General features: G+C 71.1%; 58 protein-coding genes and 2 tRNA genes (2 of these 60 cut by a window edge). 25 read left to right on the plus strand and 35 right to left on the minus strand.

The features are described 5' to 3' along the window. From KF737_RS10915 to glmU, 5 genes are all read right to left on the minus strand, one after another. Positions 1–1,195, minus strand: partial view of a class II 3-deoxy-7-phosphoheptulonate synthase gene (locus tag KF737_RS10915; protein WP_296454320.1) — the 5' portion only. The gene continues 185 nt to the left of window position 1, outside the view; only the first 1,195 of its 1,380 coding nucleotides appear in the window; the start codon lies at positions 1,193–1,195; the stop codon falls past the left edge of the window. Positions 1,196–1,273: 78 nt separating this feature from the next. Continuing rightward, entirely contained in the window at positions 1,274–2,446 is a 1,173-nt protein-coding gene (locus KF737_RS10920) for an O-antigen ligase (RefSeq protein WP_296454321.1), read from the minus strand. Between the two features lie 28 nt (positions 2,447–2,474). Further along, on the minus strand, positions 2,475–3,857 hold the full coding sequence (gene gor / locus KF737_RS10925; protein ID WP_296454323.1) for a glutathione-disulfide reductase: 1,383 nt from the start codon (positions 3,855–3,857) through the stop codon (positions 2,475–2,477). A gap of 10 nt (positions 3,858–3,867) precedes the next feature. After that, the gene (gene rpiA, locus KF737_RS10930; protein WP_296454325.1) at positions 3,868–4,551 is read right to left on the minus strand and encodes a ribose-5-phosphate isomerase RpiA; all 684 of its coding nucleotides are present in this window, start codon (positions 4,549–4,551) and stop codon (positions 3,868–3,870) included. Between the two features lie 494 nt (positions 4,552–5,045). Continuing rightward, on the minus strand, positions 5,046–6,398 hold the full coding sequence (glmU, locus tag KF737_RS10935) for a bifunctional UDP-N-acetylglucosamine diphosphorylase/glucosamine-1-phosphate N-acetyltransferase GlmU (protein ID WP_296454326.1): 1,353 nt from the start codon (positions 6,396–6,398) through the stop codon (positions 5,046–5,048). A gap of 111 nt (positions 6,399–6,509) precedes the next feature. On the opposite strand from glmU, the gene KF737_RS10940 reads away from it, so the two are divergent. From KF737_RS10940 to KF737_RS10960, 5 genes are all read left to right on the plus strand, one after another. Beyond that, entirely contained in the window at positions 6,510–8,768 is a 2,259-nt protein-coding gene (locus KF737_RS10940; RefSeq protein WP_296454328.1) for a transferrin receptor-like dimerization domain-containing protein, read from the plus strand. Positions 8,769–8,816: 48 nt separating this feature from the next. Continuing rightward, positions 8,817–9,509: a phosphoglycolate phosphatase gene (gene gph, locus KF737_RS10945; protein ID WP_296454331.1), complete on the plus strand. Its 693-nt coding sequence runs from the start codon at positions 8,817–8,819 to the stop codon at positions 9,507–9,509. 145 nt (positions 9,510–9,654) lie between these two features. Beyond that, positions 9,655–9,729, plus strand: a tRNA-Val gene (locus KF737_RS10950). Positions 9,730–9,964: 235 nt separating this feature from the next. Beyond that, on the plus strand, positions 9,965–10,258 hold the full coding sequence (locus tag KF737_RS10955; protein WP_296454334.1) for a DUF6516 family protein: 294 nt from the start codon (positions 9,965–9,967) through the stop codon (positions 10,256–10,258). Further along, entirely contained in the window at positions 10,255–10,605 is a 351-nt protein-coding gene (locus KF737_RS10960; protein WP_296454337.1) for a hypothetical protein, read from the plus strand. Before KF737_RS10955 ends, KF737_RS10960 begins: the two co-directional genes overlap by 4 nt. 169 nt (positions 10,606–10,774) lie before the next feature. Here KF737_RS10960 and KF737_RS10965 read toward each other — a convergent pair whose 3' ends face one another. From KF737_RS10965 to KF737_RS10985, 5 genes are all read right to left on the minus strand, one after another. Beyond that, positions 10,775–11,134, minus strand: a complete 360-nt coding sequence (locus KF737_RS10965) for an STAS/SEC14 domain-containing protein (RefSeq protein ID WP_296454339.1) — start codon at positions 11,132–11,134, stop codon at positions 10,775–10,777. A 159-nt stretch (positions 11,135–11,293) separates the two neighbouring features. Next, complete coding sequence (locus KF737_RS10970; protein ID WP_296454341.1) at positions 11,294–11,677, minus strand: DUF488 domain-containing protein; 384 nt, start codon at positions 11,675–11,677, stop codon at positions 11,294–11,296. 75 nt (positions 11,678–11,752) lie between these two features. Further along, positions 11,753–12,073 (minus strand): chaperone modulator CbpM, encoded by a 321-nt coding sequence (locus tag KF737_RS10975; RefSeq protein ID WP_296454343.1) that lies wholly within the window; start codon positions 12,071–12,073, stop codon positions 11,753–11,755. Then, the gene (locus tag KF737_RS10980; RefSeq protein ID WP_296454345.1) at positions 12,070–12,972 is read right to left on the minus strand and encodes a J domain-containing protein; all 903 of its coding nucleotides are present in this window, start codon (positions 12,970–12,972) and stop codon (positions 12,070–12,072) included. The genes KF737_RS10975 and KF737_RS10980 overlap by 4 nt, the downstream gene beginning before the upstream one ends. Before the next feature lie 34 nt (positions 12,973–13,006). Further along, positions 13,007–13,855: an SDR family NAD(P)-dependent oxidoreductase gene (locus KF737_RS10985; RefSeq protein WP_296454347.1), complete on the minus strand. Its 849-nt coding sequence runs from the start codon at positions 13,853–13,855 to the stop codon at positions 13,007–13,009. Positions 13,856–13,989: 134 nt separating this feature from the next. Between KF737_RS10985 and KF737_RS10990 the strand changes: the two genes are divergently transcribed. Then, positions 13,990–15,054: a hypothetical protein gene (locus KF737_RS10990; RefSeq protein WP_296454348.1), complete on the plus strand. Its 1,065-nt coding sequence runs from the start codon at positions 13,990–13,992 to the stop codon at positions 15,052–15,054. A gap of 221 nt (positions 15,055–15,275) precedes the next feature. Here the strand turns inward: KF737_RS10990 and KF737_RS10995 are convergent, their stop codons facing one another. Together KF737_RS10995 and KF737_RS11000 are read right to left on the minus strand one after the other, a co-directional pair. After that, positions 15,276–15,686, minus strand: a complete 411-nt coding sequence (locus KF737_RS10995) for a MaoC/PaaZ C-terminal domain-containing protein (protein ID WP_296454350.1) — start codon at positions 15,684–15,686, stop codon at positions 15,276–15,278. Positions 15,687–15,689: 3 nt separating this feature from the next. Continuing rightward, positions 15,690–16,220 carry a MaoC family dehydratase N-terminal domain-containing protein gene (locus KF737_RS11000; protein ID WP_296454353.1) on the minus strand — a complete coding sequence of 177 codons (531 nt, stop codon included), beginning with the start codon at positions 16,218–16,220 and terminating at the stop codon, positions 15,690–15,692. 100 nt (positions 16,221–16,320) lie between these two features. Between KF737_RS11000 and KF737_RS11005 the strand changes: the two genes are divergently transcribed. After that, complete coding sequence (locus KF737_RS11005; protein ID WP_296454355.1) at positions 16,321–16,899, plus strand: NTP transferase domain-containing protein; 579 nt, start codon at positions 16,321–16,323, stop codon at positions 16,897–16,899. Positions 16,900–16,941: 42 nt separating this feature from the next. Here the strand turns inward: KF737_RS11005 and KF737_RS11010 are convergent, their stop codons facing one another. The 3 genes from KF737_RS11010 to KF737_RS11020 are packed head-to-tail and all read right to left on the minus strand — an operon-like array spanning position 16,942 to position 18,638. Continuing rightward, positions 16,942–17,760: a hypothetical protein gene (locus tag KF737_RS11010; RefSeq protein ID WP_296454357.1), complete on the minus strand. Its 819-nt coding sequence runs from the start codon at positions 17,758–17,760 to the stop codon at positions 16,942–16,944. A 33-nt stretch (positions 17,761–17,793) separates the two neighbouring features. Beyond that, on the minus strand, positions 17,794–18,303 hold the full coding sequence (locus tag KF737_RS11015) for a YdcF family protein (RefSeq protein WP_296454359.1): 510 nt from the start codon (positions 18,301–18,303) through the stop codon (positions 17,794–17,796). A 23-nt stretch (positions 18,304–18,326) separates the two neighbouring features. Further along, on the minus strand, positions 18,327–18,638 hold the full coding sequence (locus tag KF737_RS11020) for a hypothetical protein (protein WP_296454361.1): 312 nt from the start codon (positions 18,636–18,638) through the stop codon (positions 18,327–18,329). 243 nt (positions 18,639–18,881) lie between these two features. Here KF737_RS11020 and KF737_RS11025 point away from each other — a divergent pair, with 243 nt between their 5' ends. The 4 genes from KF737_RS11025 to KF737_RS11040 are packed head-to-tail and all read left to right on the plus strand — an operon-like array spanning position 18,882 to position 22,448. After that, positions 18,882–20,033 carry an ABC transporter permease gene (locus KF737_RS11025; RefSeq protein WP_296454362.1) on the plus strand — a complete coding sequence of 384 codons (1,152 nt, stop codon included), beginning with the start codon at positions 18,882–18,884 and terminating at the stop codon, positions 20,031–20,033. Next, positions 20,030–20,857 (plus strand): ABC transporter ATP-binding protein, encoded by an 828-nt coding sequence (locus KF737_RS11030; protein WP_296454364.1) that lies wholly within the window; start codon positions 20,030–20,032, stop codon positions 20,855–20,857. Before KF737_RS11025 ends, KF737_RS11030 begins: the two co-directional genes overlap by 4 nt. Continuing rightward, positions 20,857–21,822: an MlaD family protein gene (locus KF737_RS11035; protein WP_296454366.1), complete on the plus strand. Its 966-nt coding sequence runs from the start codon at positions 20,857–20,859 to the stop codon at positions 21,820–21,822. Before KF737_RS11030 ends, KF737_RS11035 begins: the two co-directional genes overlap by 1 nt. Further along, entirely contained in the window at positions 21,819–22,448 is a 630-nt protein-coding gene (locus KF737_RS11040; protein ID WP_296454370.1) for an ABC-type transport auxiliary lipoprotein family protein, read from the plus strand. The genes KF737_RS11035 and KF737_RS11040 overlap by 4 nt, the downstream gene beginning before the upstream one ends. A gap of 727 nt (positions 22,449–23,175) precedes the next feature. On the opposite strand, the gene KF737_RS11045 is transcribed toward KF737_RS11040, so the two are convergent. Genes KF737_RS11045 through KF737_RS11060 form a run of 4 tightly spaced genes read right to left on the minus strand, consistent with a single transcriptional unit; the run spans position 23,176 to position 26,182 of the window. Further along, on the minus strand, positions 23,176–24,069 hold the full coding sequence (locus tag KF737_RS11045) for a bifunctional 5,10-methylenetetrahydrofolate dehydrogenase/5,10-methenyltetrahydrofolate cyclohydrolase (protein WP_296454371.1): 894 nt from the start codon (positions 24,067–24,069) through the stop codon (positions 23,176–23,178). An 18-nt stretch (positions 24,070–24,087) separates the two neighbouring features. Further along, positions 24,088–24,549, minus strand: a complete 462-nt coding sequence (locus tag KF737_RS11050; RefSeq protein WP_296454373.1) for an NUDIX domain-containing protein — start codon at positions 24,547–24,549, stop codon at positions 24,088–24,090. Next, complete coding sequence (locus tag KF737_RS11055; protein WP_296454376.1) at positions 24,549–25,559, minus strand: S1/P1 Nuclease; 1,011 nt, start codon at positions 25,557–25,559, stop codon at positions 24,549–24,551. Before KF737_RS11055 ends, KF737_RS11050 begins: the two co-directional genes overlap by 1 nt. 38 nt (positions 25,560–25,597) lie before the next feature. Beyond that, entirely contained in the window at positions 25,598–26,182 is a 585-nt protein-coding gene (locus tag KF737_RS11060) for a glutathione S-transferase family protein (protein WP_296454378.1), read from the minus strand. 187 nt (positions 26,183–26,369) lie between these two features. Here KF737_RS11060 and KF737_RS11065 point away from each other — a divergent pair, with 187 nt between their 5' ends. Further along, positions 26,370–26,849 (plus strand): 3D domain-containing protein, encoded by a 480-nt coding sequence (locus KF737_RS11065; protein ID WP_296454380.1) that lies wholly within the window; start codon positions 26,370–26,372, stop codon positions 26,847–26,849. A gap of 181 nt (positions 26,850–27,030) precedes the next feature. Here the strand turns inward: KF737_RS11065 and KF737_RS11070 are convergent, their stop codons facing one another. The 6 genes from KF737_RS11070 to cobA are packed head-to-tail and all read right to left on the minus strand — an operon-like array spanning position 27,031 to position 31,966. Next, positions 27,031–27,864 carry a ferredoxin--NADP reductase gene (locus KF737_RS11070; protein ID WP_296454381.1) on the minus strand — a complete coding sequence of 278 codons (834 nt, stop codon included), beginning with the start codon at positions 27,862–27,864 and terminating at the stop codon, positions 27,031–27,033. A gap of 12 nt (positions 27,865–27,876) precedes the next feature. Continuing rightward, positions 27,877–28,623, minus strand: a complete 747-nt coding sequence (locus KF737_RS11075) for a phosphoadenylyl-sulfate reductase (RefSeq protein ID WP_296454384.1) — start codon at positions 28,621–28,623, stop codon at positions 27,877–27,879. Beyond that, positions 28,620–29,120, minus strand: a complete 501-nt coding sequence (locus KF737_RS11080) for a DUF934 domain-containing protein (RefSeq protein WP_296454386.1) — start codon at positions 29,118–29,120, stop codon at positions 28,620–28,622. The genes KF737_RS11075 and KF737_RS11080 overlap by 4 nt, the downstream gene beginning before the upstream one ends. After that, positions 29,104–30,759, minus strand: coding sequence for a nitrite/sulfite reductase (locus KF737_RS11085; RefSeq protein WP_296454387.1), 1,656 nt, complete (start codon positions 30,757–30,759; stop codon positions 29,104–29,106). Before KF737_RS11085 ends, KF737_RS11080 begins: the two co-directional genes overlap by 17 nt. Positions 30,760–30,764: 5 nt before the next feature. Beyond that, positions 30,765–31,124, minus strand: a complete 360-nt coding sequence (locus tag KF737_RS11090; protein WP_296454389.1) for a DUF2849 domain-containing protein — start codon at positions 31,122–31,124, stop codon at positions 30,765–30,767. Next, positions 31,121–31,966 (minus strand): uroporphyrinogen-III C-methyltransferase, encoded by an 846-nt coding sequence (cobA, locus tag KF737_RS11095; protein WP_367273224.1) that lies wholly within the window; start codon positions 31,964–31,966, stop codon positions 31,121–31,123. The genes KF737_RS11090 and cobA overlap by 4 nt, the downstream gene beginning before the upstream one ends. Positions 31,967–32,149: 183 nt before the next feature. Between cobA and gcvA the strand changes: the two genes are divergently transcribed. Together gcvA and KF737_RS11105 are read left to right on the plus strand one after the other, a co-directional pair. After that, positions 32,150–33,109, plus strand: a complete 960-nt coding sequence (gene gcvA / locus KF737_RS11100; RefSeq protein ID WP_296454390.1) for a transcriptional regulator GcvA — start codon at positions 32,150–32,152, stop codon at positions 33,107–33,109. Between the two features lie 38 nt (positions 33,110–33,147). Then, positions 33,148–33,765, plus strand: a complete 618-nt coding sequence (locus KF737_RS11105) for a hypothetical protein (protein ID WP_296454392.1) — start codon at positions 33,148–33,150, stop codon at positions 33,763–33,765. A 183-nt stretch (positions 33,766–33,948) separates the two neighbouring features. Here KF737_RS11105 and KF737_RS11110 read toward each other — a convergent pair whose 3' ends face one another. Together KF737_RS11110 and KF737_RS11115 are read right to left on the minus strand one after the other, a co-directional pair. After that, positions 33,949–34,263, minus strand: a complete 315-nt coding sequence (locus KF737_RS11110) for an Hpt domain-containing protein (RefSeq protein WP_296454394.1) — start codon at positions 34,261–34,263, stop codon at positions 33,949–33,951. 191 nt (positions 34,264–34,454) lie between these two features. Further along, positions 34,455–34,530: transfer RNA gene (locus KF737_RS11115), tRNA-Lys, on the minus strand. Positions 34,531–34,833: 303 nt separating this feature from the next. On the opposite strand from KF737_RS11115, the gene KF737_RS11120 reads away from it, so the two are divergent. The 4 genes from KF737_RS11120 to KF737_RS11135 all read left to right on the plus strand — a co-directional run bounded on the left by KF737_RS11120 (position 34,834) and on the right by KF737_RS11135 (position 37,960). Further along, the gene (locus tag KF737_RS11120; RefSeq protein ID WP_296454396.1) at positions 34,834–35,568 is read left to right on the plus strand and encodes a LuxR family transcriptional regulator; all 735 of its coding nucleotides are present in this window, start codon (positions 34,834–34,836) and stop codon (positions 35,566–35,568) included. A gap of 87 nt (positions 35,569–35,655) precedes the next feature. Beyond that, the gene (locus KF737_RS11125) at positions 35,656–36,096 is read left to right on the plus strand and encodes a hypothetical protein (RefSeq protein WP_296454398.1); all 441 of its coding nucleotides are present in this window, start codon (positions 35,656–35,658) and stop codon (positions 36,094–36,096) included. A gap of 127 nt (positions 36,097–36,223) precedes the next feature. After that, the gene (locus tag KF737_RS11130) at positions 36,224–36,931 is read left to right on the plus strand and encodes a PEPxxWA-CTERM sorting domain-containing protein (RefSeq protein WP_296454400.1); all 708 of its coding nucleotides are present in this window, start codon (positions 36,224–36,226) and stop codon (positions 36,929–36,931) included. Positions 36,932–37,303: 372 nt separating this feature from the next. Continuing rightward, complete coding sequence (locus KF737_RS11135; RefSeq protein ID WP_296454403.1) at positions 37,304–37,960, plus strand: PEPxxWA-CTERM sorting domain-containing protein; 657 nt, start codon at positions 37,304–37,306, stop codon at positions 37,958–37,960. A 527-nt stretch (positions 37,961–38,487) separates the two neighbouring features. Here KF737_RS11135 and KF737_RS11140 read toward each other — a convergent pair. Further along, positions 38,488–40,077 carry a caspase family protein gene (locus KF737_RS11140; RefSeq protein ID WP_296454405.1) on the minus strand — a complete coding sequence of 530 codons (1,590 nt, stop codon included), beginning with the start codon at positions 40,075–40,077 and terminating at the stop codon, positions 38,488–38,490. A 496-nt stretch (positions 40,078–40,573) separates the two neighbouring features. Between KF737_RS11140 and KF737_RS11145 the strand changes: the two genes are divergently transcribed. Continuing rightward, positions 40,574–40,801, plus strand: a complete 228-nt coding sequence (locus KF737_RS11145; protein WP_296454409.1) for a hypothetical protein — start codon at positions 40,574–40,576, stop codon at positions 40,799–40,801. 111 nt (positions 40,802–40,912) lie between these two features. Here the strand turns inward: KF737_RS11145 and KF737_RS11150 are convergent, their stop codons facing one another. After that, a complete protein-coding gene (locus KF737_RS11150) occupies positions 40,913–41,554 on the minus strand; it encodes a cysteine hydrolase family protein (protein ID WP_296454411.1) in 642 nt (213 codons plus the stop codon). Between the two features lie 169 nt (positions 41,555–41,723). Here KF737_RS11150 and KF737_RS11155 point away from each other — a divergent pair, with 169 nt between their 5' ends. The 6 genes from KF737_RS11155 (at position 41,724) to KF737_RS11180 (ending at position 48,705) form a co-directional block, all read left to right on the plus strand. Continuing rightward, positions 41,724–43,100, plus strand: a complete 1,377-nt coding sequence (locus KF737_RS11155; protein ID WP_296454413.1) for a lipopolysaccharide biosynthesis protein — start codon at positions 41,724–41,726, stop codon at positions 43,098–43,100. Further along, entirely contained in the window at positions 43,097–44,830 is a 1,734-nt protein-coding gene (locus tag KF737_RS11160) for a fatty acyl-AMP ligase (RefSeq protein ID WP_296454415.1), read from the plus strand. Before KF737_RS11155 ends, KF737_RS11160 begins: the two co-directional genes overlap by 4 nt. A 132-nt stretch (positions 44,831–44,962) precedes the next feature. Next, entirely contained in the window at positions 44,963–45,895 is a 933-nt protein-coding gene (locus tag KF737_RS11165; protein ID WP_296454418.1) for an NAD(P)-dependent oxidoreductase, read from the plus strand. Positions 45,896–46,004: 109 nt separating this feature from the next. Further along, positions 46,005–46,259, plus strand: coding sequence for an acyl carrier protein (locus KF737_RS11170; RefSeq protein ID WP_296454420.1), 255 nt, complete (start codon positions 46,005–46,007; stop codon positions 46,257–46,259). Positions 46,260–46,261: 2 nt separating this feature from the next. Then, entirely contained in the window at positions 46,262–47,476 is a 1,215-nt protein-coding gene (locus KF737_RS11175; protein WP_296454423.1) for a pyridoxal phosphate-dependent aminotransferase family protein, read from the plus strand. 86 nt (positions 47,477–47,562) lie between these two features. Continuing rightward, positions 47,563–48,705 carry a trans-aconitate 2-methyltransferase gene (locus KF737_RS11180; protein WP_296454425.1) on the plus strand — a complete coding sequence of 381 codons (1,143 nt, stop codon included), beginning with the start codon at positions 47,563–47,565 and terminating at the stop codon, positions 48,703–48,705. A gap of 171 nt (positions 48,706–48,876) precedes the next feature. Here KF737_RS11180 and KF737_RS11185 read toward each other — a convergent pair whose 3' ends face one another. The 6 genes from KF737_RS11185 to KF737_RS11210 form a co-directional block, all read right to left on the minus strand. Further along, positions 48,877–49,314, minus strand: a complete 438-nt coding sequence (locus KF737_RS11185) for a response regulator (protein ID WP_367273225.1) — start codon at positions 49,312–49,314, stop codon at positions 48,877–48,879. A gap of 147 nt (positions 49,315–49,461) precedes the next feature. Then, positions 49,462–50,154: a glycine zipper 2TM domain-containing protein gene (locus KF737_RS11190; RefSeq protein ID WP_296454427.1), complete on the minus strand. Its 693-nt coding sequence runs from the start codon at positions 50,152–50,154 to the stop codon at positions 49,462–49,464. A gap of 72 nt (positions 50,155–50,226) precedes the next feature. Next, complete coding sequence (locus KF737_RS11195; RefSeq protein ID WP_296454429.1) at positions 50,227–51,369, minus strand: hybrid sensor histidine kinase/response regulator; 1,143 nt, start codon at positions 51,367–51,369, stop codon at positions 50,227–50,229. Next, positions 51,366–51,941, minus strand: a complete 576-nt coding sequence (locus KF737_RS11200) for a chemotaxis protein CheB (protein ID WP_296454430.1) — start codon at positions 51,939–51,941, stop codon at positions 51,366–51,368. Before KF737_RS11200 ends, KF737_RS11195 begins: the two co-directional genes overlap by 4 nt. After that, a complete protein-coding gene (locus KF737_RS11205) occupies positions 51,938–52,774 on the minus strand; it encodes a CheR family methyltransferase (RefSeq protein WP_296454432.1) in 837 nt (278 codons plus the stop codon). Before KF737_RS11205 ends, KF737_RS11200 begins: the two co-directional genes overlap by 4 nt. Continuing rightward, on the minus strand, positions 52,771–54,563 hold the 3' portion of the coding sequence (locus tag KF737_RS11210; protein WP_296454434.1) for a response regulator. Its footprint extends 1,630 nt past the window's final position; 1,793 of the gene's 3,423 nt are visible here — the last part of the coding sequence; the start codon falls outside the window, past its right edge; it ends in the stop codon at positions 52,771–52,773. Before KF737_RS11210 ends, KF737_RS11205 begins: the two co-directional genes overlap by 4 nt.

Raw genomic sequence — 54,563 nt, forward strand, 5'->3', positions numbered from 1 at the left:
GGCCGGTCATCTCGAGATGCACGCCGCCGGGATGGGTCCCCTCGGCCTTGCAGAGGTCGATGAACGACTTCACCTCCGACAGGATCCGGTCGAACGGCCGGGTCTTGTAGCCGGTGTTGGCCGTCAGCGTGTTGCCGTGCATCGGGTCGATCGCCCACACCACGTTCGCGCCCTTGGTCGCCTTCAGCAGCGCCGGCAGCCGGCCCTCGATCTTGTCGTAGCCGAAGCGGCCGTAGAGCGTGAGCCGGCCGGCCTCGTTCTTCGGGTTCAGCACGTCGATGAGCTTCAGGAGTTCGTCCGGCTCCAGCGTCGGGCCGACCTTCACGCCGATCGGGTTCCTGATGCCGCGGAAGTATTCCACGTGCGCCCCGTCGAGCTGGCGCGTGCGCTCGCCGATCCACAGCAGGTGCGCCGAGGTGTCGTACCACTCGCCCGAGGTGCTATCGACCCGGGTCATGGCCTCCTCGTAGCCCAAGAGCAGGCCCTCGTGGCTGGTGAAGAAGTCCACCTGGTGGATGGTCGGGTGCGTCTGGGCGTTGATGCCCAGGGCCTCCATGAAGCTCAGGCTCTCCGAGATCTTGTCGCCGAGCTCGCGGTATCGCGCGCCCTGCGGGCTGTCGGCCACGAAGCCCAGGGTCCAGCGGTGGATGTTGTAGAGGTCGGCATAGCCGCCGCCCGCGAAGGCGCGCAGCAGGTTCAGCGTCGCCGCCGACTGCGAGTAGGCCTGGATCAGCCGCTGCGGATCGGGCGTGCGGCTTTCCGGCGTGAAGTCCATGCCGTTGATATTGTCGCCGCGGTAGCTGGGCAGCTCGACGCCGTCGATGGTCTCGACGGGCGACGAGCGCGGCTTGCCGAACTGGCCGGCCATGCGGCCCACCTTCACCACGGGCTTGCCGCCGGCGAAGGTCAGCACCACCGCCATCTGCAGGATCAGGCGGAAGGTGTCGCGGATGTTGTCGGCCGCGAATTCCTTGAAGCTCTCGGCGCAGTCGCCGCCCTGCAGCAGGAACGCCTTGCCCTCGACCACGTCGGCCAGCGCCGCCTTCAGGCGTCGCGCCTCGCCCGCGAACACCAGCGGGGGCATCTTGCGAAGGGTGGTCTCGACCCGCGAGAGCTCAGCCATGTCCGGGTAGTCGGACGGGATGTGCTTGGCGGGTTTTCCTCTCCAGGATGCAGGCGTCCAGTGTTCCGTCATGGGTCTTGCTCGATAACCGCCGGCTTTGGCGGGCCGGGCGTTTTACCCACATTGCGCCGAAGCGTCACCCTTTGCCGCTCAACTGCGGCGTTCGGCGTCTTCCGCGTCGGCCAGGGCCGCGATGACGGCGGCCAGCGCCCCCAGCGCCAGCCACCACTCCTGCCAGACCCCGAAGCTGATCAGGCCGAAGAAGAAATAGACCGCCGCCGTGCCCGCCGCCCCCGCCGCCACCAGGGCGCGCTCGTCGCGGGCGATGCGCCGCACGACGAACGCCAGGACCAGCGCCGCCAGGATCGCGCCCAGGACGCCCAGCTCCAGCCAGAGCTGCAACGGGCCGTTGTGCGGGTGGAGCTGGATGTGGGGGCTGAACGCCCGGCTCGCGTCGAGGCCCCAGCCGCGCCAGGGGTGGTCGGCGATGCGCGCGATGGCGTAGCCCCAGTAGCCCACCCGCTGCGCCCAGGACTCCGGCAGGTGCGCGCCCAGCCCCAGCTTCAGCGCCACGAGGATCAGCAGCGGCATCACCACCACGACCACGGCGGCGACCACCGCCAGCGTCCTGGGCGCCGTGCGCGGCCAGACCCAGACTGTGATGCCCACCGCCACCGCCAGGCCGACCGCCAGCACCGGCGCGTCCGACAGGAAGTTCTGCGCGAGCAGCGCGGTCCCGAGCGCCATCGGGATCGCCAGCAGTCCCGATACGCCCGCCCGGGCCCCGCCCGCCGCCGCGATGGGCCACAGCAGCGCCAGCACGAAGCTGCCCTGGGCGATGTTCTTGCGGCCCAGGTCGGGCCGGATCGGATCATGGATGGCGTCGCGCAGCGCGCGGTAGACGGCGGCGCCCGTTAGCCCCTCGACGATCAGCAGCACGCCGTACGCCGCCAGTCCCCAGGCGAAGACCTTGAGCGCCAGGCGCCGCTGCGCCGGCGCCGCGCGGCGCGCGCCCTGCCACGCCGACCAGTAGAGCGCCACCTGCGCCGCCAGCTTCAGCGCGACGCTGTCTTGCAGCCCGGTCGCCCTGTGCGGCGTCCAGAAGGTCGAGGCGGCCGCCCAGGCGACGGCCGCGAGCAGCAGGATCGCCAGCGGCCGGTCGCGTTCGGTCACCCTGAGCGCCGGCAGGCAGAGCAGCCCCGCCAGCGCCACCAGCGGCGCGAAGCCCAGGGGTCCCAGCCAGGCGAGCAGCGGCGTCAGCGCCGCGGCGCCCACGAGCACCCAGCCGCACCAAGCTCCCAGCCGGTCGCCCGTCTCCGTCATCGCGCCCCTGATAGGCGGCTTCGCGGCGCTAGGCCACCTGTCCCAGCGCCGGCGGGGCGTACTTCTCGCGCATGGTCACCAGTTCCTCGGCCAGCGTCGGGTGGACCGCGCAGGTCGAGTCCCACTGCGGCTTGGTCACGCCCATCTTCAGCGCGATCGCCGCCATCTGGATGATCTCGCCGGCGTCCGGCGCCACGACGTGGCAGCCCAGGATGCGCTCGGTCCCGCATTCCACCACCAGCTTGATCAGCGCCCGCTGCTGGCCGCCGTAGAAGGTCTCCTTCATCGGCCGGAACTTGGAGAGGTAGATGTCGACCTTGCCGTAGCGGTGCCGCGCGTCGGCCTCCGACAGGCCCACCGAGCCGATCTGCGGCTGGGTGAAGACGGCCGACGCCACCATCTCGTGGTCGAACGTCATCGGCGTGCCGTGGAACTCGGTGCGGGCGAAGGACTCGCCCTCGCGGATCGCCACCGGCGTCAGGTTGATGCGGTCGGTGACGTCGCCTACGGCCCAGATGTTGTCGACGTTCGAGCGCGAGAATTCGTCCACCTTCACCGCCCCGTTGGCGGCCAGCTCGACGCCGGCGGCCTCCAGGCCCAGCCCCTCGGTGTAGGGCTCGCGGCCCGTGGCGAACATGACCACGTCGCTCTCGCAGCTATGGCCGGTGTCGAAGTGGTTCACGATCCCCGTGGCGGTCTTCTCCAGCTTGGTGTGCTGGCAGCCCAGCAGGATCCTGATCCCCGCCTGCTCCATCTCCTCGGCGATGTGCGCACGGATGTCGTCGTCGAAGCCGCGCAGCACGTTGGGGCCGCGATGGACCACCGTGGTGTCCACGCCCAGGCCCTTGAAGATGCCCGCGAATTCCAGCGCGATGTAGCCGCCGCCGGCGATGACGATCCGCTTCGGCAGCTCGGCCAGGTGGAAGGCCTCGTTGGAGGTGATGGCGTGCTCGACGCCCTCCAGTTCCTTCGGCATCCAGGGCCGCCCGCCGGTGGCGATCAGGATCTTCTTCGCCGTGACCGTCCGCTCGCCCTCGATCCCGACGGTGTGGCGGTCCTTCAGCACCGCCTTGCCGTGGAACAGCTCGGCGCCGGCGTTCTGCAGGTTTCGGACGTAGATGCCGGAAAGCCGGGCGATCTCCTTGTCCTTGGCCATCAGGAACGTAGGCCAGTCGAAGCGCGTGTCGCCGATCTCCCAGCCGTAGCCGCGGGCGGTATCGAAATGCTTCGAATATTCCGAGGCGTAGACCATGAACTTCTTGGGCACGCAGCCGCGGATCACGCAGGTGCCGCCGACGCGGTGCTCCTCGGCCACCGCCACCTTGGCGCCGGCGACCGCCGCCACCCGGGCCGCGCGCACGCCGCCCGATCCGGCGCCCAGGACGAAGAGGTCGTAATCGTAGTCCGCCACCTGGCGTCTCCTAAGGTTCCAGCTCGACGATACCGCTCGCCGTGCCGATCAGGGCCCTGTCGGCCAGGTCGAGGAAGAGGCCGTGGTCGACCACGCCGGTGACGCTCTTCAGCGCCGCCGCCAGGGCCGCCGGCTCCTCGATCCGCCCGCAGGGCGCGTCATAGATAAGGTTGCCGCCGTCGGTTCTCACCGGCTGGCCGTCCTTGCGGCGCAGGCTGGGCACGACGCCGAGGTCGAACTCGGCCAGCACGTCGCAGATGCGGGCCTGCACGGTCCTGTGCCCGAACGCGACCACCTCGATCGGCAGGGCGAACTTCCCCAGCGTTTCCACACGCTTGGCGGCGTCGGCGATCACGACGCACGACTTCGAGGCCTCCCACACCAGCTTTTCGCGCAGCAGCGCTCCGCCGCCGCCCTTGATCAGCGACAGCCCCGGCCCGATCTCGTCGGCGCCGTCGACGGTGAGGTCGATGCCCCGGGTCTCGCCCAGTTCGCCCAGCCGGACGCCCAGGCCCGACGCCAGGTCCGCCGTCGCCTGCGAGGTCGGCACGCCCACGATGTCCAGCCTCCGCGCCGCCAGGGCGCGCACGAACCAGGCCGCCGTCGACCCGGTGCCCAGGCCCACCACCATGCCGCTCTCGACGAGCGCCGCGGCGGCCTCGCCGGCCGCGCGCTTCTGGGCGTCAGCGTCCACTCATCCCTCCCCTTCAGGGCAGGGCAATCGCATATGGCATGTAGGCGGCTTGTCCGCCCGATTCATGAACCGCAGAGATCGCGGAGATGCGCAGAGAAGCTCTTCCACGATTGTCATCCCGGTTTCGCCGCAGGCGAAGACCGGGACCCAACCATCCGGTGCTCTGAGGTTGTTATCTGGCCCCGCTCGCCGGGGGCCGGCCCCCAACCATCGACGCACCGGAGGGTTGGGTCCCGGTCTTGGGCTACGCCCAAACCGGGATGACAAACGGGGAAAGCCTCCGCGTATCTCCGCGATCTCTGCGGTTTGACTGACGGCCTTTCGGCCGCCCACAAGCCATATGCGATTGCCCTCCCCTTCAGGGGAGGGACAGGCGCCACAGGCGCCAGGGTGGGGAAAACCAGGCCAGGGCGAGGAGGATCGAGGTCTCCCCACCCTGCTCGCCTGCGGCGAGCTTTCCCTCCCCTGAAGGGGAGGGATGAGTGCGCGTCCGCTCATTTGCCCTTCGCCTTCCTCGCGCCCATGACCTCGCGGAAACGCGCCGCCCAGCCGGCCTTCTCCACCTGCTGGCCGCGACCGAGCGCGAGCGCGTCGGGCGCCACATCCTTTGTGATCACCGAGCCCGAGCCGGTGTAGGCGCCCGCCCCGATCGTCACCGGCGCCACCAGCGCGGAGTTGGAGCCCACGAAGGCGCCCTCGCCCACGTGGGTGTCGTATTTGAAGAAGCCGTCGTAGTTGCAGAAGATCGTGCCGGCGCCGATGTTCGCGCCCGCGCCCACGCTGCCGTCGCCCAGATACGAGAGGTGGTTGGCCTTGGCGCCCCGGCCTACCGCGACCTTCTTCACCTCCACGAAGTTGCCGATGTGGGCGTGCTCGCCGATGTCGGCGCCGGGCCGCAGCCGCGCGTACGGCCCGATCAGGGCGCCCTCGCGCACCACGCAGCCCTCCAGGTGGCTGAAGGCGCGGATCACCGCGGCCGTCTCCACCTTCACCCCCGGCGCGAAGACCACGTAGGGCTCGACCACCGCCCCCGGAGCGACCTGCGTGTCCCAGGCGAAGTAGACGGTGTCCGGCCCCGTCATCTGCACGCCCTCGGCCAGGAAGAACGCCCGGCGGCGCTTCTGGAACTCGGCCTCGGCCTGGGCGAGCTGCATCGGGGTGTCGGCGCCCATGACCGACGACTCCGGCGCGACGTGCGCGCGGACCATCGCCTCCTCGTGGACGGCCTCGGCCACGATGTCGGTGAGGAAGTACTCGTTTTTCGGGTTGTCGTTCCTCACGTTGGCGAGCCAGCGGAACAGGTCCGCTCGCCCCGCCAGGTACATGCCGGCGTTGCAGGTCCTCACCGCCTTCACCTCGTCGCTGGCCTGGCTGGGCTCGACGATGCGCATCACGTGCCCGCCCGCGCCGCGCAGCACGCGGCCGTAGAGCAGCGGGTCCACCGGCTCGAACGCCATCAGCGCCAGCGCCGCGTCCTTGGCCCGCAGGTTGAACAGCGGCTCCAGGTCCTGCGCGGTCAGGAGCGGGCAGTCGCCGTTCACCACCAGCACGTCGCCGTCGAAGTCGGCCAGCGCGCCCTTCGCACAGAGCACCGCGTGGCCGGTGCCCTGCGGCGGGTCCTGCACGACGATGGCGTCTTCGCCCAGCCGCGCCACCACGAGCTCGCGCACCGCCGGGCTGTGATTGCCGACGACCACGTGGATACGCTCGCACCCGGCCGCCTGCACGGTGTCGATCACGCGGTCCAGCAGGCTGCGCCCGCCCACCGTGTGCAGCACCTTCGGCAACCTGGACTTCATCCGCGTGCCCTGGCCGGCGGCCATGATCACGGCGGCTCTGGCGGTCATTCGGCGCTCCCCACGGACAATGCGAGTCTTCGTTCCCCTCCCCGCTTAGCAAGCCTTGTGGCGGGGCGCGACTAGGGGATAGCGTCCCGGCCTTCTGGTCGGGGAATCTCCATGGAATCTCGTTCGCGTCTGGCCGCCCTCTTCGCCGCCACGGCCCTCGTCGCCCTCGCGCCCGCCGCCGCCCGATCGGCCGACGCCGCGCTGGAGGCGAAGTTCGACGGCATGATCGACAACGCCGAGATGGGCGGCTGGCTCAAGACCATGGCGGCCGAGCCGAACCACGTGGGCAGCGCCCACAACAAGCTGAACGCCGAGATGACGCTCAGCCAGTTCAGGAGCTGGGGCTGGGACGCGAAGATCGAGACCTTCATGGTCCTCTACCCGACGCCGAAGACGGTGGCGCTGGAGCTGGTCAGCGGCCCCGGCGCGCCATTCAGGGCGACGCTGACCGAGGCCCCGGTCCCGGGCGACGAGACCTCGACGCGGATCAGGGACGAGCTGCCGGCCTACGTCGCCTTCCAGGGCGACGGCGACGTCACGGCCCCGCTGGTCTACGTGAACTACGGCATGCCGGCCGACTACGACGCGCTCGAGCGCCTGGGCGTCTCGGTGAAGGGCAAGATCGTGATCGCCCGCTACGGCGGCGGCTGGCGCGGGCTCAAGCCCAAGCTGGCGCAGGAGCACGGCGCGGTCGGCGCGATCATCTATTCCGACCCGCGCGACGACGGCTACGCCACCGACGACGTCTATCCGAAGGGCCCGGCGCGCCCGCCGCAGGGCTTCCAGCGCGGCTCGGTGGCCGACATGACGCTGTTCCCCGGCGACCCCTCGACGCCCGGCTACGGCTCGACCAAGGACGCCAGGCGGCTCACCCGCGAGGAGAGCCCGGCGGTCCTGAAGATCCCTGTCCTGCCGATCGGCTACGGCGACGCCGAGGTGCTGCTGAGGTCGCTGGACGGCCCGGTGGCGCCGGCCAGCTTCCGCGGCGCGCTGCCGATCACCTATCATGTGGGCGGCGCGGCCGGCGGCCAGGTCCACATCAAGGTCGACTCCGACTGGAGCCTGAAGCCGGCCTACAACGTCGTCGCCACCCTGAAGGGCCGCGAGAGGCCGGACGAATGGATCATGCGCGGCAACCACCGCGACGGCTGGGTGTTCGGCGCCACCGACCCGCTGGCCGGCCACGTGGCCATGATGGGCGAGGCCAAGGCGCTGGGCGCCCTGGTCAAGGCCGGCTGGAAGCCCCGGCGCACCATCGTCTACACGAGCTGGGACGCCGAGGAGCCGATGCTGCTGGGCTCCACCGAATGGGCCGAGACCCACGCCGCGGAGCTGAAGAGGAAGGGGCTCGTCTACATCAACTCCGACACCAACGGCCGCGGCTTCCTGGGCGTCGGCGGCAGCCACTCGCTGCAGCACTTCGTCAACGAGGTCGCCGCCGACGTGAAGGACCCGCAGACCGGCGTGTCGGTCCGCGACCGCCTGCGCGCGGGCCTGGCCGTGGCCGGCGTCGAACAGGCCGGCAACCCGCGCGCCGCCGCGCTGGGCAAGATCGCCGCCGATCCGGCGAAGGACCTGCCGATCGAGGCCCTGGGCTCGGGGTCGGACTACTCCGCCTTCCTGCAGAACCTCGGGCTGGCGACGCTGAACCTCGGCTTCTACGGCGAGGGCGAGTCGGGGGGCGTCTACCACTCGGCCTACGACACCTACGAACACCACAGCCGCTTTGTGGACCCGGGCCACGCCTACGCCGGCGCGCTGGCCAAGGTCACCGGGCGCCTCGTGATGCGCATGGCCGACGCGGAGACGCCGGTGCAGCGCTACGGCGACTTCGCCGACACGGTCGCCGGCTACCTCGACGAGGTGAAGAAGCTGGCCGACGCCAAGCGTGACGAGGCCACCGCCCGCGCCCGCCTGCTGGCGGCCGGCGCCTACAAGCTGGCCGACGACCCGACGCTCCCGCGCGGCGATCCCGCGCCGCTCGCGCCCTCCCCGCGCCTGGACTTCGCCCCGCTGGACGGCGCGGTCGCGAAGCTAAAGGCCAGCGCCGCGGCCTTCGACACGGCCCTGGCGGCCAGGGGCGCGAGCCTGACGCCGGCCCAGAGGAAGAAGCTGGACGCCGCCCTGCTCGGCCAGGAACAGCGGCTGCTGCGCGACAAGGGCCTGCCCTTCCGCCCCTGGTACAAGAACATGATCTACGCGCCGGGCCGCTTCACCGGCTACGGCGCCAAGACCCTGCCGGGCGTGCGCGAGGCCATCGAGGAGCGCCGCTTCGACGACGCCACGGCCTACGTCGCCCTCACCGCCGAAGCCCTGAACGACTACTCGGCCGGCCTCGACGCCGCCACCGCGGTGGTCAATGGCGGCTAGAACGGCCTCAGACGCCGCGTACCTCCCCCGCTGCGCAGGGGAGGTTCGATGAACCGGCCGCTGGCGGGCGTCACGGTCGCCTTCGACCTCGACGGGACGCTGGTCGACACGGCCCCGGACCTGATCGGGACGCTCAACCACCTGCTGGTCGAGGACGGGCTGCCCGCCCTGCCCCTCGACCAGGCGCGGCCGTTCATCGGCCACGGCGCGCGGCATCTGATCAGGCTGGGCTTCCAGGCCGCCGGCCAGACGCTGCACCCCGCCCGCCTCGAGCAGATGTTCGAGCGGTTCATCCCGCACTACCGCGACCGGATCGCCGAGGAGAGCCGGCCCTTCCCCGGCTGCGAGGCCGCCCTCGACGGCCTGGCGGCCAGGGGCGCGACGCTGTGCGTCTGCACCAACAAGCCCTCGGACCTCTCGGAAGCCCTCCTCGGCCAGCTCGGCCTGGCGTCCCGTTTCGCCGCCATCGTCGGCCCCGACCGCGCGGCGGCGCCCAAGCCCGACGCCGCCCACATGCAGGCCGCCGTCGCCGCCGCCGGCGGCGACATCGCCCGCGCGATCCTGGTCGGCGATTCGGGGACCGACGCGGGCGCGGCGCGCGCCGCGGGCGCCGGCCTCATCCTCGTCGCCTTCGGCTACACCGAGATCCCCGCCGCCGACCTGAACCCCGACGCCCTCATCGCCCACTACGACGAACTGCCGGCGGCCTGCCTGCGGCTGATGGGCGCTTGCGACGCCTGAGCGGGTCGGCTATAGCCCCCGCCTTCCGCCGCGCCGTCAGGCGAAGCGGAGGCCGGTTCGCCGCCCGGACGGCGCGCCGGTCAGAGCAAGAGCGCGAATTCCGGGCGCAGGAGTGGGACCACGCCTGCTGAACGCGCTCGGATATGGATGCGTAGCTCAGCGGGAGAGCACCTCGTTCACACCGAGGGGGTCACAGGTTCAATCCCTGTCGCATCCACCATCCCGTCCAGCCCGTTCGCAAGGCTGGTTTTCCCAGGCAAGTCACCCCGGCAATTCCCGTTGGTTACACACCAACGGGCCGCATCCGCGCGTCTCTGCACTCAGGGGATCGCGGCCTTTCGGCCGGTTCTTCGCCCCGCGTCTCTCGACCGCTTCCGAAAGTGTAGGCTTGTCCACTATGTCATTATACAGCATATGTCTCTTGACGACATAGCCCATCGGAGCCATATCGTCTTATGGCGTCGGCAGAGCTGATCTTCCATTCCAAGCGTGTCCATGACGATGGCGCGATCGCGGAGCTCAAGATCTGGGTCCTGTCGGAGCCGGTCGTCGGGTCAACCCATCGATTGAAGTACTCGCTCTACTACGGGCGGGCCGGCGAACGGCTGGTCGGCTACGACAACGAGCGCGGCAAGGGCGACCATCGCCACTATGGCGACCAGGAAGAGGCCTACGCATTCACTTCGGTTGAGCAGTTGACGGCGGACTTCGAGGCGGATGTGGCGAAGCTGAGAGGCGACAAGACATGAGCGATGAGATCAAAATCCGGGTCGGCGGCGCGCTGAAGGACGATTTGGCGGCCTTCACGCGTGCTTGGAAGCGGATCGAGGCCGGCGACCAGCAACAGGAGCGCATCCTCTCATTCGAGAGCTGGGAAGGCTTGGCTTCGGTGTTGACGGGCGAGCGCTACCGGCTGCTGCGCCACCTGCACGCCCATCCCGCAAAGTCCGTGAACGCGCTCGCCCAGTCACTGCGTCGCCAGTACCGCCGGGTCCATGAAGACGTCAGCGTCCTGGAGCGGGCCGGATTGATCGACCGCAGCGGCGGAGAGGTCCGCACGACCGCCGACAAGCTCAGCGCCGTCGTCGTGCTCTGACCGGCCCGTCGTCCGTCGCCTTTCTCACACATCAGCGCGGTTGATGGTCACCACGCGCTGCCAACTTGGCCCGGCCGGGGCGGCCGGACGGTGCGGCGGCGCCGCCGTCGCCTCGCGCCAACAGGTTGAGCCTTCCTCCAGCAGCATCATGAGCTCCGGTTGCCGGTCGCTACGGAGCCGACACCCAGGCCCGGGCTTGTTCAAGCTCGCCCGGCCCGAAGATCTTCAGCTCGGCGTGCGTCATGAACTTGCCGAGATAGCTCACCGACCGGATCCAGGCGCTGTCGGCGACGATGGCCACCCGCGTCACCTGCCTCGCCAGGGCCGGCCCCACGCGGATGTCCGTCCAGAGGGCGGCGGGCTCGATGCCGGTGAAGTGCTCGATCCGCTCCAGAAGGCGGGTCTTGTCATTGTGCTCGATGTCCGCGCGCAGGTCTTCGAAGCAGGCGCGCAGCTCGGCGTCCGTGACCTTGCCGCGCACGGTGATCTCCACGACGGCGCTGTCGGGCCCGGTCGAATAGCCGATCATCAGCTCAACTCCGTTGAAGAATGAAACGAACGGCCGGGCATCCCGCCAGATCGGAGGCGCTTGCGACATGACCGATGGTGTGGATGTCGATGACGGTCCCGGACACCCGCCCCGCTTCGGAGTTCCAGCCCACGTGGTCGCCGACCCGAAGCCGCCTGGTCATGTGGCGTTCCCGTCTTCCAGGAGCACATCCCGCAGAACGACGGCGTCGTTGTGCGCCTCATCGCGGGCGCTGTAGACGAGGGTCACGGTCTGCTTGTCGGCCAGGGCGCGGATCCGGGCGAGGTCGGCGCCGTGTCGGCCGAGTTCGGCGCGGTAGCGACGCTGGAACTCCGGCCAGCGGGCCGGATCGTGGCCGAACCATTTCCGCAGCTCGGCGCTGGGGGCGATCTCCTTGATCCACTCGTCGAGAGCGGCCCTGGCCTTGCTGACGCCCCGGGGCCACAGGCGGTCGACCAGAATGCGCAGGCCGTCCTCCGGCGCCGGAGGTTCGTAAGCGCGCTTCAGCCGCAGGTGCGAGGCGAGCGCCCGAGGGCGTGTCATCGCGCCGCCTCCCGTCGAACGGCGATACTGTCGCGCGTGCTGGTCATTTGCGTTCCCCGCGAAGCTGTACCCGCGTCACCTGCGCCCGTCGTCCTCCCCCGGCGCCGGCGGGCCGACGTCTCCCGCCGGCGCGACCGCCGCGCGGACCTCGGCCAGCACCCGCCGGACTCCGTGGAGCTGGTCGAGGAGATGAAGGGCCACGTCGATCCCCGGGTCGTTCAGGCCGAGGTCGTCCCTGAGGTCGCGGATCAGATGCGCCCGGGCGACGTCCCCGTCCGTGAAACTGGCGCCCTGCGTCGTTTCGGTGGGAATGATCCACCTCTGTTCGAGCCAGATCTGGAGCGTCCGGCTCCCCAGGCCGGCCCGCACGAGGAACTGCTGCTTGGTCATGATCATGACGCGGCGGCCTCCCGAGGATTGTGGTCCTTGCCCTTGGTCCAACCGGCGACGAACGCCTCCAGCTCGGGGTCCGGCGGCGTCGGCAGGACGACCTTCAGCATGACGAATTCATCCCCGTGGCCGCCGCCGCGACGCGGCGCGCCCTTGCCCTTGAGCCGGAGGGTCGTGCCGGTGTTGGACCCCTTCGGGACCACCATGTTGACTTCGCCGGTCGGGGTGGGCGCCCGGACGCGGCCGCCGAGCACCGCTTCCGACAGGGAGATGGGCAGTTCGATGGCGATGTCGTCGCCGTTGCGGGTGAAGCGCGGATCGGGGAGGACTTCCACCTCGATGAGGGCGTCGCCGGGCCCGCCGGCGCCGAAGCCGGGCGCGCCCTTGCCCTTCAGGCGCAGCACCTGGCCGTCCACCAGGCCCGCCGGAATATTGACGTCGAGCGTGCCGCCCTCCGGCAGGGTCAGCCGCTTGCCGCCGCCCTTGATGGATTCCACGAAATCGATCGGCAGGCGGTAGTGACGGTCCTGGCCGCGCCGGTTGGCGCGCGCGCGTTGGCCTCGCCGCAGCAGGTCGGCGAACGGGTCTTCCTCGCCCATGAAGTCGGCGAAGCCCGAGGCGTCGGCATAGGGATGGCCGTCGGCCTCCGCGAAGTCCCGATAGTATGGCTGGCGCGGCCGTTCCGTTCCGGAAGCGTCGATCTCCCCGGCGTCGAACCGCTGGCGCTTCTCCGGATCGCCCAGCAGGTCGTAGGCCCCGCCGACCTCCTTGAAGCGTTCCTCCGCCGCCTTGTCGCCCGGGTTCAGGTCGGGGTGCAGCTTCTTCGCGAGTTTGCGATAGGCCGACTGGAGCTCCGCGGCCGAAGCCGTGGGCGCCACGCCCAGCACCTCGTAGGGGTTTTTCACGCCTGACCTCTTCCAATCGCCGTTCGCGCGCTGCTCACCGCCTCGGCGTCCGGCCCCGGATGCGGTCGAAGCCGGCCTTGATGGCGGCGAAGCGCATGTCGACGAAGGACTCGAACTCGTTGTCGGTGAAGATGTACGGCCAGTCCTCCTCGATACCCTCGCGCACCAGTTCGCCCACGTAGAGCGGGTCGATCCCCGCCGCGAGCCGCTGGCGCAGGCCCTCCAGGGCGTCCAGCGACGGCCCCTCGCTGGGCGGCGGCGGGACCGCCCCCTGCAACCGCTCGGGGATGTGGTCGGCGGAATCGGCGATGTTGGTGTTGATGAAGCCCGGGCAGAGCACCGAGACGCCGATCCCGCGCGGCGCCAGTTCCTGGCGCACCCCCTCCGAGAGGGCCACGACGCCGGACTTCGTCACGTTGTAGAGGCTGCCCGAGCCCGACAGCAGGCCGGCCATCGAGGCGGTCGAGACGATGTGGCCGCCCTCCCCGTGGCTCTCGATCAGCGGCCCGAAGATCGCCATGCCGTCGATCACCGAGATCAGGTTCACGCCGATGACCCAGTCGGTCATCCCGTCCGGCCAGCGCGCATAGCTGCCGCCGCTCCCGACCCCGGCGTTGTTCACCAGGATGTGGACCTTGCCGTATCGCGCGATCACCGCGTCCGCCGCCGCCTGCAGCTCGGCCTTCAGCGACACGTCGGCCGGCACGCCGTCCACGTCGGCGTTGGTCTGCCGCAGCTTCGCGACCGCCGCGTCGAGCGCCGCCTTGTCGATGTCGCACAGCATCACCTTCACGCCCGCCTGCGCCAGGGCGGTGGCGATCCCCAGCCCGATGCCCGACGCCGCGCCGGTGACGAACGCGACTTTGCCTGCGATGTCCTTCATGGCCGCTCTCCCCGTTTGTCTCGTGGACCCAGCGTCGCGGGAAAGCGGCCCGCGGCCAAGCCCCCCGATCGCGTATTCGCGCTACAGTGTGCTTCGGCGCGCGTCCTGCGCCGCGGCCAGGCAGGAGCCATCCCATGATCTCGCGGCGAACCGCGGCGAGCGGCCTGAGCGCCAGCCTCGCCGCCGCCCTCTCCGCCCCGGCCCTCGCCGGCGGCGGCTACGGCGTCCGCCGGCTCGTCGACGGGCCGATCGTCGCGCCGGGGATGGACGCGCGGATGGGGTCGAACATCGAGGGGCCGTCGCTGATCGCGGCGCCCAAGTGGCTGCCGGACCGGCTGGGCGCCTACTACCTCTATTTCGCCGACCACAAGGGCGACTACATCCGCCTGGCCTACGCCGACCGGCTGGAGGGGCCGTGGACGGTCCACGCGCCGGGGTCGCTGCAGTTCGCGCAATCGAAGTTGCCGGCGACGCTCGTCGGCACGGCCGAGGCCGAGGCGCGGCTGAAGGAGATGGCCGCCAGGCGCGACCCCGCCGCCTATGCCGGCATCCCCACGCCGCTGGAGGACGCGAACCTGCCGCACGTGGCCTCCCCCGACGTCCACGTCGACGAGGCCGGCCGGCGGATCGTCATGCACTACCACGGCCTCGCCGAATTCGGCGTCCAGCGCACCCGCGCGGCGGTCTCGAAGGACGGGGTGAATTTCGAGGCGGTGGACGGCCCGGTGCTGGGCCCGGCCTACATGCGCCTCTTCGGCCATGGCGGCTGGACCTACGCCATGGCCATGCCGGGCCAGTTCCTGCGCACGAAGGACCCGCTCACGCCGTTCGAGAAGGGCCCCACACTGTTCGGGCCGGACCAGCGGCACAACGCGGTGCTGGTGCGCGGCGACACCCTGCACATCTTCTGGACCCGCGTCGGCGACGCGCCCGAGCGCATCTACGCCTCCACGCTGGACCTGCGCGGCGACTGGATGGCCTGGAAGGCGAGCGAGCCGGTGGAGATCCTGCGCGCCGAGCGGCCGTGGGAGGGCGCCGACCTGCCGGCGAAGCCCTCGCTGCGCAGCGCCATCGGCCACCCGGTCAACCAGATCCGCGACCCGGCGATCTTCCAGGAGAACGGCCGCACCTACCTGCTCTACGCCGTGAAGGGCGAGCACGGCCTGGGCATCGCGGAGCTGACCCTGCCGGAGCCCTGACGGCGGCGCTCATGCGCCGCCGGTCGGAGATGACCCATCGCCTCCGCCACGATTGTCATCCCGGTTTCGCCGTCAGGCGAAGACCGGGACCCAACCGTCGGGTGCGTCGATGGTTGGTGGGCGGCTCTGGCGATCGGGCCGTGCTGGCAATTCAGAGCAGCGGCGGGTTGGGTCCCGGTCTTTGGCCTGCGGCCAAAACCGGGATGACAACCTGTGTGGTGTTACGGATCGACCCGCGCCTCGGCGTAGCCTGAGAGCACTTCGACGCCGTCCTGGTTCTTCGTGGAGACGTCGAACCGGGCGATGCCGTCGGCCACCTCGGTCACCGTGGCCGTGCCGTCCAGCGTGTCGCCCGGCCAGACCTGGCTGGTGAAGCGCACGCCGTACTTGGTCAGCCGCGCGTCGCCGACGAGGTCGGTCAGCATGCGCCCGGTCATGCCCATGGTCAGCATCCCGTGCGCGAACACGGAAGGGTAGCCGGCCACCTTGGTGGTGAAGATCTCGTCGGTGTGCAGCGGGTTGTAGTCGCCCGAGGCGCCCGCGTACTGGACGATCTGGGTGCGCTTCAGGTCCTCGACCAGACGCGCGGAGTGGACGTCGCCCACCTTCAGCTTGGATGCGGAAAGCGCCATGGCTCAGGCCTCCTCTTTCTTGCCAGTCGCAGGAGGGGCCGGCTGTTCGACGGGGCGCTCGGTGCGCACGCCGACGCCGCGGGCGGTCACCACCAGTTCGCCGTTCTGGTCGCGGTATTCGGTGACGCTCTCGGAGAAGACCAGCTTGCCCGAGCGCTTGCCCTCCTTCTCCCAGGTCTTGCCCGGGAAGGTGGTGGCCGTCAGCACGTCGCCCGCCTTCAGCGGCCGGTGGTATTCGTAGTGCTGCTCGGCATGCAGGCCGCCGCCCCCACCGCCGCCGCCCCCGCCGGGCGCGCGGGTGATGCCGGTCGGGTTCTTGCCCGAGCCGAACCAGGGCTGGCCGATCTTCGGCCGCAGGAAGTAGTCCGGGTCGAACTGGGCGGACGACTGCACGAACGTCGGCGGGGCGATGACGCCGCCGGCCTCGGTCTTCTTCGCCGCCTCCGCGTCGTAATAGACGGGGTTGGGGTCACCGACGGACCGGGCGAACATCATGATGTGCCCGGCCTCGATGGGAAATGTCTTGGCGGCCATGCGCCTCCCTCTCTTTTCTCGACTTCGAATTCGGCCCGGCCCAAGTGAGGCGGTCGCGGCGGCCCTCGTCAACCGGCCTTCGACATGGCAGAGCGCGAGGATGACGCTAGGGGCGGCGATCCTGACCGGCGGCGCCTCCTCGCGGATGGGGGCCGACAAGGCCGCGCTCGACTGGGCCGGCGCGCGCGCGGTCGACCGCGCCGCCGCGCTGGCGCGGGCCGTGGGCGCGTCCGTGGTCGTGACGGTCGGCGGCCCCGACTACGGCCTCCCCTCGGTCGCGGACGAAGGCGGCGGCCCCGCGGCGGGCGTGGTGGCCGCCGGTCTCGCACTGGCGGCCCGGGGCTGCGACCGCGTGCTGATCCTGGCCGTGGACGCGCCCACGATCCGCCCCGGCGACCTCGCCCCGCTGCTCGCCGCCCCGGGCGTCGGCGCGGCCTACGAGGGCCTGCACATGCCACTGGTCGTCGATCCCGCCGCCCTGCCGGCGCGGGCGCCCGGCGGGGCGCTCGGGCGGATGCTGGAGGCGATCGGGCCGGCGCGCCTGCCCTGCCCGCCCGACGCGGCGCTGCGCCTGCGCGGCGCCAACACCCCCGCCGAGCGCGAGGCTCTCCTGCGCGACGAGGATACACGCCGCCGGCCCCAGGGTCCGTCCTCAATATCCTCTGAGGGAATTCAATGACTTCCGCTCATCCCGGCGGATGAGCGGTATCGAGGGCGGACCCTAGTCGCGCGGCCGGGTGGCGACGGGCGCGTTCGGATCGGGCGGCGGGGGCGGGTTGTAGGCCGGCTGGGGGGCCGGCTCGGGCGCGGGCCGGAAGGACAGGACCGGCGCGGTGATCGCCTCCTCCGTCGCGGCGGCGGCGTCGGCGGGGATCGACAGCCTGCGCGGCGCTTCGGCGGGCGCGGGGCGGGCCGCCGTCGCCCGCGCCAGCGCGACCGGGCGAGGCGGCGATGGGATGGCCTCGGGCGGAGCGGCCGCCGGCGCCGCCTCGACGGGCGCCGCAGCCGGCGGCGCGGGGATCTCGGCGTCCACGCGCGCCGGCGCGCTGGCCACGACGGGCGCCGGAACCGGCGACGGCGCGGCCTGACGGCCCTGGGCGAACAGCCACGCCAGGCCGGCGAGGCCTCCGAGGCCGACGATCGTGGCGGCGACCGCGGGGACCGGCGAGCGCCGCCGCGCCTTCGGCCCGGCCCGCCGCGGCGGCTGCACGGCAAGCGGCGCCACGTCCACCGCCGGCGAAGGCGGCTCGGGGATCGGCTCGATCGGCTCGGGCGCGATGTCGGGGGGCGGAGCCGCCTCGACCGCCGTCGCCGGCCCCGGCGCGCTCAGCGGAAGCCCGGAAAATGCGGCGCTGGCCCCCGCCGTCGGGCGGGTGAACACCGGCGTGATCTGCGCCAGCTCCGGATCGGGCTCGGGCTCGATCGTCCGCGGCTCTCCGATCACCGGCCCCTTGGGCAGCGGGCCGACGCGGAACGGCGCCTGGGGCATCTTCGGCCAGGCGCTGTCGCGGGCGAAGGGGTTGTCCGGGTCCGAGGCCATCGGCGGGGAGACTCGCGTCCGAGTTGGACAGCACTATGACGGCGAAACGCCGCGCCGCGTCAGCATGACCGCGAGATTGTGCGGGATCGCCAGGCCCTCGCGCAGGCTCATGCCCAGCCAGCCATGCACCGGCGCGCCGGCCGGGCCACGGCGGAACGGTCCGGCGCGGCTGTCGACGCCGTGCAGGCGCAGCAGCAGGCGGATGCGCGGCAGGTGGTAGCCCTCGCTGCAGACGATCACGTACGGGTGTCCGCCCCGCGCCGCCTGCGCCTGGGCGGCGGCGACGTTCTGGATCGTGTCGAGGCTGGCCTCGTCCAGGATCAGCCGCTCGGGCGGCACGCCCCGCCGGATCAGCGCCTCGGCCATGATCGAGGCCTCGGACGGCCCCGGCCGCACCACCCCGCCCGAGCACAGGACCGGCGCGTCCGGATGGAGGCGCGCCGCCTCCAGGCCGTAGCCGATGCGCCGCAGCAGCGCCTCGGAGGGCGTCCCGTCCGGGCGGACGGCCGCGCCGAAGATCACGATCAGGGGCGGTGCGCTCACCTCGCCAGGCCGCCGGCGCGCGGCTAGCCGTTCAACGGCGGGTGGTAGGCGTCGATCAGGTCGCGCCGCTCGGCCTCGCGCACGGCCCGGGTCACGTTCAGCCGCGTCAGCACCTGCGCGCCCGCGAACTTCTTGCGCGCGCGCTCGAGGTCGGAGCGCCACGTCTGGCTGGCCAGGTTGTCGGTCTCGCCCGCGTAGACCACCGTCGCCCCGTCGTCGGTGAGCTCGGCGATCACATAGTTGGCGCCGGCCGGCGGGAGGAAGCGGCTCTCGTCCATCGGAGTGTAGCGGTAACGGGCGCCGGAAGCCCCGGCGAAATCGAACTGACGGCTCACGGCGCTCCACTCCAACACAGACTCACAGGATGTCCCCGCCCGATGCTTACCCGGGGGACTTGGACCAAATCTTGGCTTAGCTGAACCTTAGCCGAGGCGCGCCGACAAAGATGGCCTCCCGGAACAACCTTCGCCATATGGACGTTGGCCTGCGGCGCCGCGAAGCTCGGCGCGGCGTCATCGAGGGAGGACGATCCCGCACGGAAGGCTGGACAGCCACGCCGCACACCGGGACAACGCCGCATGGAGCACGCTGCTGCATTCCGGATCGACGCCCCCGAAGGCGACGCGGGGACCGAGCCCCCCATGGCGATCCTCAGCGGCGACTGGACCACCCACTGGATGGTGGGCGACGGCGCCGACGAGGCGCTGGCCGCGGAGCTGGCCGGCTGGCGCGATGTCTGGCTGGACCTGACCCGGGTGCGCCGGATGGACACCGCCGGCGCGTTCGCCATCGTCCGGGCGGCGGGCCGCGACGGCTTCTCCCTCGATCGGCTGAAGGCGCGGCCCGAGCAGAGGCGCCTGATCGAGCTGGTGGACAACGCCCACCGGGTCGAGCCGATCGTGCGGCCCGAACCGAAGGGCTTCCACAGCCTCACGATCCGGATCGGCAAGGGCGTCGTCGACCTCCAGGCCGAATTCCTCGACACCATGGCCTTCTTCGGCCACCTGCTGGTGGCCGCGGCGCGGATGGTGGTGAACCTGTTCGTGGCGCCCGGGAAGATCCGCTGGGCGCCGATCTTCGGCCAGATGGAGCGCGCGGGCCTCGACGCCATACCCATCGTGGCGATCACCACCTTCTTCATCGGCGCGGTCGTGGCGTTGCTGGGCGTGAACATGCTGCGGCAGTTCGGGGCGGAGGTGTTCGTCGTCGAACTGATCGGCGTGGCGGTGCTGCGCGAGTTCAACATCGTGATCACGGCGGTCCTGCTGGCCGGCCGCTCGGCCTCGGCCTTCGCCGCCGAACTGGGCTCGATGAAGATGCAGCAGGAGGTCGACGCCATGCAGGTGATGGGCGTCGACCCGTTCGAGGCCCTGGTGCTGCCGCGGTTCATGGCGCTCCTGATCACCATCCCCCTGCTCACCTTCGTGGCGACCCTGGCCGGGCTGCTGGGCGGCCTCATGGTCACCTGGACGACGCTCGACCTGGGGCCGACGTTCTTCCTGCAGCGGATCGTCGACAACGTGGGCGCCACCCACTTCTACATCGCGCTGTCCAAGGCGCCGGTCATGGCCGGCGTGGTCGCCAGCATCGGCTGCCGCCAGGGCCTGCTGACCGGCGGCGACGTCCAGTCGCTGGGCCGCCGCGTCACCGCCGCGGTGGTGCATGCGATCTTCGCGATCATCATGCTCGATGCCGCCTTCGCCCTCGTCTACATGGAGCTCGACCTATGACCGAGTTCCGCCCCGACCCGGCCCCGGATGAGAGCCTGCTGGACGAGGAAGGGCCGGCCATCGAGATCCACGGCCTCAGGACCGCCTTCGGCGACCACGTGATCCACGACGGCCTCGACCTGGTGGTCGAGCGCGGCGAGGTGATGGGCGTCGTCGGCGGGTCGGGCGCCGGCAAGTCGGTGCTGCTCAACACGATCATCGGCCTGCGCAGGCCTCAGGCGGGCACGATCAAGGTGTTCGGACAGGAGCTGGACCGCGCCTCGCGCCGCCACTGGTCCCAGTTGGAGCAGAGCTGGGGCGTCCTGTTCCAGGGCGGCGCCCTCTTCTCGAACCTGACCGTGCGCGAGAACGTTGCGGCCCCGATGTTCGAACACACCCGCATGTCACGGCGCGAGGCCCACGAGCTGGCGGAACTGAAGATCGCCATGGTCGGGCTGCGGCCCGAGGCCGCCGCGCTGAAGCCCGCCGAACTCTCGGGCGGGATGAAGAAGCGCGCCGGCCTGGCGCGCGCGCTCGCCCTCGACCCCGAGCTCCTGTTCCTCGACGAGCCGACCTCCGGCCTCGACCCCATCGGCGCGGCCGCCTTCGACGAGCTGATCAAGGATCTCGCCGACAGCCTGGACCTCACGGTGTTCATGATCACCCACGACCTCGACTCCCTCTACGCCATCACCGACCGCGTGGCGGTGCTGGCCGACAAGCACGTGGTCGCCACCGCGACGGTCCACGAGCTCGAGAAGTCCGATCACCCCTGGATCCGGGAATACTTCCAGGGTCCCCGGGGACGGACCGCGCGGCAGGCCCGGATGGGCGAGGACGCCTGATGGAAAGAAACGCCAACTACGCCCTGGTGGGCCTCTCGACGCTGATCCTCACGGTGGCGCTGGCGGTGTTCATCGTCTGGCTCGCGCGCCTGCGCATCAACGCCGAGTACGATCTCTACGACATCGTCTTCCAGGGCCCCGTGCGGGGCCTGAACGAAGGCGGCGAAGTCCACTTCAACGGGATCAAGGTCGGCGAGGTCACGACGATCGCGCTCGACAAGACCAACGCCCGCAACGTCATCGCGCGCGTGCGGGTGACCGAGGACGTGCCCGTCCGCACCGACAGCTACGCCACCCTGGAGCCGCAGGGCATCACCGGCCTCAACTACGTGCAGATCACCTCGGGGTCGCCCAGCAAGCCGCTGCTCAAGGAGGCCGACAAGCCCCGGTGCGAGCAACAGGGCCTCGGGCGCGACTGCATCCCCGTGATCCACAGCCAGCGCTCCGCCATCTCGGACCTGCTGGAGGGCGGCGGCACGGTGCTGACGCGCACCATCGAGGCGCTGGACCGCGTGAACCGCGTCCTGTCGGACCAGAACATCAAGACCTTCTCGGCCGCGCTCTCCGACACCCAGGCCGTCACCGCCGAGATGCGCGAGCGCAAGGCCCTGATCGCCGACCTGCAGAGCGCGATCCAGCGCGCCGACACCGCCGCCGACGAGATCGCCAGGCTCTCGGCCTCGACCCGCGGCCTCGTCGAGGGCGACGGCTCCCGGGCGGTGAGGAACCTGGCCGACGCGGCCGACGAGGCGCGCGCCGCCGCCAAGGACGCCCGCGGGATGATCGGCCGCCTGCAAGGGCCGACGACGGAGTTCGCGACCAACGGCCTGCCGCAGGCCACCGCAGCCCTGATCCAGCTCCAGCAGGCCGCCGAGTCCCTCGAAGGCCTGGTCAACGAAGTCCGCTCCAGCCCCACCGGCGCGCTCGGCAAGGCCAGCGCGAAGGAAGTGAAGGTGCCCCAATGACGCGCACGACCGGCCTCCTCCGCCTCGCCGCAACGGCCGCCGTGGCGCTGTCGCTCGGCGGCTGCATCTCGCTGCTGCCCAAGACCCGCGAGGCGCACCTCTACCGCTTCGGCCAGCCCCTGGCCGCCGAGGCCTTGACCGCGCCCCAGGGCCGGATCGGCGTCTTCCGGACGAACGCCACCTTCCAGCGGGAGGCGGCCGGCGACCGGCTGCTGACCATCACCGGCGGGCAGGTCGCCTATGTCGCCGACACGCGCTGGGTCGCGCCCGCGGTCGTGCTGTGGGACGAGGCGGTGCTGGCGGCGTTCGACGCCGACCACGGCCCCGTGCGGCTCATCTCGCGCGGCGAGCCGGCCGCGGCCGACTATGTGCTGCGCCTGGACGTGCGCAACTTCGAGGCCCGCTACGAGCGCGGCGCGAAGGCCGCCCCGACGGTCGTGGTGAGGGTGCGCGCCGCGATGACCCGCGGCGCCGATCGCAGCGTCGTCTCGGAACGGATCTTCGAGACGCGCGTCGTGGCCGCCGACAACCGCGTCGGCGCGATCGTGCCGGCCTATGACCGCGCCGTCGCCGAGGTGCTGAAGGACGTGGTGGCCTGGACCACCGCCGAGGCGAAGCCCGCCTGATCCGCAGGAGCCACAGGACCTCGCGATCCCGGAGCGCGCCTGCCTCTCCCGCTTGCGGGAGAGGAGGACCGCCCGCCGAGGCCGCAGGCCGAAGAGCGGGTGGGGGAGAGGGAAAGCCTCCTCCACGACATCGACGACACCCCGGTCGAGCCACCTTGCCGGCCACTTGCCCCGCGCGCCCTCCCCCCTCCCTGCAGGGCAATCGCATATGGCTTGTGGGCGGCTTGTCCGCCCGATTCGTGAACCGCAGAGATCGCGGAGATGCGCAGAGAAGCTCTCTCACGATTGTCATCCCGGTTTCGCCGCAGGCGAAGACCGGGACCCAACCGTCCGGTGCTCTGAGGTTGTTATCTGGCCCCGCTCGCCAGGGGCCGGCCCCCAACCATCGACGCACCGGAGGGTTGGGTCCCGGTCTTGGGCTACGCCCAAACCGGGATGACAAACGGGGAAAGCCTCCGCGTATCTCCGCGATCTCTGCGGTTTTGACGACGGCCTTTCGGCCGCCCGCATCCATATGCGATCGCCCTCCCCCTCCCTGAACGTCATGGCCGGGCCTGTCCCGGCCATCCAGACACGCAGGCGTGCGAGAGCGGCCCGCGGCGGGCGCCGCTGCGAGCTGTTCGGGATCGGTGTCTCTGGATGGTCGGGACAGGCCCGGCCATGACGTTCGAGAGGGGTTCAGAACCGCGAACGGGCCTCGCCGCCCCGGCGGGGGTCGCCTGGAAACCTAGGCCGGAAGGCCGGCTTGCAGCTTGGCGGCCTTCACGGTGTTGGCCAGCAGCACCGCGACCGTCATCGGGCCGACGCCCTTCGGCACCGGCGTGATCGAGCCCGCGACCTCGCGGGCCTCCTTGAAGTTCACGTCGCCGACCACCTTGGTCCTGCCGAGCGCCGCCTGCTCCGGGTCGTCGAAGGGCACGCGGTTGATGCCGACGTCGATGACGCACGCGCCGGGCTTGATCCAGTCGCCGCGGATCATCCGCGGCCGGCCGACGGCGGCGACCAGGATGTCGGCCGTGCGGCAGACCGCCGGCAGGTCCACGGTGCGCGAGTGCGCCATGGTGACCGTGCAGTTCTCGGCCAGGAGCAGTTGCGCGACCGGCTTGCCGACCAGCAGCGAGCGGCCCACGACCACGGCGGTCTTGCCCGTCAGGTCGCCCAGCGTCGCCTTGATCAGCTCCAGGCAGCCCGTGGGCGTGCAGGCCACCAGGGCGGGCAGCCCCGCGACCAGCCGCCCGGCGTTCACGACATGCAGGCCGTCGACGTCCTTGTCGGGCCCGATCAGCTCGATCACCGGCGTCTCGTCGAGCGGCTCGGGAAGCGGGAGCTGCACCAGGATGCCGTGGATCCCCGGGTCGGCGGCGAGCTTCCGGACCACCGCCTCCAGCGCCGCCTGGGTCGTGTCGCCGGGCAGCAGGTGCGTCTCCGAGCGCATCCCCGCGGCCCTGGACTGCTCGCCCTTCGACTTCACGTAGAGCTGGCTGGCCGGATCGTCGCCGACCAGCACCACCGCCAACCCCGGCTGCAGCCCATGCTCGGCCTTCAGCCGCGCGACCTCGGTCGCCACATCCGCCCGCAGCCGCTCGGCCACCGGCGCGCCCTCGATGATTCTGGCCGTCATGGCGCGCTCGCTAGCGCCTCAGGCGCGCGCACGCAATCGCAGCCACGCGGCGACGGCCCAGGCGTGCGACTCGCGCTCCAGCTCCACGACCGCCTGGCCGGGCTCCATCCACACCAGCCTGTGGTCGTCCTCCGTCTTCAGGGCGGCGTCCTCGGCGGCGACGCGTCCGGCGAAGAAGACGCCCCGCGTGTTCCGGATCACCCGGTCGTGGTGCAGGAAATAGTGGTCCGCGTGGACGAACGGCGCCGCGTCCAGCCGCACGGACAATCCCGCCTCCTCGCCGCACTCGCGGACGGCCGCCTGGGCTTCCGTCTCGCCCTCGTCCAGGCCGCCGCCCGGCAGGTGGAGCAGCAGGCCCCGGCCCTCCCAGGCCACCTCGACCAGCGCGATGAGGCCGTCGCGCTCGATCACGCAGAAGGCGGCGGGCCGGTCGGCCGGTTCGTAGCCCGCCGGCGGATCGCCGAACTGGGGCCGGGCCATCAGTCGATGCCGTACAGCGCGGGATACGGGTCGACCTTGCCGGCCAGCACGTCCTTCACCGCCACCGGCTTCCAGCCCACCTGCCGGGCGCCGCTGGCCCGCCAGGCCTCGACGATCACGTCGCGCAGTTCGGACGCGCCCGCCGCCAGGCGCCCGGCGGCGAAGGCCGGCCCACGGGGGTCGCCCGGCGCCATGCCCCCGGCCTTCTCCATCTCGTAGAGCGGCACGACCTCGTTGCCGGTCGTGACGAGGTAGGTCGACACGCGCTGCTCGATCGGGCAGTCGCACAGCCTGAGCGGCGTCATCTTCGCCTTCACCGCGGCGGCCTTGACGCCGGCCAGCACCAGGTCGCCCTCGAACGGCCCGTGGATCCGGGCCTTGGTGTAGCCGTTCGGGTTCGGGCCGTCGCCCCAGCCGTTGTAGTGGTCGGTCACGTGCAGCGGCTGGCTGCCGTCGCCGACGAAATGGCCGAGCTCGCCCAGGCCCTTCAGGATCAGCGCCTCGCGGCGGATGCGGTCCTCGCGGAACCAGGCGCGGTGGGCGGCCCACTTCGGGTTCTTCTCGGCGGCGGCGAGGACGCGCCAGTAGGCGAAGTCGGTGACGAGCTGCTGCCAGCGGTCGATGATCGAATACGGCAGGTAGCCCGCCTTCCACTGGTCGAGGCCGGCGGCGCGCAACTGCGTCTCGTACTCGGCGCGGGTGGCGGCCAGGGGCAGCATCGGCGGCCCGCCCAGCACCTTGCCGTCGAGGTCGAGGTCGACGAAGTGGCCGGGGTCGCGGTCCTGGTCGTGCAGCTTGCCCGAGCCCTTGGAGCGGTCGGGCTCGCGCGACAGCTCGCCGACGTCGCGGGCGGCCTGCGGCGTGCGCAGGAACGCCGGCAGGTCGGCCGGCAGCGCCTTCAGCGCCAGTTCGCCCACCATTCGGTGGCCGGTGTTGCCCCAGGCGAGCAGGGAAGACGGCGTGGCGAGAGCGGCGAGCGCGGCCAGGGCCGGCGCGAGGAGGCGTTTCATGCCTCCGGTGTCGCGTGGCCGGGTGACAGACGCAAGCGCTAGTCGCGGATGTTCAGCGCCTGCTCCACGCGCGCGACCCAGGCTTTCACCGCCGGATACTGCGCGAGGTCGAAGCCGCCCTCGGGCGCGACGCGGGTGTAGGCGACGAGCGCCACGTCGGCGAGGGTCACCACATCACCGACGAGATAGGGCGAGCCCTGCAGCGCCAGCTCCAGCCGCGCCAGCGCGTGGCCGCCCCGCTCGACGATCCGCGGCTCCAGCTCGCCCACGGGCTTTCCGAGGTAGCGCACCTGGAAGCGGGCGACGGCGACATAGGGCTCGTGGCTGTACTGCTCCCAGAACATCCACTCCAGCATCCGCGCCCGGTCGTAGGCGTCGGCGGGGACCAGGTGCGAGCCCTCGGCGAGGTGCAGGATGATGGCGTTGGACTGCGCCAGCGGGCGGCCGTCGTCCAGGATCACGACCGGGACCTGGCCTGCCGGATTCATCGCCAGGAACGCCTCGGTGCGCGACTCGCCGGCCATGATGTCGGTCTCGATCCACGCGTAGGCGCGGCCCACCGCGTCGGCCGTCCATTTCACCTTCAGGCAGTTCCCGGAGATGCTGTCCCCATAGATTTTCATGCGCCGCGCCCCTTCATCCGAAGCCTCGCCTTGGGGTGAAATCCCTTTGTGGACAAGTGATACGGCCTGAGCGGGCGTGTAAGGAAAACTCACAGGCCGCGACTGATCGCCCTTCCGGGGTTGCCCCGGGCGACCTCAGCCGGTAGGAGTCCGGCCACCAGTTCAACGACGAAGGAGGACGCCGTCAATGCGACGCCGCCTCGCCGCCCTGGCAGCACTTTCCGCCATCGGTATCGCGTCCAACGCGCAAGCCGCGAATAACGATCCCGTGGGCGACCTGATCACCTCGGTGATCTCCGGGGCCCTGCCCGGGACGGGCGTCTTCAACGTGAAGGCGACGCTCTATCATGCCGGCGCCAAGGGCGTGGGCGTGCTGGACAGCCTCGGCTGCAAGGTCGTGCCGATGCGCACCATCGCGGTCGACAAGACCGTGATCCCGCGGCGCACCGTGATCTTCATCAAGGAGACCGTCGGCCTGGCGATGCCCGACGGCAAGCCGCACGACGGCTACTGGTACGCCTCCGACATCGGCGGCGCGATCAAGGGCAAGCGCATCGACCTCTTCACCGGCAAGAACGCCGCCTCGATGAAGCCGATGCAGAACCTGAACCTCTCCACCCTCACCGCGGTGAAGGTCGGCGAGTTCAAGGGCTGCCCGCCGGCGTAGCCTCAGCTTCCCTTCACGGACCACATGGATCGTGGGCGGCCCGTCCGCCCGATTCATCAACCGCAGAGATCGCGGAGATACGCAGAGAGCTCGCGGATCTCCCGGAATCCTCCGCGTGTCTCCGCGATCTCTGCGGTTTGACTGACGGCCTTTCGGCCGCTCGAAGCCATAGGCGACCTGCTCAGGTCTCGACGAACGCCTTCTCCAGCACGAAGTCGCCGGGCTGGGCGATCGAGCCTTCGACGTAGCCGCGGTCGAGAAGCTGCTGCTTCAGGTCGGCCAGCACCGACGGGCCGCCGCACAGCATCACCCGGTCCTCGGCCGGGTCGAAGGCCGGCAGGCCGAGGTCGGAGAACAGTTGGCCGCTCGCGATCAGGTCGGTGATCCGGCCCTTCGTGCGGAATTCCTCGCGCGTGACGGTCGGATAGTACTTCAGCTTGTCGCCGATCAGTTCGGAGAGGATCTCATCCTCCTTGAGCTCTTTCTCGAACAGTTCCGCGTAGTTGAGGTCGCGGACTTCGCGCACCGTGTGCGTCACGATGACATCCTCGAAGCGCTCGTAGACCTCGGGCTCGCGCGCCAGCGACAGCCAGGGCGCGAGGCCCGTGCCCGTGCCCAGCATGTAGAGCCGCTTGCCCGGCTTCAGGCCGTCCAGCACCAGCGTGCCGGTGGGCTTGCGGCCGATCAGCACCTGGTCGCCCACCTTGATGTTCTGCAGCCGCGAGGTCAGCGGGCCGTCCGGCACCTTGATCGAGTAGAACTCCAGTTCCTCGTGCCACGACGGCGAGGCGATGGAATAGGCGCGCACCAGCGGCTTGCCGTCCTCCTTCACGAGGCCGACCATCACGAACTGGCCGCTGGAGAAGCGCAAGGCCGGGTCGCGGGTCGTGCGGAACGAGAACAGGGTGTCGGTCCAGTGCTGGACCCACGTCACGGTCTCGACGAAGAAGGCGCCGGACGCCTTGAGGCCCCCTTGGGGGGCCTGCGCCGGCTGAGCAAAGGTCACGTCGTTCATTCCACTGATGCCCTAGATATCGCCGCCGACGTTGTTGGGCGTCCCCGGCGCACGCGCGACATGGATGCCGCACTCGGTCTTGTCCATCCCCTTCCAGCGGCCGGCCCGGACGTCTTCGCCCTCCGCGGCCGGCTGGGTGCAGGGCCAGCAGCCGATCGAGGGGAAGCCCTGCGCCACCAGCGGATGGGCCGGCAGGCCATGGGCCTCGGCATAGGCGTCGAGGTCGTCCCGGCCCCAGTTGGCGAGCGGATTGAACTTCACCTTGCCGTCGGCGTGCTCGACCACCGGCAGGTTCAGGCGGTCGCCGCCGTGGAAGCGCTTGCGGCCCGTGATCCAGGCGTCGAACTCACCGAGCGCGCGGTCCAGCGGCGCGACCTTGCGCACCGCGCAGCAGGCGTCGGTGTCGGTCTGCCAGAGGTTGGCCTGCGGATCGACGGTGGCCAGGTCCTGGTAGTGCGGACGCAGGTCGCGCACGTTGGTCAGGCCCAGCCGCTCGGCCAGGGTCTTGCGGTAGTCCAGCGTCTGGCCGAACAGCATGCCGGTGTCGAGGAACAGCACCGCGATGTCGGGCTTCACCCTGGCGGCGATGTCGAGCAGCACCGCCGACTCCGCGCCGAACGAGGAGACCAGCGCCAGCCGGTCGCCGAAGCTCTCGACCGCGGCCTCGAGGATGGTGCGCGGGTGGGCCCGGCGGAGTTCCGCGTCGAGGCGGAGCACCGTGGCGTCCTGTGGGCTGAAGGCGTCGTAGGCCACGCTCACCGTTCGCGCTCCGCGAAGGCCGGCTCACGGCCGTCGGCGGCGCGCTGGTAGACGTGGCGGAACCGGCGGGTGGCCGCCTCCCATTCCTGCGCGCCCGAGCCGTCGGCCGGCTCGAAGGCGTCGAAGCCGCAGCGGCGCATGAAGTAGGCCTGCTCGCGCAGCACGTCGCCGACCGCCCGGACCTCGCCCGCGAAGCGGTAGCGCTCGCGCAGGATGCGGGCGTTGGAATAGGCCCGCCCGTCGCGGAACTTCGGGAACTCGAACGCCACCAGCGCCAGCCGCGGCAGGTCGTAGGCCAGCGCCTCGACCTCCTCGTCGCTCTTCAGGCGCACGCCGACCGCGCGGCCCTCGGAGAGCAGGCGGTCGCCCTCGGCCTGGAAGCGCGCCAGCGACAGGATGACGTCGCCCTGCGGCACGTCCTGGTCGTCGGCCACGTTCGTGAACGGGTCCTCGACCGGATACAGGTTGCCGTCCTGGAGCTTAATGCGCGTCGGCATAGACGGCCTCCTTGAAGGGCGCGACGCCCGTGCGGCGGAAGGTGTCGAGGAAGCGCTCGCCGTCGCGGCGCTCGCGCAGGTACACCTCCACCATCTGCTCGACGGCGTCGGTGACCTTGTCGGCGGGCAGCGCCGGGCCCAGCATCGAGCCGAGGGCGGCGTCTTCCTCGCCGGAGCCGCCCAGGGTGACCTGGTAGAACTCCTCGCCCTTCTTATCGACGCCCAGGATGCCGATGTGGCCCACGTGGTGGTGGCCGCAGGCGTTGATGCAGCCGCTGATCTTGATCTTCAGCTCGCCGATCGCCTCGGCGCGCTCGGGATCGGCGAACCGCTCGGCGATGTGCTGGGCCACCGGGATCGCGCGGGCGTTGGCCAGGGCGCAGTAGTCGAGGCCCGGGCAGGCGATGATGTCGCTGATCAGGTCGATGTTGGGCGTCGCCAGCCCCGCCGCCTTCAGCGCCGCGTAGACGGCCGGCAGGTCGTCCAGCTTCACGTGCGGCAGGATCAGGTTCTGGGTGTAGTTCACCCGGATCTCGTCCAGCGAGTAGGTCTCGGCCAGGTCGGCCGCGACGTTCATCTGCTCCGAGGTCATGTCGCCGGGCGTCTGGCCCGGCGTCTTCAGCGAGACGTCGACCAGGGCGTAGCCCGGGACCTTGTGCGGATGGACGTTGTGCCGGAGGAACCGCGCGAACGCCGGATCGGACGCCTTCAGCTTCTCGACCGCCTCGGACCGCGGCTTCAGCGCCTCGAACTTCGGCGTGAAGTCGGCGCGGATGCGGGCCAGCTCGATATCGGGCAGGTCGACCTGCTCCTGCTCGGACTTCTCCCATTCGGCCTCGACCTGGCGGGCGAACGCCTCGGCGCCGAGGCTGGCCACCAGCACCTTGATGCGGGCCTTCCAGATGTTGTCGCGCCGGCCATAGCGGTTGTAGACGCGCAGGATCGCCTGCAGGTAGCTCAGCAGGTGGCGGGTCGGCAGGAACTCGCGGATCGTCGCGCCCAGGTAGGGCGTCCGGCCGAGGCCCCCGCCCACCATCACCTCGAAGCCCAGTTCGCCGCCGCGGCCGCGCCGCATGGCCAGGCCGATGTCGTAGACCCTGGTCGCCGCGCGGTCCTTGGCCGAGGCCGTGACCGCGATCTTGAACTTGCGCGGCAGGAAGCTGAACTCGGGGTGCAGCGTCGACCACTGGCGGATCGCCTCGGCCCAGACGCGCGGGTCGTCCAGCTCGTCGGCGGTGGCGCCGGCGTAGGGGTCGGCGGTGACGTTGCGGATCGTGTTGCCCGAGGTCTGCATGGAGTGCATGCCGACCTCGCCCAGGGCCGCCAGGATGTCCGGGGCGTCCTTCAGCTTGATCCAGTGCAGTTGCAGGTTCGTGCGCGTCGTGAAGTGGCCGTAGCCCTGGTCGTAGGTCGACGCGACCCAGGCCAGCTTGCGCAGCTTCTTGGAGGTCAGCGTCCCGTACGGGATCGCGATCCGCAGCATGTAGGCGTGGAGCTGCAGGTAGAGGCCGTTCAGCAGCCGGATCGGCTTGAACTGGTCCTCGGTGATCTCGCCGGCGATGCGGCGGCCGACCTGTTCGCGGAACTCCGCCACGCGGTCGTCGGTGAATTCCTTGTCGATGACGTCGTACTGGTACATCGGCGCTACTTCCGCTTGATCAGGTTGACGCGGCCGGTCGAACGGGCCGCGCCGATGGCGTGGCGCAGGGCGTCGATGTCGTCGCCGCCGTCCGCCTGCTTGCCGTGCTGGGGATGGTTGGTGGGGCCGAGACACCGCACCCGCTCGCGGAAGCTGAGCGGCGCCCACAGGCCCTCGGACTCGATCACGTCGATCAGGTAGGGATCGACCACCACGGTCTGCTGCGACTTGGCGGCGCCCTCGGCCGCCTCGGCCTTGCCGGCGTCGTCGAACAACTCGGCGTCGCGGAAGCGGGCGACCCATCGGCCGTGGCTCCAGAAGACGGCCTCGCCGTCCTGCAGCATGTTGCCGGTCAGCGCCTTCATGCGCGGGCCTCCTGGATGAGCGTTTCGACTTGGGCGGGCGCGCCGCCCGCCCGGGCGAGCGCCATGGCCTCGCCCACGATCAGCAGCGCCGGGCCGGACACGGCCGCCGCGGCCCCGGGCAGCCCCGCCAGCGTCGTGACGACGCGGCGCTCGTCGGCGCGGCTGGCGTTCTCGACGATCAGCGCCGGCGTGGAGCCTTCGCGGCCGGCGCCCATCAGGCGCTGCGCGATCGGGGCGGCCATCGAGACGCCCATGTAGATCACGACGGTCTGGTTGGCCTTGGCCAGGCTCTCCCAGTCCAGGTCGGGCTCGCCGTTCTGGGCATGCCCGGTGACGAAGGTCACCGCCTGGGCCGAACCGCGGTGCGTCAGCGGCGCGCCCGCGTCGGCGGCGGCCGCCAGCGCGGCGGTCACGCCGGGGATCACGACGCACTCGACGCCGGCCTCGCGGCAGGCTTCCAGCTCCTCGCCGCCCCGGCCGAAGATGAAGGGGTCGCCGCCCTTGAGCCGCACGACGTTCAGGCCCTCGAGCGCGAAGGCGACCAGCATGCGGTTGATCTCGTCCTGGCTGTATGAGTGCCGTGACTTGCGCTTGGCCACGCTGATCCGCCGCGCCGCGCCGGGCGCCAGGGCCAGGATCTCGTCGGTGACCAGGCCGTCGTGGACCACCACCTGGGCCGCCTGCAGCGCCTTCAGCGCCTTGATCGTCAGCAGTTCGGGGTCGCCCGGGCCTGCGCCCACGAGGCTGACCCGGCCCGGAGCGCGCCCCTGGCCACGCCCACGGCCGCCACCCAGCACCACCAGGCGCCCGGCTCGCGTCACGCTGTCCCGATCTTGGCCCATCGTATAGCTTCTCTAACGCCGACCCTGGAAACACGACGGGACGGACCTGAAGCCCGCCCCGCCGAACATCCACCGCCGAAAAGGGCCGATACAGCGGCGGACGCTTGCAATAAGGGCGGCGAGAGGCCACTTCGCAACCCGAGGACTTCTGCCGGGGCGTTGAGGAATTCTGGGCGGCTTTCGATGGATCAGCGGACCACACATCGCCGACGCCTTCCGCCGCTGAACGCGCTCAGGGCGTTCGAGGCCGCGGCCCGGCATCTCAACTTCAGCCGCGCCGCCGACGAGCTCTCGGTGACGCCCGGCGCCGTCAGCCAGCAGATCCAGAACCTGGAGGACTACGTCGGCGCGGCCCTCTTCAAGCGGACGCCCAAGGGCCTGCTGCTCACCGATGCGGCCCAGACGGCCCTCCCGGCGCTGCGCGAAGCCTTCGACCGGCTGGCCGAGGCCGCCAGCCTGCTCACCGCGGCCGTCGACGGGCGGCGCCTGACCATCACCGCCCCGCCCTCCTTCGCCGCCAAGTGGCTGGCGCCGCGGCTGGGGGCCTTCGAGCGGGCGCATCCGAACGTCGACGTCTGGCTGAACGCCGGCATGGACCTCGTCGACCTCAACGCCGGCGAGGTGGACCTGGCCCTGCGCTACGGCGGCGGGCGCTATCCGGGCCTGGAGGTGAAGCGGCTGGTCAGCGAGGCGGTGATCCCGGTGGCCAGCCCCGACCTCCTCGCCCAGACCCCGCTGGACCGGCCCGAGGACCTCGCCAACCACACCCTGCTGCACGATGGCTCGCCCGAGATCGACGACAGTTGCCCCGACTGGCCCATGTGGCTGGCGGCGCGCCAGCTTCGCGGCATCGACGGCCATCGCGGCCCGCGCTTCAACCAGTCCAGCCTGGTGATCGAGGCCGCCGCCAACGGCCGCGGCGTCGCGCTCGCCAAGCGCACCCTGGCCCAGGCCGACATCGACGCGGGGCGCCTGGTGGCGCCGCTCCAGATCGCCACCGCCGTCGATTTCGCCTACTATCTGGTCCACCCGAAGGCCAAGGGACGGCTCCCGCAGGTGAAGGCCTTCATCGGCTGGATCGAGGCGGAAGCGCAGGCGCACGAAGAGGCGCTGAGAGCCATCGACAACGGCGCGGGGATTTAGGCTAGGAAGCGCCCGGACTGGCGTTGGCAGGAGGTCTCGTGGCGTTGCTTGTGGCGACCGCTGCGCCCGCGGAGGCGCAGGAGCCGGGTTCGAACTATGTCCGCCGCCTGCGCCTGCAGGCGCAGCTCCAGACCCTGAACGCCGACCTCCTGTCCCACGACAGCGCCACCACCGTGCTGCAGGCGCTCTGCGACCGGCACGTCGCCGACGCGCCGACGATCCACGCCCGCCGCATCGGGACGCCGGCCGATCCCGCCGCGGCGAACGCGGCGCGGGCGGAGCTGGGCGCCGCCGCCAACGAGCCGATCCGCCTGCGCCGCGTCGAGCTGACCTGCGGCGAGGCCGTGCTGAGCCGCGCCGACAACTGGTACCTGCCGGGCCGCCTGACCGCCGGGATGAACGCGGCGCTGGAGCGTACGCAGACGCCGTTCGGCGTCGTCGTGCGCCCGCTGGCGTTCCAGCGCCGGACGCTCCTGGCGCGGCTGCTGTTCAACCCCCTGCCCTGCGGCTGGGAGGCGAAGGCGCCCGCCGGGCTCGACGAGCCCCTCGACCTTCCCGCCGAGGTGCTCCAGCACCGCGCGCTCCTGCAGACGCCGGACGGCCGCCCCTTCAGCCTGCTGGTCGAGACCTACACCTCCGCGGCGCTGATCGCCTAGGGGTCCGGGCTCAATTCTTTATAAGTGAATTCAATAACTTCCGCTCATCCCGGCGAATGCCGGGACCCAGATGGAATGGTGCAAGAGGAGTGGCCAGGGCCTCCGAGCCCCTCCAATCAGCCTCCGCGAGCGTGGATCTGGGTCCCGGCGTTCGCCGGGATGAGCGGTATCGAGTACGGATAGCTAGCCGCCGCCGATGCGGGTGAGGTAGCCCTCGATCTCGGCGACGGTCTCGTCCAGCAGCGCCCGAAGCTCGCCGACCCTCGACGCATCGCCATGCTCGACCCGGTCGGCGGCGTCGCCGAGACGGTTCGCGCCGATGCCGCGCGCCGCCCCCTTGATGGTGTGAGCCAGATCGCGCCGGTCGTCGCCCGGATCGGCCAGCTTGCCGCGCCAGATCTCGGCCTGGCCCTGGAACAGCGCCAGCACCTCGGTGACCACCTGGGTGTCCCCGGCGGTGAAGCTTTCGAGGTAGTCGAAGTCGACGAGCGGTTGCACGGCTCACCCCAGGCGCTTGTTGGCGACGGCCATATGCGGCGATTTTCCCGGATCAGGCTCGATCATGCGAGCCTCACGCCACCGTTCGGAATTCAGCGTCGCGGCCCTTCTTCGCCAAGGCTTCGAAGGGCATCCTGCTTCGCGTCGGACGTCTCCGCCAGTCCTGCGAAGCTCCTTGGAGCGAAACAGGATGGTGGGTGCTGGGGGATTCGAACCCTCGACCCGCTGATTAAGAGTCAGCTGCTCTACCAACTGAGCTAAGCACCCGCACGCTCCGATGCCTGGATGGGCCCGGCGGCGAGGGCGCGGAAAATACGCAAAATCGCGGCGTTGGCAAGGCGTCTTTACAGCGGCTCGTGGAAGGCCGGCGGCGACGGGTGATTGACACGGTGTCACCCGCCGCCGCCGTTGCGCAAGGCCGGAGTGTCGGACCGGCGCATCGACAAGTGTCCGCCGGCGCCTCCGCAACAGCCACCCCTGCGAATCGAGAGGTTGACTGGCCTCGATTTCGGAGCGGCGCCGCATTTGCTAATGTAGGGTTCCGTCGGATCGGGGGGCACGACCCGCATCATGTTGCAACGCGCGCTCACGTTCGCCGAACCCGCGCTCGCGGCGTCCACGCCGGACGAGGCCAGCCGTGGGTTCTTCGACGCCGTCGCCGGGGTCGGCGCGTCGTACCTGCAGACGCGGCTCTACCGGCGGCCGGTCACCCCGCTCACGTCGGCCACCCATTTCGCCGCGGGCGGGATCGTGGCGCGGATCGCGCCGTCGACCTGGCAGGCCGGCTCGGCGGCGTTCGACTACGTCTGTTTCGAGAACAACCCGCTGCTGGAGGCGATCCGGGGCGGCATGACGCGCTACCGCTTCACCGACTTCGCGCCGCGCGAAGACCGCAGCTTCGGCGCCTACTGGGAGGCCCTGGGCGAGGCCGGCATCGCCGACGCGGTCTGCGCCACCTCCTACGGCCGGCGCCGCATGATCGCCTCGCTGCACCTGGGCTTCCACGAGCCGGACCTCGCGCCCGACGACGTGCTCGCCGCCCAGATGGCGGGCCTGATGCTGACCGAGCGGCTGATGGCGTTCGCCGCCAACGACGAGGGCGAGGCGGACGACGTGCGCCTCACCGCCCGCGAGCGCGACGCGCTGGCCTGGGTGGCCGAGGGCAAGTCGGACTGGGAGATCTCGGTGATCCTGGGCGTGTCGGAGACCACCGTGCGCTTCCACGTCGACAACGGCCGCAAGAAGCTGGGCGCGGTGAACCGGGCGCAGGCGGTGGCGCGGCTGGCGGCGGCGCGGCTGATATAGCCTCATTTTCGCCCGTCGGGCGCGCGACCTTGACCCGCGGGAGTTGAGGCGCGTTCACTCAACGTCGGAGCATGTGAGGGGCAGGTCATGAGACGGGCCATTCTGGGTGTCCTGCTGGCGCTCGGCGTCGCGGGCGCGGCGGGCGCGGCGGAATATGTGGTGGTCGCATCCACCGATCCGGCCGTGAAGGTCGGCGCCTCGGTCGACGCCGGGCAGCGCCTGGCGCTGGGCGCGGGCCAGACCGTGCGGCTGATGAGCGCCTCGGGCGAGGTCTCCACCCTGAAGGGCGGCGCCTCGGGGGCGACGGTCCCGAAGGCGGCGGCGTCCGACCCGGTGCGGGTGCAGGCGCTGGCGGCGCTGGTCTCGCCGCCGCCGACGGGGCGGGTGTTCGGCGGACGTCGCGGCGGCGTGTGCCCCGACCCGGCCGACCTGAAGAGCTTCGACGCCATCCTGGCGGCGCAGGCGGGCGGCTGCGCCAGCGCGGCGCGCGAGGCGTTCGACACCTACCTGGCCAGGACCACGAAGTAGCGCGGCACACGTATCGCGCGCCGGGCCGTAGCCTCTGGCGTGTGCGGGCTTGCCCGATTCCCCAGCCGGCTTGACCATCCTTGCCGATTCGCGGCGGCCGGGCCGTCGCGACGCTTGGGGGGTCGACATGAAGCTCGCAGCAGCCTTCGGCGCGGTCGCCGCCGCAGGGGTCCTCACGTTCGCCAGCGCCGCCGGCGCCGCGGAGTGGATCGCCACCTACAAGGGCGTCGTGAACGGCGGCTACGACGCGACCGGCGTGTTCGGCGCCGCGGGCTCGGACCTCTCCGGCAAGGCGTTCACGGCGACGTTCCGCTACGACCTCACCTTCGCCTCCGTGACGGGCTCGCCCACCGGCGAGATGGCCGACTTCGCCGTGCTGGAGGCCATGATCTACATCGGCGACGGTTCGTACGATTTCGGGTCCGGCTTCGACAACCACATCCAGACCTCGACGGACTCCCTCTACCCGAACGGGCCGGGGTACGTGTACCACGCGGTCAGCACCGACTTCTTCGCCTCCCCGCTGTTCTACTTCCTCGAGAGCCTGACGCTGGCGGGCGGAGCCGCGGCGCCGGCGTTCCTGGGCCAGGCGGTCGCGGAGACGGCGATCGTGAATCCCGGCGACGGCGGCCCGGCGGACTACGTCGGGTTCTTCAGCATCGACAGCAACTTCCTGGGCTCCGGCGCCAACGCCTATGGCGACCTGCGGCCCGAGAGCTACTCGGTGGCCGAGGCGCCGACCGCCGGCGTGCCCGAGCCCACGACCTGGGCGCTGATGATCCTGGGCTTCGGTGCGGCGGGCGCGAGCCTGCGTCGGCGCACCGTCAGGGCGTAGCGACCACGCCGCCCACTTTCGGGGACGCCATCCCCCCCTCCGCTCATCCCCGCGCATGCGGGGACCCAGACTTCCCTTGGAGCCGCTCGGCGCGCTGGTAGCGGGCCAGAAGCAAGCCTGGGTCCCCGCATGCGCGGGGATGAGCGGTTTGGGGAAGGGTCGGTGTCGGCGCGAACCTTCAGGCGCGCCGGGGCGCGTCGGCGCCGCATGGATTCAACCACGGACCACACGAACGCCTCCGGGCTGAACCCGCCCCCTGAGCACACCCCGGCCCGCTCGTTCGCGGCGCACAAGCTCGCCCCTCGCGTGCGCCCACTTGACCGCGCGCCGACGGAGCGTTCGTTAGCGGATCGTCTTCACGGGGAGGCTTCGATGCGCAGGTTCAGTATGGCGGCGGCGGCAGCCGCGCTCACGATAGCCGGGCCGGCCGCAGCGGCGGTCACCGTGCAGATGAGCGGCACGATGGACACCAAGGAACTCGGCAGCGGACTCCTGTCCCCCCAACTGGATGCCGACTTCGCCCACGACGTGCCGATGGCATGGACCTTCACCATGACCTTCGAGGACCCCGGCCAACAGGGCTATTGGGACGCCTCGGCCTGGGCCTTCACCCTGGGCGACCTGTCGTTCGACAGCACCACCACCACGGCGGAGGCGGCCTATGCCTACAACGTCTCCATCCAGACGAACTACACGATAGTCCTGTGGGGGGACTTCGCGCCTTCGCTCCCCGGTGACGAACTCCTCCTCCTGTCCACAAATTTCCTGCGGCTCCCGACGGGTGGGCCGCGCTCGCCCTCTACAGATCCCGCCGACTACTTCGCCGCACGGACGCAGGACGCCGGAGCGACCGTCAGGGGATATCCCGGCTCCGACAGCGTTCGGTTCTTCGGCTCGATCACGAGCATCAGCTTCGACGGCGCGTTCCTCCCCAACCAGGGCGTCCCCGAACCCTCGACCTGGGCGCTGATGATCCTGGGCTTCGGCGCCGCCGGCGCGATGCTCCGCCGCCGCCCCCTCAGGGCCTGACGCCCCCCCCCCCGCTCATCCCCGCGCACGCGGGGACCCAGACTTCCCTTGGAACCGCCCGGCGCGCTGGTAGCGGGCCAGAAGCAAGCCTGGGTCCCCGCATGCGCGAGGATGAGCGGAGGGGGGGGAAGGGCCAGCGTCGGCGCCGCATGGATTCAACCACGAACCACACGAACCACACGAACGGGCCGTGGGTGCGTCCGGCGGCGGGTTCATCCCGGAGACGTTCGTGTGGTCCGTGTGGTCCGTGGTTCGAAAAACAGGACGCCCGCGGCGCGCCGGGCGGTCAGCCGTCGCCCTCGGTGCCGCCCGCCCCGGCGGATGGGTCGCGCCGTGAGAGGAAGCAAGCCTGGGTCCCCGCATGCGCGGGGATGAGCGGTTGGGGGAAGGGCCGGTGTCGGCGCGAACCTTCAGGCACGCCGGGGCGCGTCGGCGCTGCATGGATTCAACCACGAACCACACGAACAACACGAACGCCTCCGGGCTGAACCCGCCCCCTGCGTCGGCGCAAGGCCGCCGTCGCCTGGCTACGGCCCCGTGTAGAGCTCGCCCAGGCTCATGGCGGCCTGGCCCTTGCCCGCGTCGAGCTCGTCGCGGATGAGGCCGGCGGCGACCAGGGCGTCGCGGCGGCCGTCGATGCGCCTCAGCGCCGTGCGCAGCGCCCTGGGCTCTGACGGCGTGGAGATCGCCACGACGTTGTCGACCCCGAACGGCTTCACCGCCTTGGTGCGGGCCATGACCACGCGCGACTGCCCGGCCGCCATCTGGCCGTTCCCGTCGCCGTCCAGCGGGTAGAGCAACTGCACCGTGCCGTCGCCGGCGAGGTTGAAGGCGGTGAGGTAGGCGGCCGGGCCCCTGTAGGTCACCGCCAGGTCGACGCTCTCGCCGTTCCTGTAGAGCTTGCCGCGCGGCTTCGGCCCCACGTCGACGCGCAGCACGCGCTCGTTGGCCGAGCCCGCGAGCTGGCCGATGGCCTTGCGCTTGTTGATGACGCCGGTCATCTGCTCGTCGGTGGTCACCTGCTCGGCCACGCGGTCGCCGCGGCTGTCGGTCACCCAGCCCTCCTTGGCGTTCCAGGTGAGGTCGGGGATGCCGCGCGGGATCGAGGCCCAGGGCCCCTTGCCGGCCAGCAGGTCGGCGGCCTGGTCGTCGGCGGCCTTCACCTCCACCGGGCGCTCGTCGGCGGGCGGCGGCTTCAGCGGCTGGAAGATCACGCTGCGCTCGTTGCGCGGCGGCACGGCGGCGGACGACCACTGCTGGGTCGAGGACAGCTCGCGCGTGCGGCTCTCCAGCGACGACACGAGTTCGGCCAGCGACAGGCGGCCGTCGTCGTCGAGGTCGGCGGCGAGGCGGCCGTTGGGCCGGCGCTCCTGCAGCGCGCCTTCCAGGGCGTAGGTCAGCAGGCCGCGCGACGGGCTGTCGCCGCGGGGCAGCGGGCCTTCCAGCGCGAACTGGTCGTCCTGGGCGGCGCCCACGTAGACGAGGTTCGGCGGGTCCTCGGACGAGGGCGCCTTGGCCGCCGGGTCCGGCGGGCTGGGCGGCAGCGAGATCGCCATCGGGTTGTCGAGCGCGGTGCGCCGCTTGAACACGTTGGGGCCGACCGCGCGGTTCATGGTGCCCGAGTGGCAGGCGTCGGCGATCTGCAGCACGTTCACGCTGGTCGGGAAGAAGTTCACCAGCCAGCCGCGCAGGTCGTCGTCGAGGATGAACTGGTTGGGGTCGGGCTTGGAGACCCTGAAGCCCGACAGCGCCATGAACTCGTCCAGGCCGTCGGTCTCGGTGGGGTCGTTCGACTTCGCCTGCGCGCCGTGGCCGGCGTAGTAGAAGATCACCCAGTCGCCCGGCTTGCTGCGCTTGCCCAGGGCCTCCAGCGCCGAGCGGATGCTGGCGCGGGTGGCGGCCTGGTCGTTGATGGTGACGATGTCCTTGGCGCCCTGGGCCTGGAGCACGGACTTCAGCGCGTTGGCGTCGTTCGGCGGGCCGTCCAGCGAGGGGATCGGCGCGGTGTAGTGCGAGACGGCCACGATGAGGGCGCGGATCTCGGCCTGCGCCGGCGCGGCGACGGCGGTCGCGGCCGCCAGGCCCATCAGCGCCACCCGGGCAAGGTTCTTGAACATCGCGCGGCCCCTACTCTGCTCTCTCACATACGAAGGCGACGCCGCCCCGGCTGCGGCAAGCGTCGCCGGGGATGATAGGCGGGACTGTGGACGCGGCGAAGCCGCAATGGATCGAACCGCGGAATGACGCGGAAGTGCGCCCCTGCCGCAGCCACGCCGGGGACGGCCTTCCGCCTTCCTTCCTTTCCGCGTCATTCCGCGTATTCCGCGGTTCAAGGAACGAAGACGCCCCCAGGTGTGGAGCCTGGGGGCGTTTCTCGGCGCGCGGTCCTCTGGCGAGGACACCTGGCCGGCTCAGGCTTCCCTGTCGGGGGGCGTTGGGAAGCCTGCGTGTTCAATGCCCCTGAAGGGCGCGCGTTCCGTCGTCTCCGAGAAAAACAATGGGCCGCCGGAGCGGGCGTCTCCGGGGCATCTGGTCGGCCGGGCGACATAGGAACATAAGCTCCCCGCCCGTGGTTGCCCGCCTGCTCCGATCCGGAGCCACAAGGAGATGACGATGGGCCAGGACAACAACATGGACAACCAAGGCCGCCGCCCCGACCAGCAGCAGGACAACCCGTCCCAGCAGCAGCCGAACCAGCAGAACCAACAGCGCGACCAGCAGGGCCAGAACCAGGGCCAGAGCGGCCAGCGCATCGACACCGACGGCGACGGCCGCACCCGAGACCCGAACGACACCCGCCCCACCGACGACGGCGGCCGCGGCGCCCCCGTCCAGCGCTGACAGCGCCTCGACCCACACGCGAACGCCCGCCGGCCACGGCGGGCGTTTTCGTCTGGGCGGCGGCGCGCATAGACCGTCATCCCGGCCGCAGCGCAGTGGAGAGCCCGGACCCTACTGGTCCGCGGCGACCCAGGCGGCGAGGCTGAGGCGCGCGGTCGAGGCCGTTTCCGCCGCCAGGCTGCGCTGCATGATCTGGAGCGCCCAGGCCTTGTGGTCGGGACTGCCGCCGGCGGTGGCGTCCTCGGGGACCCAGAGGTCGTAGGCGCGCATGTGGGCGTCGGCGGCCGTGAACAGCACGCAGATGTCGGTGGCGAGGCCGGTCAGGATGAGCCGGTTCACGCCCAGGCGGGGCAGGAGGGCCGGCAGGCTGGTGGCGTAGAAGCCCGACACCTGCGGCTTCACGACGAAGTAGTCGCGGCTCCGCGGCCGGATGCGGCGCGTCAGGGTCCGCGCGCCCTCCCCGGCGTGCTCGCAATGGGCGAGGATGCCGCCCCGGCCCGAACGCCATTGCCCGTAGTTGTCGTTCACGTAGATCACCGGCACGCCCGCGGCGTCGGCGTCGCGGCGCAGGGCCTTGACGACCCGGGCGGCCTCCAGCGCCGCGTCCGCCATCGCCGGCGCGCTCGCGAAGGCCAGGTCGTTGATCATGTCGACGATCAGCAGCGCCACGCCGCCGGCCGCGGCCTGCGCCGCGGCGGTCTCGCGCACGAGTTGGGCGTCGCTCATGCGCGCGTCCGACTTGTCCTTCGCCATCGGCATCCTCTCCCACGCCAAACGCGACAGTCGCGCCCATGGCTCCCGCGCGTCCGGGGCGCAAAACGGGCGGGGCCGCGCCCGAACGCCGCTTGGCGTCGCCCCGCCCGGCGCGATACTGACAGCGCGTCGCGTTCAGGGCGGCGAATCCAGGAGTATCCTTGCCGCCATGACGGCTTCCCAGGCGGAGCAGATCGCCGGCGTGCGGCCGATCCTGAAGCGCGTGGTGGCGAACGCGGGCAAGCTGCTGGGCGGCCGCACCGTCAACGCGCTGCTGGGCATCGGCGTGATGGCGATCGCGGCGCGGGCGCTGGGGGCGCCGGTGCTGGGCGTGCTGGTGCTGATCCAGGCGTTCGTGGCGTTCCTGGCCGACGTGGTCGAGTTCCAGTCGTGGCAGACGGTGCTGCACTATGGCTCGCGCCCGCTGGCCGAGGGGCGGACGGCCGATTTCCAGCGGGTGGTGCGGTTCTCGTGCGTGCTGGACGCGGCGAGCGCGGCGCTGGCGCTGGCGATCGGGGTCGTGGGCTCGTTCCTGTTCGCCGGGCATCTGGGGTGGACTGCGGCCGAGGCGCCGATGGCGGCGCTGTTCATGGTGACGGCGGTGTTCACGGTCTCGGCGACGCCGACGGGGCTTCTGCGCCTGTTCGACCGGTTCGACGTGATGGCGCGGCAGGCGGCGCTGATCGCCTTCATCCGGCTGGTCGCGAGCGCGGTGGCGTGGGCGCTGGGGGCCGGGCTGGAGGGGTTCCTCGTGGCCTATTTCGTGGCGACGCTGGGGAGCTGGCTCTACTTGGCGGGCTCGGCCTACGCGGAGCTGAAGCGGCGCGGGCTGACCGAGGGCTGGTCGTGGCGCGGGCCGCTGACCGAGGGGATGCCCGGCATCTGGCGGTTCGCCTGGAACACCAACATCGCCGCGGCCCTGGACGTGGCGTTCACCCACGCGGCGACCCTGATGGTGGGGGCGATGGCGGGGCCGACGCAGGCGGCGTTCTGGCGCGTGGGCCGGCAGGTGGCCGACGCCATGGCCAAGCCCGCGAAGCTGCTGACGCCGGCGCTCTATCCCGAGCTGGCGCGGCTGCGGGCCGACGACCACAGCCACGCCATGTGGCGGCTGGCGCGCAACGTGGGCCTGCTGGCGGGCGGCGTCGGGCTGCTCCTGATGACGGCGACGGTGGTGTTCGGGGACGCGCTGCTGGGCGCGGTGCTGGGCGACGCGTTCGCCGCGGCGGGCGACGTGATGACGTGGCAGGTGGCCGCCGCCGTGATCGGGATCTGCGCGCTGCCGCTGGAGCCGCTCTTGATCTCCATCGGCAAGCCGGAGGCGGCGGTGCGGGTGCGCCTGGCGGTCGGCGTCGTGTTTCTGGGCGCCCTGCCCTTCCTCATTTCGCGGTTCGGCCTTATAGGCGCGGGCGCCGGCCTGGCTGCGGCGGCCGGCGCCCTTGCCCTGGGCATGCTGTGGTTCATCCTCAGAGAGAACGGGAATCGCGAGGCGGCGGCGGCGACGCCGCCCCCGGCGACCGTGAAGACGTTGGAAGGCGACGATTGACTGCTGAGACCCCTCCCGCGCCGAGCCCCACGCCGACCGCGCCTGAGCGGCCCTTCCGGCTGGACGGCTTCGCGACGCTGATCGAGGCGCTGGACTTCGCGGCCGGCGGCCCGACCGGGATCAACCTCTACGGGCTGCGCGGCGAGCTCAGCGCGGCGATGACCTACGGCGAGCTGCGCGCCAGGGCGCAGGCGATGGCCGCGCGCCTGCTGGCGGCGGGCCTGAAGACGCACGACCGCGTGGGCCTGGTGGCCGAGACCGACGCCGACTTCGTGGTCGCCTTCTTCGCCTGCCAGTACGCGCGGCTGACGCCCGCGCCCCTGCCGCTGCCGGCCCCGCTGGGCGGACGCGAGGCGTATGTGGAACAGATCGGCCGGATGCTGACGTCGGCCAGGGCCGCCGCCGTGTTCGGGCCCGAGAGCATGCTGCCGTGGCTGGAAGAGGCCGCGAAGGCCGCGGGCGCAGGGATCGCCGGCCGCGTGGCGGACCTGCCGGACGCGGCTGCGGTCGACCTGGAAGCTCCGAAAGCGGACGACCCCTGCTACGTGCAGTTCTCCTCAGGGAGCACGCGCAATCCGACCGGCGTGCTCTGCACCCATGCGGCGCTGATGGCCAATGCGGGCGCGGCGACGATGCACGGGCTGAAGGTCACGCCGGACGACCGGGCGATCTCGTGGCTGCCGCTCTATCATGACATGGGGCTGGTCGGGTTCCTGCTGATGCCGCTGTCGGCGCAGATGTCGATCGACCTGATGCCCACGGGGGCGTTCGTGCGCCGGCCGCTGCTCTGGCTCGACCTGATGTCGAAGAACGGCGGGACCATCAGCTACAGCCCCTCGTTCGGCTATGAGCTCTGCGCCAAGCGGGGCGACGGCACGCGCGAGGGCCTGAAGCTCGGCCAGTGGCGCGTGGCCGGGTGCGGCGGCGACATGGTGCGGCCGGGGCCGCTGACGGCGTTCGCCGAGCGGTTCGCGGCGGCGGGCTTCAGCGCGACGGCCTATGTGGCGAGCTACGGCATGGCCGAGGCGACGCTGGCGCTGACCATGGCGCCGCTGGGCCGCGGGCTGGTGTTCGACCAGGTCGACGTGACGCGGATGGAGAAAGACGGCGCGATCGTGACGGGGGCCGGCGCGCGGGCGCGGGGCTTCGTCCGCTGCGGGCCGATCTTCCCGGGCCACGAGCTGGAGGTCCGCAACGCCGCCGGCGCGGTCGTGCCGGAAAAGCAGGTGGGCCGCATCTTCGTGCGCGGGCCGTCCCTGATGCGCGAGTATTTCGGCGACCGGGCCGCGACCGAGGCGGTGCTGTCGGCGGACGGCTGGCTGGACACCGGCGACCTCGGCTACCTGACCGACGGCGAGATCGTGCCGACCGGCCGCGCCAAGGACCTGATCCTGCTGAACGGCCGCAACGTCTGGCCGCAGGACCTTGAATGGACGGCGGAATCCGAGGTCGAGAAGCTGAAGAGCGGCGATGTCGCGGCCTTCTCCGTCGACCAGGACGCCGGTGAGACACTGGTGGTGCTGGTGCAGGCCCGCTCGGGCGACGCGGCGGTGCGCGCGGCGCTGGTGAGCGACGTGGCGGCGGTGCTGCGCGCGCGGCACGGCGTCGAGGCGCAGGTCGAGCTGGTGGGCCACAACGCCCTCCCCCAGACCTCGTCGGGCAAGCTCTCGCGCTCGAAGGCCCGGGCGCTGTTCCTCAGCGGCGCCTTCAAGCAGGAGGAGCCGGCCTGACCTTTCCGCTCATCCCGGCGAATGCCGGGACCCAGATCCAAACTCTGTCGGCGGATGGGATCAGCCTTGGGCCGCAGCGCCGGGCGCTGAGTCCTGCCATCTGGGTCCCGGCATTCGCCGGGATGAGCGGAGGTGGATAGGCTCGTCGCCGTGACCGGCGCCACGGGGTTCCTTGGCCGGCAGCTCGTGAAGGTGCTCTCCGACGACGGCTGGCGGGTGCGCGTGCTGGCGCGGAAGGACCCGATCGACCCGCTGTGGCGCGACGCCTGCCCCGAGGTGGTGGTGGGCGACCTCGCCGACCTCTCCGCGCTGTCGCGGCTGGCGAAGGGCGCGGACGTGGTGATCCATGCGGCCGGCGTGGTGAAGGGGGCGAACCGGGCGGCGTTCGACCGGGTGAACGTCGAGGGCGCGCACCGGGTGGCGCTGGCGGCCCGGGACGTGGCCCACACGGTGCTGGTGTCGAGCCTGACGGCGCGCGAACCCTCGCTGTCGCACTACAGCGCCAGCAAGCGGGCCGGCGAAGAGGCGATGCGCACGGTGCTGGGGCCGCGCCTGTCGGTGGTGCGGCCGTGCGCGATCTACGGCCCCGGCGACCGAGAGTTGCTGCCTGTCTTCCAGGCGGCCGACGCGCTGCCGGTGCTGCCGGTGCTCTCGGAGACGGCGCGGGTGGCGATGATCCACGTCGAGGATGCGGCGCGCCGCACGGCTGCGGTTGCTGCGGCGCCGTGCGAGGGCCGGGTGACCGCGCTCTGCGACGACCGGCCGGGCGGCTACGCCTGGCGCGAGCTGATGGCCCAGGCGGCGCGCGCGTGCGGCAGGACGCCGCGGTTCGTGCGCGCGCCGGGCGCGATCGTCCGCGCCATCGGAATCACAAATGATTTCACTGCGCTGCTGGGCGGGGCCCCCATGCTGACGTCGGCCAAGGCCCGGGAGCTGCTGCATCCGGACTGGGCGGTGTCGCAGGCGGAACAAACACAAGGCTTCGCGCCGGCCCGCTACGACCTCGCCGCCGGCTTTTCGATGACGGTGGCGTGGTACCGCAGTGCGGCATGGATGAAACATTAGCTGCGGTTTTGTGACCTAGGACCGCTCCCGCGGTAGAAATTGGAATCGGACATGGTTAGGTACGCGGCTGGCGTAAGCAGCGAAGAAACGGGCCGTGGGGGGCTCAGGCATGGTTGAACTGGCGACGGATCTGACCGTCCGTGAGGTCGCGCGAGCGGCCGAGACGGTTCTGGGCCGCACCGTCCAGGTCACCTCCGAGACCGACATCGCCCGGGACCTGGCCGTAGATTCGCTTGCGCTGATGAACATCGTCATGGAGCTTGAGGATCGGTTCGATCTCTCGATTCCCCTCGATCGTCTGGCGACGGTGCAGACGGTTGGCGATCTCTCCGATCTGATCAACAAGCTGCGGGTGAAGGCTTAACGATGGGGCTCCTCGACAAGCATCTGGGCTATCGCGCCCCGCTCGACGGCATTCGCGCTGCGGGCGCCGATCCGTCGTCCGTGCGATTCGACGCCGTGCTCTCCCCCACCGAGGGCATGCTGGACGGCCGCAAGGTCATCCTGCTCGGCACCAACAACTACCTGGGCCTGACGTTCGACCCGGACTGCATCGAGGCGTCGGCCGACGCCGTGAAGCAGTGGGGCACCGGCACCACCGGCTCGCGGTTCGCCAACGGCACCTTCGCCGGCCACACGGCGCTGGAGACGGCGCTGGCCAAGTTCTACGGCCGCAAGCACGCCATGGTGTTCACCACCGGCTACCAGGCCAACCTGGGCGGCATCTCGGGCCTCGTGGGCCGGGGCGACCACCTGATCCTGGACGCCGACAGCCACGCCTCGATCTACGACGCGGCCAAGCTCTCGGGCGCCGAGGTCATCCGCTTCCGCCACAACGACCCCGACGACCTGGCCAAGCGCCTGCGCCGCATGGGCGACGCCGCCAGGGGCAGCCTGATCGTGGTCGAGGGCATCTACTCCATGATCGGCGACGTGGCGCCGCTGAAGGAGATGGTGGCGATCAAGAAGGAAGCCGGCGCCTACCTGCTGGTGGACGAGGCCCATTCGATGGGCGTGCTGGGCGCGAAGGGCCGCGGCCTGGCCGAGGCCGCCGGCGTCGAGGCCGACGTCGACTTCATCGTCGGCACCTTCTCCAAGAGCCTGGGCGCCGTGGGCGGCTTCCTGGTCTCGGACGAGGACAACTTCGACCTGCTGCGCATCGTCAGCCGGCCCTACATGTTCACCGCCTCGCTGCCGCCGGCGGTCATCGCCTCGACGCTCACGGCGCTGAAGCGGCTGGAGGAGGATTCCAGCCTGCGCACCCGCCTCGCCGCCAACGCCGACCGCCTCTACGACGGCCTGCGCGACATGGGCTACGCGGTGGGTCCCCACGCCAGCCCGATCACCGCCGTCGTGATGCCCGACCAGGCCACCGCGGTGATGATGTGGAACGCGCTGCTGGCCAAGGGCGTCTACCTCAACCTCGCCATCCCGCCGGCCACGCCGGAGAACAAGTCCCTGCTCCGCTCCTCCGTCAGCGCGGCCCACACCGCCGAACAGCTCGACGAGGTGCTGGCGATCTTCGAAGAATTGGGCCTGGAATACGGCCTCCTCCAGCGCGCCAGGCGAGCGTCGGCGTAGCGACGGCAACCGCGCGTTGGGGGCCTCCCCCCTCTGGACGTGGCGCAGAGGGGGCTGGGGCGGGTCGGTCCTGCTAGGCTGCCCGCATGCAATTCGCCGATCTGAAACCTGCGTATCAAGGCTTCGTCCGCGACCGCCTGCGCCGGGCGGGATTCCAGCCGGAAACGTTCCATCTCGACATCCCGCCTCAGGACGAGATGTTCAATCGTGGCGTGCTGCCGGGTTATCCGGGGCGGCCAGGGGCGGCCGTCTACCGCTATATCGAATCCGCGCTGCGGACGTTCGACGTGTATGGGCGACTCGCGGAGTCCATCGGCGGGTTCGGGCAGATCCGGCGGGCGCTTGACTTCGGGTCCGGATACGGGCGGCTCACGCGCGCACTGGTCCATCGGGTCGAGCCCCGGCGGATATGGGCCTGCGACATCTACGCCGAAGCGGTAGCCTGGCAGGCCGAGACCTTCGGCGTGAATGGCCTGGTCTCGGTCTCCGATCCCGACCGCTTCGCCCTCGAACAGGAGCATGAGGTGGTCTTCGCCGCCTCGGTCTTCTCCCATCTTCCCGATGGCCTGTTTCAGCGCTGGCTCGCGCGCCTCTACGATCTCGTTTCGCCTGAAGGACTCCTGGCCTTCTCCGTCCACGACGCGAGCTTCGCGCCGGGCGACCAACCGATCGGCGCGGCCGGGATCGGCTACGGGCTGTGGAGCGAGAGCCAGACGCTTGATCCTGCCATCTATGGCATGAGCTACGTCACGGTCGAATATGTGACGGCGGCGATCGCCTCGGCATGTGGAGACGATGCGGCGCGGAACCTGCGACGCTATCCGCGGGCCTTGTTCGAGAGTCAGGACTTGTACGTCGTGCCCAAGGCCAGGCTCGGCGCGCAGAGCCACGACATCACCATCGTGCCGATCGGCGGCTTCGTCGGACAGCCGCCGGCGGATTGCTGGGTCGGCTGGGGCCTGGATTCGAATACGGGTTGTCAGATCGTCCGGGCTGAACTCTTCGTCGACGGCCGGCCTGTCGCCTCGGCGGTCCCCACCCCCGACAACCACGCGGTGATGAAATACTTTCCGGGCGCGCCGAACATCGCGGTGGCATGGGCGTTTCCCCGGATCGACGTCGGTGCGGACACGCCTCTCCGCGTCGATCTGATCAGCAGTTCCGGCACGATCGGGCATTGCTACGCCCTGGCCGGCGCCATGGCCGACGGTGGTCTTGTCAGATCGTAGGGTCTGAGCAGCTCGCCCCCCGCGCATGACGCCATGGCCGTCGGTCGAACCGCAGAGATCGCGGAGATTCGCAGAGGATTCCGGTGCATCCGCGACCTCTCCGCGGGTCTCCGCGATCTCTGCGGTTCATGAATCAATCCGTACCGCTTGGAACGAGCGGAGAGTGTCGCGTCAGCGACGCCGGCCCTGCAGGGCGGCGCGGAGCGCGTGTTCGAGGGCGCGTTCCTGGTAGGGCTTGTCCAGCACCGACGTCCCGCCGTGGCGGTCGTTGAGGCCCGAGGCGCCGTAGGCGGTCGCGAAGATGAAGGGGATCCCCCGCGCCTCCAGGGCGTCGGCGACCGGGAAGACCTTCTCGCCGGCGATGTTCACGTCCAGCACCGCCACGTCGACGGGCTCCACGGCCAGCCGTTCCAGGGCCTCCGAAACCGTCGCGGCCGGGCCGACGACGTCGCAGCCCAGCGACCGCAGCCGGTCCTCCAGCAGGGCCGCGACGATGAATTCGTCCTCGACGACGAACACCCGCGCATCGCGCAGGACGTCGCCGCCTCGCCGGCCGCCGGACAACGGAAACGCAGAAGACCCCGGCCCGCCGGCCGCCGCAAAACTCATGCTCGCCTCTGCCCCGCACTCGACCCGACGCCCTAAAGCGCCGCGATGCGGGCCGCATGTCAACCCATGCGCGAAAACAGCCGGCGCCCGACTCGCCTTTCGCGGGAAACGCCGCCCGGGCATCGGGCCGCCCGTCGCGGGGACGCCCTAGTCGCGGCGGTCCCAGCGGATCTGGGCGTTGAGGGCGTCGAGGCGGGCCATGAGAGTGTCGCTCTCGCGGGCGCTGAGCCGGCCGTCGCGCATGTAGCCGCGCTCCTCGCGGCGGATGTCCTGCAGGATGGCCATGGCGCGCTGGGCCTCGCGGCGCGAGAGGGCGCCGGAGTTGCGGCTGCGCACGATGCGCTGCTCCAGCCAGGTGCTGCGGGCGCGGATGTCCGTCGGGGCGTCGCGCCAGTCGGAGCGCGTGCGATAGCTGGCTTGCGCGCCGTAGCCGCCGGCGTTCATGGCCCAGCGGCCGTCGCGGTCCCAGCCGCCGGCCGGGGGCGCGCCGGCGATCCAGTCGCCGTTGCGGTCGTAGTAGCCCTCCGCGTAGGCGCGGTCGACGTCGGTCGCGTGCCAGGTGTTGTTGTTGTCGTAGTAGCCGTAGGCGCGGCGGCAGTCGCCGGAGCCCTTGGACACCTGGTTGCCGATCACGGCGCCGCCGACGCCGCCGATGACGGCGCCTTCGGTGCGGTCGCCCTTGCCGGCGACGGCGCTGCCGGCGAGCGCGCCCAGCACCCCGCCCACGACCGTGCCCGCAGTGCGGTTGGCGCGACGCTCCTCGCAGGTCTGCTGCGCGGCGGCGAGCGAGGGGATGAGGGTCAGGGCGGCGATGCCGGCGGCGATCACGGGGTAGCGCATGGGGAACTCCACGGGTGGCGGTGACCACAGAAACCCCTCATGGCCAAGCTGGTTCCGGTCGCGTGCGGCCGTTCAGTCCTGGAGCACGGGCATGCGCAGCCGGAAGGTGCTGCCCCGGCCGGGCTCGCTGGCGGCCAGCCCTATGGCGCCGCCGTGCAGCTCCATGAGCTGCTTGCCGAGCGCCAGGCCGATGCCCAGGCCTTCCTGCGCGCGCTCGGTGGGGCTCTTCACCTGGGCGAACAGGTCGAAGATCTTCGACTGCATGGCCGGCGGGATGCCGATGCCGGTGTCGGTGACGTCCACTTCGGCGACGCCGTCGACCACGCGCGCCGCCAGCGTGATGCGCCCGCCCGCCGGGGTGTAGCGGGCGGCGTTGTTGAGGAGGTTGCTGACCACCTGCGCGAGGCGCGTGGGGTCGGCGTGGAGGGCCACCGGCTCGGCCGGGATGTCGATGCTGAACGCATGGCGCGCGGCGTCGATCTGCGGCCGGCTGGCCTCCACCGCGAACTCGAGGACGGTCCGCAGCGACACCCGGTCCTTCCGCAGCGAGATCTTGCCCTGGTCGATGCGGGAGATGTCGAGCATGTCGTCGACCAGGCGCGTCAGGTGGGCCACCTGGCGTTCCATCTGGCCATGGATCTCGCCGACCTTCTGCGGATCCCGGGGCCGGCGCAGGAAATGCAGGCCGGCGCTCAGCGCCATCACCGGGTTGCGGATCTCGTGGCCGAGGACGGCGAGGAACTCGTTCTTGTTGCGGTCGGCCGTCGTCAGCGCCTCGGCGAGGGCCTCCAGTTCGTCGCGCTGGGCGATGATCTGGCGGCGCTGCTGGTGCAGGTCGAAGAAGACGTTGGCCTTGCTGCGCAGGATGTCGGCTTCGATCGGCTTCTGCAGGAAGTCGACGGCGCCCGCCTCGTAGCCGCGGAACCGCCGCTGGCGGTCGGCCACCCCGGCGGTCAGGAAGATGATCGGCACATGGCGCGAGACCTCGGCGCCGCGCATGAACTCGGCGAGCTGGTAGCCGTCCATGCCCGGCATCTGCACGTCGAGCAGCGCCAGCGCCACGTCGTGGGTCAGCAGCAGCTCCAGCGCCTCGTCGCCCGAGCGGGCCTTCAGGCAGGCCAGCCCCTCGCGCTGCAAGAGCGCCTCCAGGGCCAGCAGGTTCTCCTGCAGGTCGTCGACCAGCAGGAAGTGGATCGGGTCGCCCACGCCGTTCATGCCGTCCCCAGCTTCAGCAGGTGCGAGGCGATGGCCTCCAGGCTCATGCATCTGGCGCCGCGGCCGGCCTTCAGCGCCGCCTCGGGCATGGCGGGCGCGTAGGCGTCCGCCGGATCCTCGACCAGCGCCTCGCCGCCCGCGGCGACGACGGCGCGCAGGCCCTCGGCGCCGTCGGCGTTGGCGCCGGTCAGCACGACGGCGGTCAGGCGCGCACCGAAGGCGTCGGCGGCGCTTTCGAACAGGACGTCGATGGCCGGGCGGGACATGTTCACAGGCTCATCCGAGGACAGCGAGAGGGTCTCGTCGGCCTCGACCAGCAGATGGTAGTCGGCCGGGGCGAAATAGACGAAGCCCGGCTGGGCCGGCTCCTTGTCCTCGGCCTCCTTCACCGCGACCTTCGCGCGGGCCTGGAACAGCGGAACCAGCGCGTTGTCCCGGCCGGCCGGGACGTGGACCACCACCAGCACCGGGTGCGGATAGTCGGCGGGCAGCGCCGGCAGGATCTTCAGGAGCGCCTGGACGGCGCCCGCCGAGCCGCCGATCGCGACCGCCCTTTCGAGGCCGCCCCTCATGCGTCCTGCCTCTGGTAGATCTTCTCCTCGCGCACGAAGTCGGTGAACGCGCCCGCGTGGCTGGAGAAGCGCAGGCTCTCCTTCGAGCCCAGGCCCAGGAAGCCCTTGCGGGCCAGGGAGTCACGGAAGAGGCCGATGGCGCGGTCCTGCAGCGCGCGGTCGAAGTAGATCAGCACGTTGCGGCACGAGATCAGGTGCATCTCGCCGAACACCGCGTCGGTCACCAGGCTGTGGTCGGAGAACACGACCCGGCTGCGGAGCGACTTGTCGAAGATCGCGCGGCCGTAGTCGGCGGTGTAGTAGTCCGAAAGCGAGGATCGGCCGCCCGACTTCTGGTGGTTCGTCGTGAACTTCTTGACCTGGTCCAGCGGGTAGACGCCCGCCTCCGCCGCCTTGAGCGCGGCCGGGTTGATGTCGGTGGCGTAGAAGATCGTCCGCTCCTCCAGCCCCTCCTCGCGGAACAGGATGGCCAGCGAATAGACCTCCTCCCCGTGGCTGCAGCCGGCGACCCAGACCTTGAGCGACGGATAGGTCTTCAGGTGCGGCAGCACCCTCTCGCGGAGCGCGCGGAAGTAGCCGGGATCGCGGAACATCTCGCTGACCTGGACCGTGAGGTAGCCCAGGAGCCGGCCCAGGGTGGCGGGATCGTGCAGCAGGCTCTCCTGCATCGCCGAGAGGCTCGCGAAGCCGAGCTGGTCGCGGGCCTGCACGAGGCGCCGCTTGATCGAGGCGCGGGCGTAGTTGCGGAAATCGTAGTGATAGCGATGGAACAGCGCGTCCAGCAGCAGCCGGATCTCCAGGTCCTCGACGTTGCCGCGCACCACCGGGCTCACCGCGGCATCCAGACCCGCACGAGGGAGAGGAGCCGGTCCACGTCGATCGGCTTGGCCATGTAGTCGTTGGCGCCGGCCTCGAGGCAACGCTCCTGGTCGTCCGGCATGGCCTTGGCGGTCAGCATCACGATGGGAAGGTCGGCCCAGCGGTCATCGTTCCGGATCCGCCGCGTGGCCTCCAGGCCGTCCATCACCGGCATCATGACGTCCATGAGCACGAGATCGATCGCCGGGGCCCCGTCCTCGTCGGACTGCGCCAGGGCGTCCAGCGCCTCCTGGCCGTTGCGCGCGATCTGCACCGAAGCGCCGCGGGGCTCGAGCACACTGGTCAGCGAGTAGATGTTCCGCACGTCGTCCTCCACGACGAGGATGCGGCGGCCCTCCAGCACCGAGTCGCGGTTGCGCGCCTTGCGGATCATCCTCTGCTGCTCGGGCGGCAGTTCGGACACCACCTGGTGCAGGAAGAGCGAGACCTCGTCGAGGAGGCGCTCCGGCGACTTCGCGCCCTTGATGATGATCGAGTGGGAGTAGCGGCGCAGGCGCTGCTCGTCGTCGGCCGAGAGGTCGTGGCCGGTGTAGACGATGACCGGCGGGAAGGCCTGGTCGCCCTGGCTGAGCGTCTCCAGCAGCGAGAAGCCCGAGGCGTCCGGCAGCGACAGGTCCAGCACCATGCAGTCGAAGGTCTCGGCCTTCAGCTTCTCCAGGCACTCCGCGGCGGTGCCGACGCCCACGGCCTGGACGTCGCCGGTGGCGAGCAGGCGGCTCACCGCGTCGCGCTGGACCTCGTCGTCCTCCACGATCAGCACGCGGCGCATGGTCCGCGTGAGCTGCGACTCGAGGCCCTGGAGCACCTCGGACAGCTTCTCGCGCGGGACCGGCTTCACGAGGTAGCCGACGGCGCCCAGCGACAGCGCGGTCTGGCTGTGGTCAGAGCCCGAGACCACGTGGATCGGGATGTGCCGGGTCGCCTCGTCGCGCTTGAGGCGGTCGAGGACCGTGAGGCCGGACTGGTCCGGGAGGCCCACGTCCAGCACGATCGCGTGCGGCTTGAACTGCGCGGCGAGCCCCAGCGCCTCCTCGGCGGTGCCGGCGACCAGGCATTGGAAGCCGAGCTCGCGCGACAGGTCGCACACGATGCCGGCGAACGCCGGATCGTCCTCGATGACCAGCAGCAGGCGGCGCGCGTCGCTCAGGTCGTCGCGGTCGTCGGCCACCCTGGGCGCGGGGGACGGCCGTCGCATGCGGGACGCCTCGGCGGGGGGCGAGGGCGACAGGGCGGCCGGCGCGTCCCGCGGCGCGACCTCGGCGGGGTCGTAGACCAGCGGGATCGCCAAGGTGAAGGTGCTGCCCTCGCCCGGCGTGCTTTCCAGCGAGATGGCCCCGCCCAGCAGCCGGCCGAGCTCGCGCGAGATCGACAGCCCCAGGCCCGTCCCGCCGTAGCGGCGGCTGATGGCGCCGTCGGCCTGCCGGAACGCCTCGAAGATGCTCTGCTGCTGCTCGGGGGAGATGCCGATGCCGGTGTCCTTCACCGCCAGCGCCAGCTCGTCGGCGCCCCTGCGGCGGATCGACAGCTCCACGCGGCCCGTCTCGGTGAACTTGAAGGCGTTGGAGAGCAGGTTCTTGAGGATCTGCTCCAGCCGCTGGCGGTCGGTTTCGATGGCGCCCGGCACGTCGTCGGCGACGGCGATCCCGAAGGCCAGCCCGCGCGCCTCGGCGACCGGCTGGAAGACGTTCCTGATGTCGTTGGTCAGCCGGCTGACCGGCAGGGTCTCGGACTGGATCTGAAGCT

The sequence above is a fragment of the Phenylobacterium sp. genome (assembly GCF_019636135.1).
In the GTDB taxonomy this organism is placed as follows: domain Bacteria; phylum Pseudomonadota; class Alphaproteobacteria; order Caulobacterales; family Caulobacteraceae; genus Phenylobacterium.

Coding starts and splice junctions, on each gene's coding strand:
- KF737_RS10920 (WP_296454321.1), bottom strand. CDS start 2,446: ATGACGGAGACGGGCGACCGGCTGGGAGCTTGGTGCGGCTGGGTGCTC.
- glmU (WP_296454326.1), bottom strand. CDS start 6,398: ATGACCGCCAGAGCCGCCGTGATCATGGCCGCCGGCCAGGGCACGCGG.
- KF737_RS10940 (WP_296454328.1), top strand. CDS start 6,510: ATGGAATCTCGTTCGCGTCTGGCCGCCCTCTTCGCCGCCACGGCCCTC.
- gph (WP_296454331.1), top strand. CDS start 8,817: ATGAACCGGCCGCTGGCGGGCGTCACGGTCGCCTTCGACCTCGACGGG.
- KF737_RS10955 (WP_296454334.1), top strand. CDS start 9,965: ATGGCGTCGGCAGAGCTGATCTTCCATTCCAAGCGTGTCCATGACGAT.
- KF737_RS10960 (WP_296454337.1), top strand. CDS start 10,255: ATGAGCGATGAGATCAAAATCCGGGTCGGCGGCGCGCTGAAGGACGAT.
- KF737_RS10965 (WP_296454339.1), bottom strand. CDS start 11,134: ATGATCGGCTATTCGACCGGGCCCGACAGCGCCGTCGTGGAGATCACC.
- KF737_RS10970 (WP_296454341.1), bottom strand. CDS start 11,677: ATGACACGCCCTCGGGCGCTCGCCTCGCACCTGCGGCTGAAGCGCGCT.
- KF737_RS10975 (WP_296454343.1), bottom strand. CDS start 12,073: ATGATCATGACCAAGCAGCAGTTCCTCGTGCGGGCCGGCCTGGGGAGC.
- KF737_RS10985 (WP_296454347.1), bottom strand. CDS start 13,855: ATGAAGGACATCGCAGGCAAAGTCGCGTTCGTCACCGGCGCGGCGTCG.
- KF737_RS10990 (WP_296454348.1), top strand. CDS start 13,990: ATGATCTCGCGGCGAACCGCGGCGAGCGGCCTGAGCGCCAGCCTCGCC.
- KF737_RS10995 (WP_296454350.1), bottom strand. CDS start 15,686: ATGGCGCTTTCCGCATCCAAGCTGAAGGTGGGCGACGTCCACTCCGCG.
- KF737_RS11000 (WP_296454353.1), bottom strand. CDS start 16,220: ATGGCCGCCAAGACATTTCCCATCGAGGCCGGGCACATCATGATGTTC.
- KF737_RS11005 (WP_296454355.1), top strand. CDS start 16,321: ATGACGCTAGGGGCGGCGATCCTGACCGGCGGCGCCTCCTCGCGGATG.
- KF737_RS11010 (WP_296454357.1), bottom strand. CDS start 17,760: ATGGCCTCGGACCCGGACAACCCCTTCGCCCGCGACAGCGCCTGGCCG.
- KF737_RS11025 (WP_296454362.1), top strand. CDS start 18,882: ATGGAGCACGCTGCTGCATTCCGGATCGACGCCCCCGAAGGCGACGCG.
- KF737_RS11030 (WP_296454364.1), top strand. CDS start 20,030: ATGACCGAGTTCCGCCCCGACCCGGCCCCGGATGAGAGCCTGCTGGAC.
- KF737_RS11035 (WP_296454366.1), top strand. CDS start 20,857: ATGGAAAGAAACGCCAACTACGCCCTGGTGGGCCTCTCGACGCTGATC.
- KF737_RS11040 (WP_296454370.1), top strand. CDS start 21,819: ATGACGCGCACGACCGGCCTCCTCCGCCTCGCCGCAACGGCCGCCGTG.
- KF737_RS11045 (WP_296454371.1), bottom strand. CDS start 24,069: ATGACGGCCAGAATCATCGAGGGCGCGCCGGTGGCCGAGCGGCTGCGG.
- KF737_RS11050 (WP_296454373.1), bottom strand. CDS start 24,549: ATGGCCCGGCCCCAGTTCGGCGATCCGCCGGCGGGCTACGAACCGGCC.
- KF737_RS11055 (WP_296454376.1), bottom strand. CDS start 25,559: ATGAAACGCCTCCTCGCGCCGGCCCTGGCCGCGCTCGCCGCTCTCGCC.
- KF737_RS11060 (WP_296454378.1), bottom strand. CDS start 26,182: ATGAAAATCTATGGGGACAGCATCTCCGGGAACTGCCTGAAGGTGAAA.
- KF737_RS11065 (WP_296454380.1), top strand. CDS start 26,370: ATGCGACGCCGCCTCGCCGCCCTGGCAGCACTTTCCGCCATCGGTATC.
- KF737_RS11070 (WP_296454381.1), bottom strand. CDS start 27,864: ATGAACGACGTGACCTTTGCTCAGCCGGCGCAGGCCCCCCAAGGGGGC.
- KF737_RS11080 (WP_296454386.1), bottom strand. CDS start 29,120: ATGCCGACGCGCATTAAGCTCCAGGACGGCAACCTGTATCCGGTCGAG.
- KF737_RS11085 (WP_296454387.1), bottom strand. CDS start 30,759: ATGTACCAGTACGACGTCATCGACAAGGAATTCACCGACGACCGCGTG.
- KF737_RS11090 (WP_296454389.1), bottom strand. CDS start 31,124: ATGAAGGCGCTGACCGGCAACATGCTGCAGGACGGCGAGGCCGTCTTC.
- cobA (WP_367273224.1), bottom strand. CDS start 31,966: ATGGGCCAAGATCGGGACAGCGTGACGCGAGCCGGGCGCCTGGTGGTG.
- gcvA (WP_296454390.1), top strand. CDS start 32,150: ATGGATCAGCGGACCACACATCGCCGACGCCTTCCGCCGCTGAACGCG.
- KF737_RS11120 (WP_296454396.1), top strand. CDS start 34,834: ATGTTGCAACGCGCGCTCACGTTCGCCGAACCCGCGCTCGCGGCGTCC.
- KF737_RS11125 (WP_296454398.1), top strand. CDS start 35,656: ATGAGACGGGCCATTCTGGGTGTCCTGCTGGCGCTCGGCGTCGCGGGC.
- KF737_RS11130 (WP_296454400.1), top strand. CDS start 36,224: ATGAAGCTCGCAGCAGCCTTCGGCGCGGTCGCCGCCGCAGGGGTCCTC.
- KF737_RS11135 (WP_296454403.1), top strand. CDS start 37,304: ATGCGCAGGTTCAGTATGGCGGCGGCGGCAGCCGCGCTCACGATAGCC.
- KF737_RS11140 (WP_296454405.1), bottom strand. CDS start 40,077: ATGTTCAAGAACCTTGCCCGGGTGGCGCTGATGGGCCTGGCGGCCGCG.
- KF737_RS11145 (WP_296454409.1), top strand. CDS start 40,574: ATGGGCCAGGACAACAACATGGACAACCAAGGCCGCCGCCCCGACCAG.
- KF737_RS11150 (WP_296454411.1), bottom strand. CDS start 41,554: ATGGCGAAGGACAAGTCGGACGCGCGCATGAGCGACGCCCAACTCGTG.
- KF737_RS11155 (WP_296454413.1), top strand. CDS start 41,724: ATGACGGCTTCCCAGGCGGAGCAGATCGCCGGCGTGCGGCCGATCCTG.
- KF737_RS11170 (WP_296454420.1), top strand. CDS start 46,005: ATGGTTGAACTGGCGACGGATCTGACCGTCCGTGAGGTCGCGCGAGCG.
- KF737_RS11175 (WP_296454423.1), top strand. CDS start 46,262: ATGGGGCTCCTCGACAAGCATCTGGGCTATCGCGCCCCGCTCGACGGC.
- KF737_RS11180 (WP_296454425.1), top strand. CDS start 47,563: ATGCAATTCGCCGATCTGAAACCTGCGTATCAAGGCTTCGTCCGCGAC.
- KF737_RS11185 (WP_367273225.1), bottom strand. CDS start 49,314: ATGAGTTTTGCGGCGGCCGGCGGGCCGGGGTCTTCTGCGTTTCCGTTG.
- KF737_RS11190 (WP_296454427.1), bottom strand. CDS start 50,154: ATGCGCTACCCCGTGATCGCCGCCGGCATCGCCGCCCTGACCCTCATC.
- KF737_RS11195 (WP_296454429.1), bottom strand. CDS start 51,369: ATGAACGGCGTGGGCGACCCGATCCACTTCCTGCTGGTCGACGACCTG.
- KF737_RS11200 (WP_296454430.1), bottom strand. CDS start 51,941: ATGAGGGGCGGCCTCGAAAGGGCGGTCGCGATCGGCGGCTCGGCGGGC.